Annotated in this window: 56 protein-coding genes and 1 tRNA gene (1 of these 57 cut by a window edge); 20 read left to right on the top strand and 37 right to left on the bottom strand. The window is 36.4% G+C overall.

Annotated features, from left to right (window positions below; translation table 11 throughout):
• Positions 1-413: 413 nt before the first annotated feature.
• The 4 genes from AC4CUY_RS01940 to AC4CUY_RS01955 are packed head-to-tail and all read right to left on the bottom strand — an operon-like array spanning position 414 to position 5,482.
• Complete coding sequence (locus AC4CUY_RS01940) at positions 414-1,457, bottom strand: peptidase MA family protein (protein ID WP_490773596.1); 1,044 nt, start codon at positions 1,455-1,457, stop codon at positions 414-416.
• Positions 1,454-2,995 carry a glycosyltransferase gene (locus tag AC4CUY_RS01945; protein ID WP_336953448.1) on the bottom strand — a complete coding sequence of 514 codons (1,542 nt, stop codon included), beginning with the start codon at positions 2,993-2,995 and terminating at the stop codon, positions 1,454-1,456. Before AC4CUY_RS01945 ends, AC4CUY_RS01940 begins: the two co-directional genes overlap by 4 nt.
• Before the next feature lie 31 nt (positions 2,996-3,026).
• Positions 3,027-3,791, bottom strand: a complete 765-nt coding sequence (locus AC4CUY_RS01950) for a CatB-related O-acetyltransferase (protein WP_490773597.1) — start codon at positions 3,789-3,791, stop codon at positions 3,027-3,029.
• Positions 3,792-3,793: 2 nt separating this feature from the next.
• Positions 3,794-5,482 (bottom strand): hypothetical protein, encoded by a 1,689-nt coding sequence (locus AC4CUY_RS01955; protein WP_490773598.1) that lies wholly within the window; start codon positions 5,480-5,482, stop codon positions 3,794-3,796.
• Between the two features lie 2,024 nt (positions 5,483-7,506).
• Here AC4CUY_RS01955 and AC4CUY_RS01960 point away from each other — a divergent pair.
• The 6 genes from AC4CUY_RS01960 (at position 7,507) to acnA (ending at position 16,437) form a co-directional block, all read left to right on the top strand.
• Positions 7,507-8,079: a recombinase family protein gene (locus tag AC4CUY_RS01960; RefSeq protein ID WP_336953445.1), complete on the top strand. Its 573-nt coding sequence runs from the start codon at positions 7,507-7,509 to the stop codon at positions 8,077-8,079.
• A gap of 965 nt (positions 8,080-9,044) precedes the next feature.
• A complete protein-coding gene (locus AC4CUY_RS01965; RefSeq protein ID WP_336953444.1) occupies positions 9,045-10,634 on the top strand; it encodes a peptide chain release factor 3 in 1,590 nt (529 codons plus the stop codon).
• Between the two features lie 140 nt (positions 10,635-10,774).
• Complete coding sequence (locus AC4CUY_RS01970; protein ID WP_336953456.1) at positions 10,775-11,542, top strand: hypothetical protein; 768 nt, start codon at positions 10,775-10,777, stop codon at positions 11,540-11,542.
• 226 nt (positions 11,543-11,768) lie between these two features.
• On the top strand, positions 11,769-12,743 hold the full coding sequence (locus AC4CUY_RS01975; RefSeq protein ID WP_490773599.1) for an RsiV family protein: 975 nt from the start codon (positions 11,769-11,771) through the stop codon (positions 12,741-12,743).
• On the top strand, positions 12,743-13,564 hold the full coding sequence (locus AC4CUY_RS01980; RefSeq protein WP_490773600.1) for a TatD family hydrolase: 822 nt from the start codon (positions 12,743-12,745) through the stop codon (positions 13,562-13,564). Before AC4CUY_RS01975 ends, AC4CUY_RS01980 begins: the two co-directional genes overlap by 1 nt.
• A gap of 113 nt (positions 13,565-13,677) precedes the next feature.
• A complete protein-coding gene (gene acnA, locus AC4CUY_RS01985; RefSeq protein WP_490773601.1) occupies positions 13,678-16,437 on the top strand; it encodes an aconitate hydratase AcnA in 2,760 nt (919 codons plus the stop codon).
• A 96-nt stretch (positions 16,438-16,533) separates the two neighbouring features.
• Here acnA and AC4CUY_RS01990 read toward each other — a convergent pair whose 3' ends face one another.
• On the bottom strand, positions 16,534-17,259 hold the full coding sequence (locus AC4CUY_RS01990) for a DUF4261 domain-containing protein (protein WP_490773602.1): 726 nt from the start codon (positions 17,257-17,259) through the stop codon (positions 16,534-16,536).
• 114 nt (positions 17,260-17,373) lie between these two features.
• Here AC4CUY_RS01990 and AC4CUY_RS01995 point away from each other — a divergent pair, with 114 nt between their 5' ends.
• The 4 genes from AC4CUY_RS01995 (at position 17,374) to AC4CUY_RS02010 (ending at position 21,082) form a co-directional block, all read left to right on the top strand.
• Complete coding sequence (locus AC4CUY_RS01995; RefSeq protein WP_490773603.1) at positions 17,374-18,144, top strand: tRNA threonylcarbamoyladenosine dehydratase; 771 nt, start codon at positions 17,374-17,376, stop codon at positions 18,142-18,144.
• A 91-nt stretch (positions 18,145-18,235) separates the two neighbouring features.
• Positions 18,236-19,345, top strand: a complete 1,110-nt coding sequence (locus AC4CUY_RS02000) for a DUF695 domain-containing protein (protein ID WP_490773604.1) — start codon at positions 18,236-18,238, stop codon at positions 19,343-19,345.
• A 65-nt stretch (positions 19,346-19,410) separates the two neighbouring features.
• The gene (locus AC4CUY_RS02005) at positions 19,411-19,920 is read left to right on the top strand and encodes a hypothetical protein (RefSeq protein ID WP_490773605.1); all 510 of its coding nucleotides are present in this window, start codon (positions 19,411-19,413) and stop codon (positions 19,918-19,920) included.
• A 268-nt stretch (positions 19,921-20,188) separates the two neighbouring features.
• Positions 20,189-21,082 carry a LysR family transcriptional regulator gene (locus tag AC4CUY_RS02010; protein ID WP_336953435.1) on the top strand — a complete coding sequence of 298 codons (894 nt, stop codon included), beginning with the start codon at positions 20,189-20,191 and terminating at the stop codon, positions 21,080-21,082.
• Between the two features lie 71 nt (positions 21,083-21,153).
• Here the strand turns inward: AC4CUY_RS02010 and dusA are convergent, their stop codons facing one another.
• From dusA to AC4CUY_RS02025, 3 genes are all read right to left on the bottom strand, one after another.
• Positions 21,154-22,158, bottom strand: a complete 1,005-nt coding sequence (gene dusA / locus AC4CUY_RS02015) for a tRNA dihydrouridine(20/20a) synthase DusA (RefSeq protein WP_419329064.1) — start codon at positions 22,156-22,158, stop codon at positions 21,154-21,156.
• A gap of 332 nt (positions 22,159-22,490) precedes the next feature.
• Positions 22,491-22,805: an AzlD family protein gene (locus AC4CUY_RS02020; protein WP_419819623.1), complete on the bottom strand. Its 315-nt coding sequence runs from the start codon at positions 22,803-22,805 to the stop codon at positions 22,491-22,493.
• On the bottom strand, positions 22,802-23,512 hold the full coding sequence (locus AC4CUY_RS02025; RefSeq protein ID WP_490773606.1) for an AzlC family ABC transporter permease: 711 nt from the start codon (positions 23,510-23,512) through the stop codon (positions 22,802-22,804). Before AC4CUY_RS02025 ends, AC4CUY_RS02020 begins: the two co-directional genes overlap by 4 nt.
• Positions 23,513-23,685: 173 nt before the next feature.
• Between AC4CUY_RS02025 and AC4CUY_RS02030 the strand changes: the two genes are divergently transcribed.
• A complete protein-coding gene (locus tag AC4CUY_RS02030; RefSeq protein ID WP_336953431.1) occupies positions 23,686-24,555 on the top strand; it encodes a LysR family transcriptional regulator in 870 nt (289 codons plus the stop codon).
• Positions 24,556-24,780: 225 nt separating this feature from the next.
• Here AC4CUY_RS02030 and AC4CUY_RS02035 read toward each other — a convergent pair whose 3' ends face one another.
• From AC4CUY_RS02035 to AC4CUY_RS02065, 7 genes are all read right to left on the bottom strand, one after another.
• On the bottom strand, positions 24,781-26,043 hold the full coding sequence (locus AC4CUY_RS02035) for a mechanosensitive ion channel family protein (RefSeq protein ID WP_336953430.1): 1,263 nt from the start codon (positions 26,041-26,043) through the stop codon (positions 24,781-24,783).
• A gap of 257 nt (positions 26,044-26,300) precedes the next feature.
• Complete coding sequence (locus AC4CUY_RS02040; protein WP_228270444.1) at positions 26,301-26,648, bottom strand: hypothetical protein; 348 nt, start codon at positions 26,646-26,648, stop codon at positions 26,301-26,303.
• A gap of 140 nt (positions 26,649-26,788) precedes the next feature.
• Positions 26,789-27,205: a lysozyme inhibitor LprI family protein gene (locus tag AC4CUY_RS02045; RefSeq protein WP_419361099.1), complete on the bottom strand. Its 417-nt coding sequence runs from the start codon at positions 27,203-27,205 to the stop codon at positions 26,789-26,791.
• 544 nt (positions 27,206-27,749) lie between these two features.
• Positions 27,750-28,940, bottom strand: coding sequence for an MFS transporter (locus tag AC4CUY_RS02050; RefSeq protein WP_239046468.1), 1,191 nt, complete (start codon positions 28,938-28,940; stop codon positions 27,750-27,752).
• Positions 28,941-28,962: 22 nt separating this feature from the next.
• A complete protein-coding gene (locus AC4CUY_RS02055) occupies positions 28,963-29,394 on the bottom strand; it encodes a RidA family protein (RefSeq protein WP_004723174.1) in 432 nt (143 codons plus the stop codon).
• A gap of 372 nt (positions 29,395-29,766) precedes the next feature.
• Positions 29,767-30,639, bottom strand: a complete 873-nt coding sequence (locus AC4CUY_RS02060; RefSeq protein ID WP_336953426.1) for a S66 peptidase family protein — start codon at positions 30,637-30,639, stop codon at positions 29,767-29,769.
• A gap of 24 nt (positions 30,640-30,663) precedes the next feature.
• Positions 30,664-31,590, bottom strand: a complete 927-nt coding sequence (locus AC4CUY_RS02065) for a DMT family transporter (protein ID WP_336953425.1) — start codon at positions 31,588-31,590, stop codon at positions 30,664-30,666.
• Positions 31,591-32,521: 931 nt separating this feature from the next.
• Between AC4CUY_RS02065 and AC4CUY_RS02070 the strand changes: the two genes are divergently transcribed.
• The 4 genes from AC4CUY_RS02070 (at position 32,522) to AC4CUY_RS02085 (ending at position 36,273) form a co-directional block, all read left to right on the top strand.
• On the top strand, positions 32,522-33,649 hold the full coding sequence (locus tag AC4CUY_RS02070; protein ID WP_490773607.1) for a Re/Si-specific NAD(P)(+) transhydrogenase subunit alpha: 1,128 nt from the start codon (positions 32,522-32,524) through the stop codon (positions 33,647-33,649).
• A gap of 11 nt (positions 33,650-33,660) precedes the next feature.
• A complete protein-coding gene (locus AC4CUY_RS02075) occupies positions 33,661-33,981 on the top strand; it encodes a proton-translocating transhydrogenase family protein (RefSeq protein WP_336953423.1) in 321 nt (106 codons plus the stop codon).
• A gap of 3 nt (positions 33,982-33,984) precedes the next feature.
• Positions 33,985-35,439: an NAD(P)(+) transhydrogenase (Re/Si-specific) subunit beta gene (locus tag AC4CUY_RS02080; protein WP_151801647.1), complete on the top strand. Its 1,455-nt coding sequence runs from the start codon at positions 33,985-33,987 to the stop codon at positions 35,437-35,439.
• Positions 35,440-35,565: 126 nt separating this feature from the next.
• Entirely contained in the window at positions 35,566-36,273 is a 708-nt protein-coding gene (locus tag AC4CUY_RS02085; protein WP_483770347.1) for an XAC2610-related protein, read from the top strand.
• Positions 36,274-36,867: 594 nt separating this feature from the next.
• Here AC4CUY_RS02085 and secF read toward each other — a convergent pair.
• The 11 genes from secF to queA form a co-directional block, all read right to left on the bottom strand.
• Entirely contained in the window at positions 36,868-37,839 is a 972-nt protein-coding gene (gene secF / locus AC4CUY_RS02090) for a protein translocase subunit SecF (protein WP_419819618.1), read from the bottom strand.
• Positions 37,840-37,846: 7 nt separating this feature from the next.
• Positions 37,847-39,748, bottom strand: a complete 1,902-nt coding sequence (gene secD, locus AC4CUY_RS02095) for a protein translocase subunit SecD (protein WP_336953421.1) — start codon at positions 39,746-39,748, stop codon at positions 37,847-37,849.
• A 53-nt stretch (positions 39,749-39,801) separates the two neighbouring features.
• Positions 39,802-40,131 carry a preprotein translocase subunit YajC gene (gene yajC / locus AC4CUY_RS02100; RefSeq protein ID WP_419819617.1) on the bottom strand — a complete coding sequence of 110 codons (330 nt, stop codon included), beginning with the start codon at positions 40,129-40,131 and terminating at the stop codon, positions 39,802-39,804.
• Between the two features lie 134 nt (positions 40,132-40,265).
• Complete coding sequence (gene tgt / locus AC4CUY_RS02105; protein ID WP_490773608.1) at positions 40,266-41,396, bottom strand: tRNA guanosine(34) transglycosylase Tgt; 1,131 nt, start codon at positions 41,394-41,396, stop codon at positions 40,266-40,268.
• 275 nt (positions 41,397-41,671) lie between these two features.
• Positions 41,672-42,088, bottom strand: a complete 417-nt coding sequence (locus AC4CUY_RS02110; protein ID WP_419361114.1) for a hypothetical protein — start codon at positions 42,086-42,088, stop codon at positions 41,672-41,674.
• Positions 42,089-42,326: 238 nt separating this feature from the next.
• Complete coding sequence (locus AC4CUY_RS02115) at positions 42,327-43,340, bottom strand: AAA family ATPase (RefSeq protein ID WP_336953417.1); 1,014 nt, start codon at positions 43,338-43,340, stop codon at positions 42,327-42,329.
• An 11-nt stretch (positions 43,341-43,351) separates the two neighbouring features.
• Entirely contained in the window at positions 43,352-44,068 is a 717-nt protein-coding gene (gene pnuC / locus AC4CUY_RS02120; protein WP_483770345.1) for a nicotinamide riboside transporter PnuC, read from the bottom strand.
• Between the two features lie 364 nt (positions 44,069-44,432).
• The gene (locus AC4CUY_RS02125; RefSeq protein WP_419329057.1) at positions 44,433-45,002 is read right to left on the bottom strand and encodes a LemA family protein; all 570 of its coding nucleotides are present in this window, start codon (positions 45,000-45,002) and stop codon (positions 44,433-44,435) included.
• Positions 45,003-45,021: 19 nt separating this feature from the next.
• Positions 45,022-46,047 carry a hypothetical protein gene (locus tag AC4CUY_RS02130; RefSeq protein ID WP_419329056.1) on the bottom strand — a complete coding sequence of 342 codons (1,026 nt, stop codon included), beginning with the start codon at positions 46,045-46,047 and terminating at the stop codon, positions 45,022-45,024.
• An 88-nt stretch (positions 46,048-46,135) separates the two neighbouring features.
• Positions 46,136-47,158, bottom strand: a complete 1,023-nt coding sequence (locus AC4CUY_RS02135; protein ID WP_490773609.1) for a hypothetical protein — start codon at positions 47,156-47,158, stop codon at positions 46,136-46,138.
• A gap of 147 nt (positions 47,159-47,305) precedes the next feature.
• Positions 47,306-48,343: a tRNA preQ1(34) S-adenosylmethionine ribosyltransferase-isomerase QueA gene (gene queA / locus AC4CUY_RS02140; RefSeq protein ID WP_336953455.1), complete on the bottom strand. Its 1,038-nt coding sequence runs from the start codon at positions 48,341-48,343 to the stop codon at positions 47,306-47,308.
• Between the two features lie 184 nt (positions 48,344-48,527).
• Here queA and AC4CUY_RS02145 point away from each other — a divergent pair.
• Positions 48,528-48,614: transfer RNA gene (locus AC4CUY_RS02145), tRNA-Leu, on the top strand.
• Positions 48,615-48,801: 187 nt separating this feature from the next.
• Positions 48,802-49,869 carry a tyrosine-type recombinase/integrase gene (locus AC4CUY_RS02150; protein ID WP_483770344.1) on the top strand — a complete coding sequence of 356 codons (1,068 nt, stop codon included), beginning with the start codon at positions 48,802-48,804 and terminating at the stop codon, positions 49,867-49,869.
• 55 nt (positions 49,870-49,924) lie between these two features.
• Here AC4CUY_RS02150 and AC4CUY_RS02155 read toward each other — a convergent pair whose 3' ends face one another.
• Genes AC4CUY_RS02155 through AC4CUY_RS02180 form a run of 6 tightly spaced genes read right to left on the bottom strand, consistent with a single transcriptional unit; the run spans position 49,925 to position 54,045 of the window.
• Positions 49,925-50,218: a hypothetical protein gene (locus tag AC4CUY_RS02155; protein ID WP_096733044.1), complete on the bottom strand. Its 294-nt coding sequence runs from the start codon at positions 50,216-50,218 to the stop codon at positions 49,925-49,927.
• Positions 50,215-50,409, bottom strand: a complete 195-nt coding sequence (locus tag AC4CUY_RS02160) for a hypothetical protein (RefSeq protein ID WP_483770343.1) — start codon at positions 50,407-50,409, stop codon at positions 50,215-50,217. The genes AC4CUY_RS02155 and AC4CUY_RS02160 overlap by 4 nt, the downstream gene beginning before the upstream one ends.
• Before the next feature lie 53 nt (positions 50,410-50,462).
• A complete protein-coding gene (locus AC4CUY_RS02165) occupies positions 50,463-53,186 on the bottom strand; it encodes a toprim domain-containing protein (protein ID WP_490773610.1) in 2,724 nt (907 codons plus the stop codon).
• 9 nt (positions 53,187-53,195) lie between these two features.
• Entirely contained in the window at positions 53,196-53,591 is a 396-nt protein-coding gene (locus tag AC4CUY_RS02170) for an ogr/Delta-like zinc finger family protein (protein WP_096733050.1), read from the bottom strand.
• Entirely contained in the window at positions 53,584-53,823 is a 240-nt protein-coding gene (locus AC4CUY_RS02175; protein WP_483770341.1) for a hypothetical protein, read from the bottom strand. The genes AC4CUY_RS02170 and AC4CUY_RS02175 overlap by 8 nt, the downstream gene beginning before the upstream one ends.
• Positions 53,824-53,844: 21 nt before the next feature.
• The gene (locus tag AC4CUY_RS02180) at positions 53,845-54,045 is read right to left on the bottom strand and encodes a hypothetical protein (RefSeq protein WP_483770340.1); all 201 of its coding nucleotides are present in this window, start codon (positions 54,043-54,045) and stop codon (positions 53,845-53,847) included.
• Between the two features lie 107 nt (positions 54,046-54,152).
• Here AC4CUY_RS02180 and AC4CUY_RS02185 point away from each other — a divergent pair, with 107 nt between their 5' ends.
• Both AC4CUY_RS02185 and AC4CUY_RS02190 read left to right on the top strand, forming a co-directional pair.
• Positions 54,153-54,494, top strand: coding sequence for a helix-turn-helix domain-containing protein (locus AC4CUY_RS02185; protein ID WP_483770339.1), 342 nt, complete (start codon positions 54,153-54,155; stop codon positions 54,492-54,494).
• 75 nt (positions 54,495-54,569) lie between these two features.
• Positions 54,570-55,349 (top strand): hypothetical protein, encoded by a 780-nt coding sequence (locus AC4CUY_RS02190; protein WP_483770338.1) that lies wholly within the window; start codon positions 54,570-54,572, stop codon positions 55,347-55,349.
• Between the two features lie 24 nt (positions 55,350-55,373).
• Here the strand turns inward: AC4CUY_RS02190 and AC4CUY_RS02195 are convergent, their stop codons facing one another.
• Genes AC4CUY_RS02195 through AC4CUY_RS02215 form a run of 5 tightly spaced genes read right to left on the bottom strand, consistent with a single transcriptional unit; the run spans position 55,374 to position 56,888 of the window.
• Positions 55,374-55,550: a hypothetical protein gene (locus AC4CUY_RS02195; protein ID WP_483770337.1), complete on the bottom strand. Its 177-nt coding sequence runs from the start codon at positions 55,548-55,550 to the stop codon at positions 55,374-55,376.
• A 22-nt stretch (positions 55,551-55,572) separates the two neighbouring features.
• Positions 55,573-55,884, bottom strand: a complete 312-nt coding sequence (locus tag AC4CUY_RS02200) for a hypothetical protein (protein WP_490773611.1) — start codon at positions 55,882-55,884, stop codon at positions 55,573-55,575.
• Positions 55,885-55,887: 3 nt separating this feature from the next.
• On the bottom strand, positions 55,888-56,559 hold the full coding sequence (locus AC4CUY_RS02205) for a hypothetical protein (protein ID WP_490773612.1): 672 nt from the start codon (positions 56,557-56,559) through the stop codon (positions 55,888-55,890).
• Positions 56,556-56,738, bottom strand: coding sequence for a hypothetical protein (locus AC4CUY_RS02210; protein WP_490773613.1), 183 nt, complete (start codon positions 56,736-56,738; stop codon positions 56,556-56,558). Before AC4CUY_RS02210 ends, AC4CUY_RS02205 begins: the two co-directional genes overlap by 4 nt.
• A 3-nt stretch (positions 56,739-56,741) precedes the next feature.
• The gene (locus AC4CUY_RS02215; protein ID WP_483770335.1) at positions 56,742-56,888 is read right to left on the bottom strand and encodes a hypothetical protein; all 147 of its coding nucleotides are present in this window, start codon (positions 56,886-56,888) and stop codon (positions 56,742-56,744) included.
• 590 nt (positions 56,889-57,478) lie between these two features.
• On the opposite strand from AC4CUY_RS02215, the gene AC4CUY_RS02220 reads away from it, so the two are divergent.
• Positions 57,479-57,671: the start of a hypothetical protein gene (locus AC4CUY_RS02220; protein WP_483770334.1), read on the top strand. 641 nt of this gene lie beyond the right edge of the window; only the first 193 of its 834 coding nucleotides appear in the window; its start codon is at positions 57,479-57,481; its stop codon lies beyond the right edge, outside the window.

A 57,671-nucleotide genomic window follows, 5' to 3' on the forward strand; every position in this document is an offset into this window, starting at 1 on the left:
ATGGTTGTCTTGTTTTGAAATGGATTAATCGTTATTTCACACAAAAGCCAATAAGTTTTATCTGTCTTTTAATATTGTATTTTATAGAAGTACTCGATTTACGAATATCATAAAGTTCTATAGATTCTGCAACTATTGGTCTAATAGCTTTAAGATATTTGGCTTTATAAAGTAAATTTTTACTTTTAGTATGCTATTTACCTGTTGGACTAAAGCATGTCTAAATTATTATATGAAAATCCATTATTTTATAGGTTGGATTTGACTTAATCGAAAAAAATAATACGAAAAACTAATCAGTTATCTCAGTGGATTATTATAACTAGGCATACTATCCAAGTTTAATTTAGAAGGTGTCAACTTAATTCTGTGCGGCATTGATTTAAATAATTATCACAATGAAAATAAGTCTTTTAATTAAGGTTCTTATCTTTAATTACTTTTCTTAACAAGATCTGAAATTCTTTTTTTTCTGCATTACTTTTATTTGATTTTTCTAGCGTTTCTAACAAAGTTTCTAATACCTGTGGGTCAAAATGAGAAGATCTTTGCTGACTTTCCTTCCAGCGGTACAGTTTCCAATTATTTAGATTAGAAATTCGTCGATCACTATTGCCAAGGTTCTCAAGAAAAGTACGCATAAAAAGTGTACCTTTTAGAAATTGATCATGAAAAACAAATTGACCGTCAGTATACTTTGTTTGTAGCAGCATAGGTGGTAGATCAAGTTGCCCATTAGATATATCAATAAGTGTAGTGAGTCGGCTCCATAATTGAGAAGTTTTATAGGTACGATTCAATATAAATTTGTCAAAGTTTTCTGGATTTTTAGGTAAACTTCTCTCTCCATAAGCGCCAACTTTTCCTTTTCTAATCAATCCTTCTGACCATGCCGCTAGGCTTTCTGTAAGCCAAGGCTGCTTAAACATTGTATATCCATAGCTGTAAAGATGAAATAGTTCATGGGCAACTGTAGAAGAGTTTGTAGTTAGATTCGGAATATTATTGCTAATTAATATAACTAATGCACATGCATTCTGCTTTAATGGATTATTGATATGTTGATGTGGCTCGTCATAAGCTAGACCGAGACCATTTAATTTTTGTATTTGTATATCAATATATCGGACTCTTTCTTTATAACGCGGGCTTTTTAACGGATCTTGATAACCTAGCAACGTCCAAGCTTTACGTATTGAATTTGCTTGAATCGCAATATTTTCAATATAATCGGGTACATTATTTTTGTTTTGATCTTCAGGAAATTCAAGGGCGTTTTCTCCAGATATTGTATAAAAAATGCGGAGATTTTTATTGCCATAATAGACATTGTCAAGTTGACTTACTGCAGAAGGACGACTAGCGCCGCAATCGGCTTTTGCACTGATGCAAAAGCCTAAATGAAGCATAGAGAATAATAAAATCAGACCATTATTTGATGAAAGTTGCTTTATCATCGAATTGCTTCAAAAAGAGCTTGCCATTTTTGAGCAAATTGTTCTTGGTCTGTTAGCTGAGTACATGCATATGCAGCTTCACTAAAGTTTTGTCTCATTTGTTCATCTTTAAGTAAAGAAATAATTTTTTGAGCAAATAATGTTTCATTTTCAAATGGAATTAAGAAACCATTGATACCATCATTAATCATATCTGATGGGCCATAATCAATATTGTAACTAACAACTGGGCAGCCATGACATAAAGCTTCTAAAACTGCCATGCCAAAACCTTCTGACCGGCTTGAAAAAAGAAATAAACTTGCTTGATCGTATAAACTATCTGTATTTTCGTTATAGCCCATTAATTTAACATGATTATTTAACTGATAACTATCTATTTCATTTTGCAGAAAGGTCTGTTCGCCACCAAAACCATAAATATTTAAATACGCATTCGGTATTTCCTTTATAACCTCTTTAAATACTCGAATAAGGCTATCCAAGTTTTTTGCTTTGTCATAACGTGCTATGGTTAAACAGGATAGGGGATTGCGATCAGTAAATTTTACGTGCTTGATAGACTTCTCATAAATATGTGGAATAACGAATAATTTTTCATGTATCTCAAATCGTTGTTGAATATGTTCTTTTTGCCGTTCAGTTAAAATAACCAATGCATCCAGTTCATCGCTATGTTCAAAATAGCTACGGTAATGACGATTAATACTGGCTCGATAAATATCTGCCCCATTTAAATGAGTCGCATGGATTGTGCCAATAAAACGCATATTTTTTTGCTTGATGTGCCTCAGGGGTTCATAAAAATGAATGGCACGATCAATTAGAATATACATGAGATCATTTATATAGTTTTTCGATATTTTTGAAAACCAGTATTGAATGAGTTGGGACTCTAGATCAAATACCTCAGTGATAACACCATTTTCATCTAATAAAAAAATGTTTAAAAGGATATTCTTCTTTTTCTCATTTAATTGGTAATTCTTAATAATTACTGGATAGCCTTTAATATGAAAATATGTTTCGGTTATAACTGTTTGAGTTTCTAAACTTATAGTTTGAATACAACTAAGATGGCCATAGCTATCATAAATGAGCCGACCATTTTTTATACCTTGTTGAAATGTATTTACATAACGTAAAGTAGGTGAGTCCTTTTGTCTTATTTCATAAAGATAATTTTTATTATTTTTGTCATGAAGTCTTTGATTAAAAGTATCAAAAATCTGTGTGTTTGATATATTTTCATTGAACATTTTTTTATCATTTTTATGATATTTTTTTTCAGCTAGTCGTAAGGGGGTTCCTTGTAAATCTCCATATAAATTAAGGTAACCAATAGAGGATGGGGCAAGGTTGCTGGAAACTAAGTTCCAATAGTTTTGTGCCAAAGAACGATCATAATCAGTTGTAATAATGATTGGATCAATACCAAGTTTTTCATGAAGTATTTTTGCACGTTTTAATAGGGCAAAAACCAATCCATTTTTTTTCTCATCAATTTTAGGAAATAAAAAGAAATAATGATTTTTCATAATAGAATATTCTGTAATTTTTTGATTAATATCATATGTTTTCAATGTGGGTCGATTTTAATAAATCATTTTTTGTGAAAATTGGAGGAGTGTATTCCTTTAGCCCTACTAATTCGATTTTTTCTCTAAGAGAATCTATAAAAAAGTAAGGATGGTCAAACATTAATTCTTTTAAATCCTTTTTATGGAATCTCCACCATTTTAAAGTTTTTAATTTTTCAACAATATCATCACTAAATCTGGGTCTAATTATTCTTGCTGGATTTCCACCGACTATCATATAAGGTGCAACATCCTTAGTTACTACACTGTTAGATGCAATAATAGCACCATCACCGATGCTAATATTGCTCTTCAAAACGACATCAGCACCTATCCATACATCATTTCCAATAGTAACATTTCGTTTGGTTCGTTGAAGATGGGTTACCTTTAGAGGATCAGTACTATGATAATCTTCAGCATAAAAGTGAGGTGAAGTAGATATCCATTCGGGGAAATGGTGTGCTCCCATAATTTTAATATTGGTAGCTAGACTTGAGTAACGTCCAATAGAAACACCATAACCTAAATTTGAAGAAGAATAAGAAAATGCACTAATAGTACATAAATTTAAGATATTGCTGTAAAAATTATTATGCCCTTCAATTCTTAAATCATTGTTTAAGTTAATAAGCCTATTTGGATTTCTTTTTAAGAAGAGCATATTAATATTTAATGTCTGAAGTAATTTTTCTACTTTAAAAAATTCAATTTGAGTGGTTTCATTTGATAAAGCATCTTTATAATTTTTCATAGTTAATCCTTAAAGTGTAAGTAATAAGCAATATAACCAGACAAGTTATGTTCGTTGTCATCAATCCTTGTGCGAAAATTTTCTTGTCTAACAAAAAAACTATTTAAAATAATATTTGGCTTTTTGAAATACATCGCAATTTCTGGATAGAAATAACCAATTACCCGTTGATATTCTAATCTTGTATTTATAACATCACATAATTCAGAGAATTTTGATTTCTCGAATAGCTCATTACCTTCCTGATGAGGGAGTCGAGAAACCATTTTGTAAGAGGCCATAAGCATTTCGAGAAAAGTTCCTCTAGCCGTTCTTCGATTTTTATATCTTTTTAAATATGGTAAATAGTTTTGAATTCCAAATTCAAAATATTTTTTTTCAGGACATAATAGACTAAGCTCATTTGTACAATAGCTAAGCCAATGGTCATTATATTTCCAATAATCATTATCAATAAAATGCTCATACATAATTTTAACTGTTTTTAGTAATTCTTGATCATTATTTAATTGATATAGTCTCAAAAGGGCTAAAGCAGCTTCACCATCATAGTAAATTACTCTATATTCTTCTTTTACTTCTAATGAAGGATAATCTAAAATATGTATGGTCTCACCATTTGGCTTTATCATTTTTTTTATGCCATTGGCTAGCTTTTCGGTAAGTAATAAAAATTCAGTACTTCCTGTAACTTCCTGGTATTTAGTGAACATTAAAATTGCAGCTGCGTTTGCACCTAATTTAATTTCAATGTTAGATTTATTTTGCTCGATAATAAATGCTGAAGATTGGTCCGTGGGGTATTTAATAAGATTTTTAATAGTATAGTTAATTCCTTTTTTGATTTTATCATAATTTATAAATTTTTCTGAAACTTCAAATACTTCTAGTAAAGAGTATAAGGAGGTACAATGTCGAATACTATTATAACTGGTTAATCTTTCATTATTAGCAGGGATATATCCATAAATAAATTTTCCTGTTTCTTGATCAATTTGCGAATTTAAATATATACAATTATCTTTAATTATCTCCAATATACTTTGTCTTTTTTTACTATCATCAATAGTTCTAATACCATTATTTATATAGTCATAGTTTAATTCATAAAAATCTAAATTTTTAAAAAAAATACCTTTACTTCTAAATGTATAAATTAAATCTTGGTCTTTGATTTTTCTTCTAGAACCTATATTATATTTGTGCTTTAAATATTTATTTAAATTAATCTCATTAAATGAACTTGCTTTATCCCAAGTTTTCCCTTGAATAATTGCATTTCCATAAATTTCTTGTTCTAATAAAGCAATACTGAAATTTTCATCAAATGCAATGCCTTTTCTAAAGTAATTATTTAATTTTTCTTCACTAATGATTTGTAAAAGATCTTTGAATTTTATTTTTTTTAAGTCGTGAACAATATCAATTTTTAAGTAATTGGATATTTTGTTATTTTTTTCATAGATATTTTTTATATAATTTAGAGTTTTCTTAATTGCAATATCTGCATTTAATGGTGCAGTATTCCATACCTTAGCTCTGATATCATTTGATCCATAAGAAATAAAAACAATAATTTTATTATCCCTCTCTTCTTCCGTTAAGATTGTATCATTGTTATTAATTGTTTTTTTTACAAAAGAAGAAATTTTAGCACTAATTTGGTTTAGGTTATCTAGATGTGTGCTCATTTTAATCCTATATAAATTGTTTTCTAATTTGATGACTTTGTGAAATACAAATAATTATTGTATGCTTTATTTTTTTTTTCAATATGTTGTAAATTATAAATTTTTTATATTTCATATTGGTTTTAAAATTTATTTAAATCAATGTTTTATTTTTAAAGTTGTATGTTGCTGATGATTGTTATTAAATTTTTTATGGTATGTTTTTAACCTATATATGATTAAAAGCATAGTTTTTATATTCTTAATTAAATATGGTTTTTAAGTTGGTATTAAGGTTCTCTTAATTAAGCTTATTTCTCTACACTTATATTGGATTATTTTAAAGAGGCTTTGTTACAAAAACTGATCTTCAAAGCATATTCATTAATATAATTATTCAGATGGATAAGCCTATACCTAAATCTATCGAATGATCAATTTTCTTTCTTATAGCTAAACTTTGCTAAAGAGATGAAATTTCTCGATCTGATTTGTTCGCAAAATTAGTGGTGTGCGCAACCAAAAGGCAGCAAGAAAAAAATTAAATCTACTCAAATATTGCTACTCTGTGCTGTCTTAATGATTAAATTATTATTCAAGTTATCTTGAAAAATGACCACGGGATTAGATAAAAGTATCATTCATTTTTTGTGGATTAAATTGGTTAGTCAGAAATTATTTTATCATCATGAAAATGATAAAGTAATATTGATATTGGTCACCCAAAAGCATTGATTGACTTCATTAAAACTCATAGGTGATGGCGAAAGAAGACTAAGAAATAATAACCAGAATATCATCGGTAATGGCATAAAATCCATATGGGTATTGATGCTGAAAACCTGCAAATACTTATTGCTTAGCTTTGGACAAATAATCTTAGTGATTAACAGGCGCTCGGTAATCAACTTGATCCAATTCCATGAGATGATCGAATTGATTCAGACTATATAGATGGAGTTCATGATACATAACACTGTAGACAAGCAATTTTAGATGGCATGCTTCTGCTGTAATTTCACCCAAAAAAATGCCAAGCCTTAGGAAGACTTACATTAAGTGCAATGATCTACTCAAAACAGTCAAATACTTGAATCGAATAATATGGAATATTGTTGGGTACTATTATTTAAATTGGTCGAAACCAAGATGCAATGTATTAAATTATTTCAGCGATAAATTGTCAGCAAAGCATTTTTAAAGTTAGGTCAACGAAGTACATGCTCCTATAACCATACTGAATAAATCTTCTGAATTAAGAATCTCATACCAAATTTTCAATTTATGTCTCAGGGCAACTTTAACTTTTAATTTTTTAATAATAGGATGATAATTAGTGGTGTTTACTTCTTTTTCTATATTTTGCAAAGTTTTAAGTTACTTTAAACTGTTTTAATTTTCTGTTAAGTAATTTTTAATGTTGTTTTTAGTATACTTTATTAAAGTATTTTAAAATTATATTTTAAATAATCGAGTATTTTTGTTCGAGTGTTTAAATAAATCTAATTAAACATTGTGTATTTAAAGATTTTTTTAATTTTGGCGTTGATTTTTAGTCAGTGTTAAAGTGTTTTTTTATTTAAATTATTTATTTTTAATGTGATTTATTTTTATCTTTGCAGTTTTTTTATATTGCTCTGATATTATATTTTTTAAGTTTTACAGTATCTGAGCGTATTTTTGGGTAAAGGTAAAGACATTTCTTTTGTTTTATTTATATGTTTTAAAAAACATTAGATTTAATTCATATATTTAATATATTGCATCTTTAGAGAACTTTAGAATGTCCTTTCTTACGCCTCGTAAATTTTAATTATTCATCATGGTTAAAAATAAGCTAATAATATTATTGACTTATATGTTGTTTTTGTTTTTTTCTTAAGGGTTTTTTTGGTTTTTTTTGGTTTTTTTTTGATTGCTTTTGAAAATAATTTCGTCAGTTTTATACATTGTTTAAAAGAATAGTGTGATTTGTATCATGTTTTTTAAAAAACTTATATGCTAGTTTTATTGCGTTTATTTTTGTTACTTTTTGGTGTATTAATATGCGTACGTATGCCTATGTTAGAATTGAACCCAATGCAGAGTTTGAATCAGGTAAATTTCTTTCATTTTTTAACGAATATGGTTATAAAATCCAAAAAAATCGATTGGTTTTTGAGGAAGTTTCAGTTAATAAGTCAATAATTTTTAGAGATAAATTATTAAATTTGATTGATTATTCCTTAGAGGATGATGATTTGTTGGTAATAAAAAGTATTGATTGTTTAGGTAGCAGCTTTGAAGAAATCTTATCTATAACAGATAAAATTCATCAAAAAAAAATAAGATTAATTTGTTTAGACTACTCAAAAAGTGAGATCAATGGAGACATGAAAATTTTTTTTCTTCATTTCTTAAGGTTATGTTTTGAATTCGAAAAATTATTTAATTTTAATACTGAAAAACAAAATAAAATCGTTAAAAAAGTTGGAAGACCAGAAATTTTGACAAATGATCAAAAAAAACAAGTGCTTGAGCTATTTAAAAGAGGTGAGAGCGTTTATTCCCTTGCTAAACGGTTTACAGTGACTCGCACAGTTATACAAAGGATTTTAGATAAAGCAGCAAAAAAATAAATTTATTAAAAATATAGCCTTAATTATACCCGGTTTAAAAATAACGGGCTAATTAAATTTATGTTATTTAAAAATTTAAGCTCGTTATTCTATAATTTATAAACTTAATTTAAAAAGTATTTTCAGTAAAATAATATGATTTACAAAAAAGCAGAGTGATGGAGAGGAACTTATAATGATACAAACTAAAATGGATTCAGTGAACAAAGATTTTTTTTGGGAAAAATTCAAATTTTTGATTCACTATTGGCGCTTTACTTATTAGGAATGAGATGATGTGACATGTAACTAAAAAGTAGCTATAAATTATTGCTCTACTATTTTGTAGTGGGTTAGCTTATGCAAATGATAATAATAGCGTTAAGAATCACTTTGATTTTGGTATCTATTCCTATGAGGAAAACTTTAAAATTCTGGATATAAACGATTGTAAAAAAGTATTGTGGCCAATTATTTTGGTCGCAATATTGGAAAATAATATTTTTCTGCAGATCTTATTGGATAAATTCAAGAGAGTGAAAACGAGTCTCAGATTTTTGTCTGCTTGCTTATAGGTTGGGCTTATGTCATTGACTTTGCGCTGTTAGATGTTACTTAGTTAGATCGCTTAAAGGGCTAATCCGAAAAGTAAGATGCTAACTGATTTAAATCAATTCCCATCTGAGATTTTTGCTAAAGAATATAGTCTTAATTGATTTATAAGGCTGCTTTGTTTTATCTTCAGACTAATCACGAAATAGTTAGTATAAATGACGTGCTGTATTGCTTTTAGGTTTGTATGTCTAATTCCATTTCAGAATTTTTTTCAGAAATATGCTCCAACAAAGTGCTTAATGATATAGCAACAACCGTTAAAAAACGACGCTAAATCTGATACAATATCGCCAATTTTTGAATTCCCATTTTCCAGTTCAAGTACATATTTATAAATGTGTACATAACTGTGTACATATTGTAGATTTTTTATGTTTAAAGATGAATTAGCAGCGCAAGTCGCTCAGCGACGTACCTTCGCTATTATTTCCCACCCCGATGCTGGTAAAACCACAATGACAGAAAAACTGTTGTTGTGGGGTAAAGCAATCCAAGTTGCAGGTATGGTTAAAAGTCGAAAGTCTGACCGTTCTGCGACATCTGACTGGATGGAAATGGAAAAAGAGCGTGGTATTTCGATTACCACCTCAGTCATGCAGTTCCCTTATAAAAATCATGTCATCAATTTACTTGATACTCCAGGGCATGAAGATTTCTCTGAAGATACCTATCGTACTTTAACTGCCGTTGACTCAGCGTTGATGGTGATTGATGGTGCAAAAGGGGTCGAGGAACGGACCATCAAATTGATGGAAGTGTGTCGTATGCGCGATACCCCGATCATTTCTTTCGTCAACAAAATGGACCGTGAAATCCGTGAGCCATTAGAATTGCTTGATGAAATTGAAAGCGTGCTTAAAATCCGTTGTGTGCCGATTACTTGGCCATTGGGTATGGGGCGTGACTTCGCTGGTGTATATAACATCATTGAAAATAAGCTTTATGTATATAAAGCGGGTTTTGGTTCGACCATTACAGATATTGAAATCCGTGATGGATATGACTATCCAGACATTCGTGAAAAAGTCGGTGATCTGGCCTTTGCTTCATTTGAAGAGTCTTTAGAACTGGTGCAAATGGCGAATGATCCACTTGATCCAGCGGAGTTTTTAGCAGGGCGTCAAACCCCAGTACTGTTTGGTACCGCTTTGGGTAACTTTGCGGTTGACCATGTATTAAATGCATTTATTCAGTGGGCACCACAACCGAAAGCGCATCCAACACATGAACGTACTGTTGAAGCAACGGAAGAAGGCTTCAGTGGATTTGTATTTAAAATCCAAGCCAATATGGACCCAAAACACCGCGACCGTATTGCCTTCATGCGTATCTGTTCAGGTAAGTATGAGAAAGGTTTAAAGATGAATCATGTACGTCTTGGTAAAGATGTACGTATCAGTGATGCATTGACATTCCTTGCGGGTGAACGTGAGCAACTTGAAGAAGCTTGGCCTGGTGATATCATTGGTTTACATAACCACGGTACGATTCAGATTGGTGATACATTCACTTCTGGTGAAAAACTTCATTTTACGGGGATTCCACACTTTGCACCTGAAATGTTCCGCCGTGTACGCTTAAAAGATCCATTGAAATCTAAACAATTGCAAAAGGGTTTAAAAGAGCTTTCAGAAGAAGGTGCAACGCAGGTGTTTATGCCGCAAATCAACAATGACTTGATTGTTGGGGCTGTAGGTGTACTTCAGTTTGATGTAGTGGCATACCGTTTGAAAGAAGAATACAAAGTAGATTGTATTTATGAGCCAGTGAACATCAACACAGTGCGTTGGGTTTCTTGTGATGATGAAAAGAAATTTAATGAATTTAAGAAAAAGGCACATGACCAACTTTCTGTCGATGGTGGTGGGCATTTAACTTATCTCGCACCAAGCCGAGTAAATCTACAATTAATGCAAGAGCGTTATCCAGATATTCAATTCCGTTCTACACGTGAGCATTAAGTTCAGCTAACTTATTGCAAAATGTAAAAACAGCTTCCTTGTGAAGCTGTTTTTGTATCAAAATACAATGCTTTTTGTCCAAAGGGATTTATGCAGTGCAATTTTCAAAAAAAATAATTTCAGTGCTTTGCTTAAGTACAATGGTTTTGGTTGCATGTGATTCTAAAAAAGATCAGGACAAAGATGGTTCTGTATTCCAACCCAAACAAGAAGCCGCTGAAGTCTTACCTTATTTAAATATTCAAGAAACCAAAGCTGATTATGCCTTACCGTTTTGTGAAAAAAATAATTGCATTGAAATCGATATTCAAACCATTAAGACTCAAGACAATTGGTTAAATCAGTGGATTGCAAATAGTCAGTCCAACGTGATTCAGGCACAGATTGATTTAAAACAAAACATGACCTTACAACAGGCCATTAATGCTTTTGTCAAAAAATCAGATACTTGGCAAGAAGAATTCCCGAAAAATAAAGCGTTTGAACTGCATATGCAAACGCGTATGGCTTCACAACGTAATCAGTATGTTTTGTTGCAAGTTTCAGTCAATAGTTTACAAGCAGATGTCAGTATCAAAGAACGACAATACTTTTTTGTTGCTGACCGGAAATTGAAGAAAAGCTTAAGTATTTTAGATGTGATTGATGCCAAACATCAGAACCAACTGAATACTTGGGTCCAAGAAAAATATGCAGAATGGTTGGAAAAGCAAAATAGCGATGTGAAAAAGAATGCGCCTAAAAAGTTATATTGGGGACAAGCCGATTGGTTCTTTGATGGTGAAGGTGTTGGATTGCATTATCGCGCCAATGAAATTGTCGAAGATGGTACCCAGCTGGATATTTATTTGAGCAAAGAACAGACGCAAAAAATACTTAAGCCTGAAGTGTATCAACATATGTTCTAAGGTGTATCTTGATCATTCTGCCAATTTTAGCGGGATTTTAAAGCAGAGCGGTTAAGATTAGTTGGTCCTTGTTGAATTGACTCAGCGATCAATAAACTTGAGCCACTTATTGCATAACGCTTCAATTTTCATACAAATTTTGATTGAGGATTTGTATAGAGAAGAATAGGCTAATGAATATAGAGATTAAAAAATCTTGGCTTGATTCGTTGGATAGGTTGGTGAAATGTTAAATCAAAAAAGTACTTTAGCGCTTTCAATTCTGGTGATCACTTTAGGGTTAACTGCATGTCAAAAATCTGACTCGAAAAAAGCAGAGCCAAAAGTTGATCAAAGTGCTGCATCTCAAGTGCCTGATACTTCAATGTTATTACAGGGCGATACAGAAAAAGTAAAATTGACATTACCTGAGTGTAATGGGAATACATGCCCTGAGTTTTCTATAGAAAGACTAAAAAGTAATCAGGCTTTTGTTGATGAAACGATTGATCAAGCGATTTTAGATAATCTGGATAAAATGCTGGATATCGCGCAATTGAGTAAAGCGAAAAAAGACGCAGATCAGCAACAAACGGCTTCACAAGCTTCAGCAAGTGAGGTGCAAGTCAATAAAACCCCTGTTCAGCAATTGCAAGAGCGTGTACAACCTTATGCAAATTCATTCCTTGAGATGGATAAAGAGCTTAAAACATTAGGGGCAAGTGGCCAGATCACGATTAGTTTAAGTCCTAAAATTTTAAACTCAGATAAACCTTTAGCGACGGTGGTATTAAATACCAGTAGTTATTTAGGCGGCGCACATGGGGCATCTGCGCAAACCTATTTTAACTTTGATTTGGTGAGTAAAAAACAAGTTGGCTTGGATCAAATCATTGAAGCCAATCAAAAAGCTAAATTTGAAAAATTGGCACATGATGCATTTAAAACTTGGGTTATCGATTCAAAACTTGCTGAAAGCGTCCATGAATATGAACAGGCGTGGAAGTTTACATTATCAGATAATTTCTATTTGGGTAAACAAGGTCTGATTTTACAATATGGTGAATATGATATCGGGCCTTATGTTGTTGGCTTACCGCGCTTGATGATTCCTTACGATCAGTTAAAAGGCGTGTTGAAAAGTCAATATTTCCCAGCGGAGATGCAAGTTGATCAGCCAAGCAGTTCTGCACCTGTTGCAAGTGGGAAAGCGAAATCCTAATGCCTTGGCCTTTGTTTGATACACATACACATTTTGATGCTCCTGATTTTGATCTGGATCGAGAACAATTGGCCTATCAAGCAAAAAAGGTAGGTGTAGAACATTTGATTTTGATTGGGTTTTTATATGAACGCTTTCAAGATTTGATTGACACTCAACAATTTTTAAATCAGTTAAATAATGCACCCCGAAGCCATCTTGCACCGGGGTTGCATCCCTTTTATATCGAACAACACCGCCTAGAGCATTTAAATGCTTTGGAAAATATACTGAAAACTGAAGCTTGTATTGCGGTTGGTGAAATAGGCTTGGACACGTTTCTTAAACAGCATAAACAAGCTGAAATTTTTCAAAAACAACAAGATTTTTTTTCAGCCCAAATTGAACTCGCCCAGCAATACGATAAGCCAATTCTTCTACATATTCGTAAGTCACATGCTGAAGTTCTTGCAATGTTGAAACAGCACCAGTTTAAACATGGTGGTATTGCACATGCTTTTAGTGGGGGGGTAGAAGAGGCGAAAGCCTTTATTAAATTAGGCTTTAAACTCGGTATCACAGGGCAAATTACCAATCCAAATGCGAAAAAACTGCATACAGTTGTACAAGCGGTTGGTGCGGAACATTTAGTACTAGAAACCGATTGTCCAGATATGACACCGTTGTGTTGCCAGACATCTGACCAGCAGCATACCCGTAATACGCCGGTGAATTTGCCTTTTGTCTTGACGGGTTTAGCTGAAAGCTTGGCAATTGAACGAACAACACTTGCAGGTGTATTGTGGAAAAACTCACATGAATGCTTACATTTACCGATGTAAATTTGAATAAAAATAACCAATCAACAACACCTAAAATAATTATTTGTCTTAGATTTAAAGAAGTACTCCAAGTAGCCAATAAGAAAGTCAACGCCAAGCTGGAGGTTTAACCAATGGCAAAATATGGTCATATCAATAGTTTAAATTCTTTGCAAAACTTAACTGTAGGGAATACAAATTATAAAATTTTTAGTTTAAATCAGGTTCAAGCGAGTTTAGGTGATATTTCAAAATTACCTAAATCACTCAAAGTACTGCTGGAAAACTTACTCAGATTTGAAGATGATGTAACAGTGAGGCAAAGCGATATTCAAGCGATTGTCGATTGGCAGAACAATAAAACTTCAGATCAAGAAATCCAGTATCGCCCTGCACGAGTATTGATGCAAGATTTTACTGGTGTACCTGCTGTTGTAGATTTGGCTGCGATGCGTGCAGCTGTACAAAAAGCCAATAAAGATCCCAATTTAATTAATCCTTTATCTCCAGTAGATTTGGTCATTGATCACTCTGTGATGGTGGATCATTTTGGGACAGATCATGCATTCGAAGAAAATGTTGAAATTGAGATGCAACGCAATGGAGAACGTTATCAATTCCTCCGTTGGGGGCAGTCTTCATTTAATAATTTTAGTGTGGTACCACCTGGAACAGGGATTTGTCACCAAGTCAATTTAGAATACCTAGCTCAAGCAGTGTGGCTGGGTGAAAGTGAGGGTGAGGTATTTGCATTTCCCGATACCTTAGTTGGTACAGATTCACACACCACGATGATTAATGGCTTAGGTGTATTGGGTTGGGGCGTGGGGGGGATTGAAGCCGAAGCGGCCATGCTTGGACAGCCGATTTCAATGCTGATTCCAGAAGTGATTGGTTTTAAATTGACAGGAAAATTGCGTGAAGGAATTACCGCAACGGATTTAGTTTTAACTATTACTCAGATGCTACGTAAAAAAGGCGTGGTGGGTAAATTTGTTGAATTTTATGGTGATGGGCTCGCATTTCTACCGCTTGCAGACCGTGCAACCATTGCCAATATGGCGCCCGAATATGGTGCAACATGTGGCTTTTTTCCGATTGATGAAATCACTCTAGGGTATATGCGTTTAACGGGTCGTAAAGAAGATCGTATTGCATTGGTTGAGGCTTATTGTAAAGAACAAGGCTTATGGCGTCATACTGGGGATGAACCTGTATTTACCGATGTGCTTGCATTGGATATGGGAACGGTAGTAGCAAGTGTTGCTGGCCCGAAACGTCCGCAAGATCGAGTGGCATTGCCTGATATCCCACAAACTTTTAGTGCCTTAATGGCGCTGGATCTTAAGCCAGCTAAAGGTGAGGAAAAAGAACGTTTAGCCAATGAGGGTGGGGCCGGTAACGCCATTGATTCAAAACAATCTGCATTACAAAATGAAGAACCACATTGTGTGATTGACGGTAAACGCTACCCATTGACGGATGGGGATGTGGTGATTTCTGCGATTACCTCATGTACCAATACTTCTAATCCAAGTGTGATGTTGGCTGCGGGTTTGTTGGCAAAAAAAGCCATCGAAAAAGGCATTCAACGTAAGCCATGGGTGAAAAGCTCTCTAGCACCAGGCTCTAAAGTCGTAACCGATTATTTAGAAGCGGCAGGTTTGATGTCTTATTTAGACCAGTTGGGCTATAACCTGGTTGGTTATGGTTGTACCACATGTATTGGTAATTCAGGGCCATTACCCCAACCGATTGAAGATGCTATTCAGTGCCACGACCTGAATGTTGCATCGGTACTTTCAGGCAACCGAAACTTTGAAGGGCGGGTACATCCTTTGGTAAAAACCAATTGGCTAGCATCACCGCCTTTAGTGGTTGCATTTGGCTTATTGGGCACCATTCGTAGTGACATTACCAGCACAGCATTGGGGCATGATCAGCAAGGACAACCAGTATATTTAAAAGATATTTGGCCGAGTCAAATCGAGATTGATGAGGTGCTGCAAAAAGTCAATACAGCGATGTTCCATAAAGAATATGCGGCAGTTTTTGATGGTGATGAAAAATGGCAAGCAATTCAAATCCCTGACTCTGAAACCTATGAATGGGATGAAAACTCAACGTATATTCGTCATCCTCCATTCTTTGAAGGCATTGATCAACCCGCGAAACCAATTAAAGATATTCTCAATGCAAATATCTTGGCCGTTCTTGGCGACTCAGTCACAACAGATCATATTTCTCCTGCGGGGAATATCAAGAAAGACAGTCCAGCAGGTCGTTATCTAGAAGCGCAGGGTGTCGATCAAAAGGACTTTAACTCTTATGGATCTCGTCGTGGCAATCATGAAGTGATGATGCGAGGAACCTTTGCCAATATTCGTATCAAGAATGAAATGCTCAATGGTGAAGAGGGCGGCAATACCCTCTATATCCCGACAGATGAGAAGTTAGCCATTTACGATGCTGCGATGAAGTATCAGCAAGATGGTACGCCGTTGGTCATCATTGCAGGTAAGGAATATGGTACAGGCTCATCACGTGACTGGGCGGCGAAAGGCACCAATCTTTTAGGAGTAAAAGCGGTAATTACTGAAAGTTTTGAACGAATCCATCGTTCAAATCTGGTTGGTATGGGGGTTTTACCGTTGCAATTTGTGGATGGTCAAACTCGTCAATCACTCAACTTAACTGGGCGTGAGCAACTGTCGATTTATGGACTTTCTGATGACATACAACCACATGAAAGTTTAGATGTGGAGGTTAAACGTGTTGATGGTTCAATAGATCGTTTCAAAGTGTTATGCCGTATTGATACTTTGAATGAAGTGGAATATTTTAAAGCAGGTGGTATCTTGCATTATGTGCTGCGTAATTTAATCGCTTCATAGCCTAATCAATAAATCACGATTTATTTCAGTTCTCCAAGCCCTGTATAGAATGCAGGGCTTTTTTTATTTGTTTAAAAGAGAACTTGATGTTGATTTTTAAGGAAGTAGTGAATTTAATTGCCATATACCGAAGGAGTTAAAATAAAGTGAATCTGCTTCAAAAAACTCAGATGAGGAGCGTTTAGAGAGTTTGAATTTTTCCATATCCTCTTCAGCCCTGAATGTATCACCTTTTTTAAAATCAGGATCTTCGGCTAAAATATAAAGTAGAAATTGATTTAAGGTGAAACTGGCTTCATTGACACTAGACGAAATACAGCCATCTGGTTTTCCAAACTGATGCATGCCGCACGAATAAAGATATTCTTGATCAGAAACAACTGGTATAAATGCCTTAAAAATATCCAATAAATTCGTTGCAGAAAATTCGAGCCATTGTTTTTTGCTATGTGTAAGCCCTGCTGTTTCTATTTTTATACCTAATCCACCTGCCTTTAATAACGCTTGTCCAAGCTTAAAGGCATCTTGTACACTTTGAAAATGACCACCTTTGCATATGAGGTAGAGCAGCATATTGTGCTGATCGATTTGATCGAGCTCATGGTCTGAAAAGCGTTGCATACTGAATAATCTGAATATACGACTTACTTCAGGATCATGATTATGTTCTTCAACTTCAACAAAATGATCAGAATACTGTGATGTCATGATCATCCCCGCATAAATATACCCAGTGTCGCATTCAAGCATGGCATGAACTAATTCCTGTTGATTTTTCCATACCCCAGGAATGCATAAAATAATCTGTTGTGAATTTTGCATTGTTCGAACTTTTATATTTGTAAAGTTTGATCTTAGCATTGCAAATTTAATTTTTCATTTTCACTGCTTATTTTTGATAAAATGAGCTTGATTTTTTGAGCCTAGATTTGAACCATGACTGAACTTTTCCAAAATGATGAATATGAGCGCCGTTTTGCAGGTGTAGCCAAAATTTATGGAGAAGAGACATTCAATCACTATGAAAAAAGTCATGTCATGGTGATCGGTATTGGTGGGGTCGGCTCATGGGCGGTCGAAGCCTTAGCACGTACAGGGGTTGGCGAGTTAACACTGGTCGATATGGATTCAGTGGCTGCTTCAAATATCAACCGACAGCTGCCTGCAATGACCTCTACATTAGGTCATGAGAAAATTCAAGTGATGGCTGAACGTTGCCGTTCAATTAATCCTCGGATCAAGATCAATTTGATTGATGATTATCTCAGCCCTGAAAATGTGAAAGAAATTTTAGAAAATGTTCCCGATATTATTTTAGATTGCATCGATGACGTTAAAGCAAAATTTGCACTCATGCTACATTGTCGTTTTAATAAAATTCCTTTGATTGTTTCGGGTGGGGCAGGTGGTAAGCTTGATCCTCTAAAAATTCGTGTTGCTGATTTATCTAAAACAGAACAAGATCCGATGCTTGCTAAATTGCGGAGTCAATTGCGCGCCAAAGGCATTTGTAAGAAACCAAAAGAAAAATTTGGCATTACTTGTGTGTATTCAATTGATAATCCTTTTTCTAGTGCTGATGTGTGTGCAAGTGCAGGCTTGCGTTGTGGTGGATATGGCTCGGCTGTAGTGGTGACGTCTAGTTTTGCGATGGTCGCCGTTGCAGAAGTGTTGAAAAAGTTAGATCGGATCAAATTAAGTGCTTAGTATTTTTAAGTAAAAGTTTAGGTTCATTTAAAAATCATAAAAATTCAGTTAAATTAATCTGAAATAAACGCAATAACAGAGAACAATCAAAATGAGTTTTTTCAAAAAGTTATTTGGAAAGAAACAACAACAAATACAAATCAATCGAAACCGCTATGCTGAATTTTGGCAATGGTTTGAACAGCATCAAGAGGATTTTCACCGTATTGTGGATGAGTTAAATCAAGATACGATTCAGGCGGATTTCTTTGATAAATTATCGCCTGAATTGGCCAAAGTTCATGGTGGCATTTTTTTCCTTACTGGGATGCTTGATTCACAAACAGCTGAATTAATTTTAACGCCAGATGGTGTTGTGGCAAACATTGTATTTGTAGAGGAATTGGTGGCAGCAGCCCCTGAAATTCCCGGCTGGAAATTTACCGCACTTAAACCCGCAAGTGATATTCAGCAAACCAGTATTGGTATGCATGGTCATGAGTTTAGTCAAAAAACGCTATCGTTTTATTTAAAAGACCATGAAGAATATCCAGATGAAATTGATCTCGTGGTTGTGCATGATCAATATAATGAAGCTCAAAAAGCTGAATTCTTACAAGCAGTTTATATCTTTTTGGATAATTATTTGGGCGAATATGATTCGATTACAAAACTAGATCAAGTTTCGCTGCAATTCAGACAAGATGCTGAAAAAGAATTAATGCCTATCGATCGTTTAAAGAATATTTTAATTTTAAAGAACGGTGAAATTTCTCGCTTAGACAAAATAACTCGTTCAAGTACTGATGAAGATGAATATATCAGTTTGGAGGGGGAGACCAATGAAAGGTTGCCCTTGGTGGCGATCTTAAATAGTACCCTTTTAACATGGGATCAAAAGGCTTCTCACCCTTGGATGATGCTGGTTGAAATACCTTATGCTGGTCAGAACTCCAGTGGTATGCCATCTGCTACAGATTATGAGTTGCTTAACACGATTGAAGAAGAATTATTAAATGAGCTAAAAGATTTTGAAGGGTATTTAAATATTGGACGCGAAACGGGTAATAACTTAAGAACTATGTATTTTGCTTGTAAAGAGTTTAGAAAACCCGCCAAAGTTATAGATCAGGTGGTTGAAAAATATCAGAACAATTTTGAAATCGATGTCAGCCTATTTAAAGATAAATATTGGCGTTGTTTAAATAAGTTTGGTTGTTAACTATGCTGAAAAGTCGCTTGAAATGCTCTATAGCATTCAGACCATAAACATGGACAGCTTAGAGAATGAAATGGCTTTTTAATCGACCTATCCTCGATCTTAAAATAACCCTATTGGCGATCTTGTTGATTGGCGGGATTGCATATTACCTTTATTCAACGGTTCGTCATTTTCAGGCGGTCAACCAATTGGATGAAGCTAAAACAATAATGCGTGATATACAGAACTTGCTGGGCTGGTCAATCCTTCAACCTCAAGCAAATGCAATTCAAGTCTGTAATTTGCAAAATATCCAACAGATCAGCAAACAGGAAGAGTTTCAAAAGATCAAGCAACTGTTGGGCTGGGAGGTCAATATTCAACAACACAGCAAATATGTTGAAAGTATAAACGTGTATGCAGCACCTGATTTACACGGCTGTATTATACGTGCTCATTTTCGAAAAGACGCCTTTGTGAGTGATGATCTTGCTGGCAAATATATTACTTACCAATATGATTTTAAAAAAAGCACCACAACATGCGTCACCAATATAAAAAAGTATGCTTTGGTGAAATCTTGCACGCGTTTGTAAAAAACATACTTTATCTGTTCAGCTCAATCAGTCCTGCAAATAAATAAACTCATGCTGTTGGGGCACTTTGCCCGTTTGTTTTGCGATAAAACCATCATAAAGATTGAGTAAAACAACAGCGCAAATAATACAAATAAAAACCAGTAATTGTTTGGATGTCCTCATACTATTTCTCTCTGATGTAAGTCGCTTTAAGTAAAGTCTAGTGAAATCAAAAAATCTAATCTAATATAGAAAAAAGCAGAATTGATCTAATTTTGAGATGGATATGGCGACATTCAAACAATTTAATTATTTGATTAGAATTGTGGAAGAAGGTGGTTTTATTGCGGCTTCTGAAAAGTTGTTTATTGCCCAATCTGCTTTAAGTCGCCAGATTAAGCTTTTGGAGGACGAAGTAGGATTTGAAATTTTTGACCGCAGTGATAAAAAAATAAAACTCACCCAAGCCGGACAGTTCTTTTATGCTCAAATTAAAAATAATTTGCTTAACTTAGATCATATTATTGAAAATGCTAAAGATATTGCAGATGGAAAAAATCGACTCATCAAAATTGCACACTCAAGTAGCATTAGCATGAGCTTAGAAAAAGTCAAAATATTTGATCAAACCGCAAAGCATCTCAATGTTAATTTCGAAATCAACACCTTGTCATCTGAAGACCAAATTCTTGCACTGATGAAAGGAAATATTGATGTTGGTTTTATTCGCCCACCTGTTTTAAATCGCCTAGATGAGTTATATACAACCACGCTCTACCCTGAACCTTTATACGTTGCACTACATCAAAATCATATTTTAGCTTCAGAACGCAGTATCAAAATCCAACAGTTAAAGCATGAAAATTTTGTTTCTACACCACATGCAGAACGGGGAGGTTTAAGTTATTTGGTTGCAAACCTTTGCTTAAGTGCTGGTTTTTCTCCAAAGAAAGCGGCGGTTCAGTCCCGTAAAGTTTCACAATTGCAATTGGTGGCTGCTGAAATTGGAATTTGTATTGTTCCTGAAGAATTTAGACATATTCTACCTAAACAGGTACGACTGATTGCTTTGGATGCTGAAAATGCATGGTCTGCTGTTGTGATGGTCTGGAGTAAAAATGCAGATGGTGTCATTCAGCGATGTAATGAATACATGATCAAACAGTTTCAACGATTTTAAAGACCATCGTTTGATTGAAAAGATAGCTGTGGATTAAGACTGTATTGAATCGTAGAAATTTTCAGTCGTGATCAGACAGACTGTTCTCGAATATAATCTTCTGTTCGCTTCATGGCTTCTTTAATATTGATAATGGCATTTTCAACATCTGCAAATGTTTTGGCATTACCGCCACTTAAAGCTTGACGCCATTTACGAGCACCAGGAAGGTTTTGAAATAAGCCTAAAATATGGCGCGTAATAATCGATAGAGGTGCGCCTTCTTGCATACGTTTGGCAATATAAGGCAGCATTTGATCGATAATTTCAAAGCGATCAGGTAAGTCTAAGTTCCAGAGTTGCCCCAATTCTGCCAAGAGGTAAGGGTTGTGATAAGCCTCACGCCCAATCATGACCCCATCAACATGCTTTAAATGTGCTTGAGTTTCAGCAAAAGTCTTAACCCCACCATTGATCTCAATCAGCAACTCAGGACGCTCTTGTTTTAAACGATAAACATCTTCGTAGCGTAGTGGTGGAACATCGCGGTTTTCTTTTGGTGATAAACCTTGAAGCAAGGCAATACGGGCATGTACGATAAAATTATCACATCCAGTTTTCGCAACTGTATCGACAAAATGTAGCATCTCTTCATAAGATTGCATGTCATCAATACCGATGCGGTGTTTTACAGTAACTGGAATATCAACTGCATTACGCATTTCAGCAATACATTCTGCAACCAAATCAGGCTCTGCCATTAAGCAGGCACCAATCTTATTGTTTTGCACGCGGTCACTTGGACAGCCCACATTTAAATTGATTTCGTCATAACCCCAGTCTTGAGCCATTTTGCTACACGTTGCAAGATCTTTAGGATTTGAACCACCGAGCTGTAGAACAATTGGATGTTCTTCATGGTTATAGTCCAAATGACGATTTGCTCCGCCATAGATGATGGCACCTGTGGTGACCATTTCTGTATAGAGGATAATATTGGGGTTAAACAAACGTGCAAAGAAACGATAGTCACGAGTTGTCCAATCCATCATCGGGGCGACCGAAATACGAGGCGTTAAAGATTGGAGCTCAGACATACAGTCAACCTGAAAAAGATAGAAAAAAAGCAAGTGCGGATTATACGTGCTTTATTTTAAAATCAATAGCCATACTCAAAAGATAGAATTTGTAAATCGAATTAAAATTTTGATTATGATGGTGATTTTTAAATGTGAGAAAGTAAGATTTATGGGGCTTGATTAAAGCGTTATCAAGTTGGTGAAACCGCTTAAAAATAAAATTAGTGTGTTGGTAGAGCATATTGGTTGAACAAAATACGGTGTGGCTTATCTAGGATTAGAACCTAGCACTACAAGTACGCAATAACATGAGCTATAAATGCCCTAAATCTCTTGAACTCTCTATCATTTCATACAAAATACTGACGGAATAAAGCTGCTGCCAATATTCCTGCTGCAATCGCCAACAGCGGGTTTTTAAGCAGTAGCATAACGATCAATGTCGTCAGTAATGCTAATCGAGCGCCATGATCACCTTCAACCGCAATGGGGGCCAAAAGTGCAACCAGTACAGATCCTGACATTGCGTTAATAAATCGCTGTACACGATCACTAATAGGAACATAAGACATAATTAAAACACCACCCCAGCGAGTGGCTAATGTCACAACGGCCATAATAAAAATAATAATCAAGGGATAAGTAGTGCTAATTTCTAGGTTCATACCCGTTTCTCTTTCCAGAAAATTCCGACAATTCCGCCAAATAAGGCACCCACAACGACATGACTATTTTCTGGTAAGTACCAATAGGCTAGTAATGAACTACAGGCAGCGATTGCCCAGATGATGAGTATTCTGAGATTTTTTTGTCCACCCACAACCATCGCCAGTAGAAAACAAGCCATGACCATATCTAATCCCAGTAGTGCAGGATGATGAATGACATTACCAAAATAGAAACCCAGTCCTGTGCCTAAAACCCACGCGAGCCAAAGCGCAATGCCCCCTCCAAACAATAAGCCCATCCCTGATTCACCACGATTAAATGCTTGTAGTGAGAGTGCCCAATTGGCATCAGAAATAACCAGCAAGATACTGTATCGTTTGATGGGAGGCAGGTGACGTAACCAAGGATAAAGAGATGCGCCCATTAAAAGATGCCGAGCATTGATAAAGAAAACTGTGACTATTAAGGGAATCAGTGATATTTGCGCACCCCATAGTTCTAAAGTCGCAAATTGAGATGCTCCTGCAAAAACAAAGCTACTCATTAACATGATAGAGCTATTGTCTAGTCCTGTTTGCGTTGCAGCTAAGCCGAAAGCAGCCCCAAAAATCACCACGAAAGATGAAATTGGAAGAAGGGTTTTAAAGCCTGACCAAACTTGGGAATAACTTAAACTGTAAATATCTGGGTCAACATTCGACAAAATAATTTCCTTATCTTTTTAAATTTTCTAGTGAGCTATATACCTAATGATCGCTGATGAAAATTAGGGGAAATTCCTTCTTTTCTTAATAAATTATGGACTTAGAAAGTTAGAATGAAAAGCGCATAATTCTTACATATACTATTCGAAAATCGAATAATTTGGGGGTGATCATGAATCTACAAAATCTACAGATTGATTGGTTAAAATGTTTTGTCGCAGTTGTTGATACAGGTTCTCTTTCAAATGCAGCACCTGAGCTATACCGTTCACAGTCTGCTGTCAGTATGCAGTTAAAAAAACTGGAATGCGCTTTAAAATGCCAACTTTTAGTTCGAACGCATAGACAAATTCAACTCACTTCTGAAGGACAACTTCTTTTAGGTTATGCAAGACGGATACTTGATCTACACCATGAAACACAAATGGCTTTTAATGGAGAAGAGTTAACTGGTCGGATTAGACTTGGTGTACCCGATGATTACGCTGCTAAATATCTAACGCCTGTGCTTAAGCGTTTTGCACCACGTCATAGCGGCGTTGAAATAGAATTTATTTGTGAACAATCGACTTCATTGATCCCACGTATAGAAAATGGCGAGATTGATTTAGCTTTGATTTCAAGGGATAACCCCCGTCAAGGCACTTTATTGTTTCATGAGCCAATGGTGTGGGTAGGTTCTCCCCAATTTGAATTATGGCGTGAAGATCCGATACCTATTGCTGTTTATGAAAGTACCAGTTTAGCCAAAAAAAGTGCGATCAATTCGCTTGCATTGCAAGGTCGCCGTTATCGTGTGGTTTATAATAGTTCAAGTTTAATCGGGCAAATTGCAGCAGTTGAAAGTGGTTTGGCCGTCGCAGTTTTCACACAATGTAGCGCCCCTCAGCATTTAGAAATTTTGGGAGCGGAGCATAGACTAGGCCCATTAGCACCCATGGAAGCATCTGTATATAGAAGTAGAGCCTCGCTTAATTCAAAAGCGGTCGATCATTTATATGAACTGTTAATTAAGACATTAAGGCAATCCATTACCTATTAAGAAGGTTTTTATTTAGATATTTCACATAAACTTGAAAAAATCTATGTATAAAATTAATTTTTAAGTCTTGCCAATATTGGGGGGTAGTAATTTTAAAAGATACATTAAAAGCAATAGAGGAAAGCTTTTCTATTTGCAATCTTCGTTCATTGCAAGCAAGCCCATGCTTATCGCATGGGCATTTTTAATGTAAATGATCAGGGGCAGAACCCCCTGACCAACAACTCAGAACAGAAGTTCCGAGCTACTTTCAGCATGTTTTGACAATGAGCGTAGATCTGAACCAGAAGGCGCTTGATAAATTTTTAGCCCAAACTCAGGGATAATTGCCATCAGATGGTCAAATATATCAGACTGGATTGCCTCATAATCATTCCATACCGTTGTATTGGCAAATGCATAGATTTCCAGTGGTAATCCCTCACTCGTCGGTTGTAACTGACGGATAATTAAGGATTGGTTTTTAGCAATACCAGCATGTTGTTTTAAGTAGAACTCCACATAGGCCCGAAATGTTCCAATATTGGTTAAGCGGCGCTGGTTATAGACTGACTGATCTTCAAACTGCTGATTAAAGCTGTCCAGTTCAGATTGTTTATTATCCAAATACTGATCCAGTAACAGGAAAGCTTTTAATTTCTGTTGTTCTTCATGGGTAATAAAATGAATGCTGGTTTGATCAATAAAGATTGAGCGCTTGATTCGTCTCGCCCCCAACAATTTCATCCCACGCCAGTTTTTAAAGGTATCCGTGACCAACTTATTGGTGGGAATTGTGGTAAAGGTTTTATCAAAATTCTGTACAGTAATGGTATGTAAGGACATATCAATAACATCACCATCTGCATTTAATGTTGGCATTTCAATCCAATCACCGATACGAACCATATCGTAGGAAGAGATTTGCACCGACGCTACCAAGGACAGAATCGTATTTTGAAAAACTAGTAACAATACCGCTGCCATCGCACCAAAACCAGCAAGCAGGGTAAAAACATCTTTCTTTAAGAAAGTACCCAAGATTAGCAGACCACAAACGATAAACAGAATCAGCTTGATCAGTTGAAGATAGCCTTTGATGGGCTTATTCAGTGATTTTGGATTACGTTGATAAAGCAGATTGAAAACATTTAAAAGTTCACTGATGGCCAGTGCAATGGTCAGGAAGATAAAAGCCTGTGCAGCCATTTGTATCAGGCCAACCGCTTTTAAGGACAAATGTGGAACTGTGGAAATACCATTTAAAATAACAATGGCAGGAACAATATTCGCCACTCTGCGGATAACACTATGCTGAGAAAAAATTTCACTATGTGCAAACTTCATTTTTGAAATAAGTTTACGTATCCCACGAACAACAACTTGTTTTGCAATATAATTTGCGACAAAAGCGAAAAAAATTAGAATGAATAATGATGTTAGCATCTCTAGCCATGGATACTGATCAGACCATTCCTGAATATTCTTTAAGAAGGCAAATTTATCCAAAAGTACAACCTCAAAATAGCAGATACGCTATTGTATTGATTGTGAATGACAATAATTTATAAAAATACTTTTTAGCTACATTCGGGCATCAATTACTTACTCAACAAGATTGACAGACTCTCAGAAAGTCCAAGTGAGTAGGTGAAGATAAGTATGCAACCGTTGGGCATAGGTAAGCCCAGTTTCACGGATTACAATATGCCAATCAACAGTACTTTATTGAATACGATGGGATGCTCAGTTTTAATTTGTGAGACTCAATAGTGGCTGATTTTATCCGCAAGATTGGCAATACGGTTCAGACGGCAAGACTGTGCATCTAACATTTGTCCTTGTCCTTCGGTTTTCGGATCCCAATTACAATACTTGTCGGTGTTTTCCCACCATGCTGCGATTTCATCCATCTGCCGGTCTTTTTTCACACTGTCTGGACGACTGATGATTTTGGCAAAGGCCTGTTGAACGCGGTTCTTATGTTGAGCATATTCTTGGTCCATACAGCTTTGCATTTCAAATGTTACTGCACCACTTTGTTTTATACATTGGCCATAACTGCTGCTTAATTTGGCATGAATATAAGAATCATCTGGAAGGGGACGAGACATTTCATCATCGGCAAAAGTTGCAAAAGGCAGAAGAAAGATGAACAACAATGTAATACTTTTAATTTTTTTCATATATTTAACCTTTAGTTTTATATTGATCTCGCTATGTGTTCTTGAATATCTCTATGCTTTAATTCGCATTATTGAAGTAAATTCAGATAGCGTTGCAATTGTGCAGTACGGCCTGCGATACGCTGTATATCATTAAGTTCAGTTTGCAAGTTGTCTGGCTGTGATTGACCATACAGCGTTGTTTCCAGTTCAGCATCACTTTGACGTGATTGTAGCCAAATGCGTTGCGATGCAACCAGTTTTGTTTTCTGGTTAGCATTCAAATGCGATTGTAATTTTTTATAGATACTATTCAATCGCGCATCTTGACGTTTAGCCTCATCTTTTAGACAAGTTGCCTGTTCAATGATACCTTGGGCACTGTTGTCACAGTTTATAAAAGCTTGGCTTAATAAGTTTTCATTACCTATTGGCGCAGCGAAGACCAAACTTGAAAAAGTACATAAAAAACTAATCGGTAAGCATGCTAATCGTATTTTTTTCATAAGGGATAAGCTCTTGGTTGATCTATCAGGATGTATGTTATAGGCAAACTATTGTGCTGTATGATTGATTGAGGATCAATGTTCGCTACTGTACGAGCTGAATAAAACTTTGCTTGAGTATCGTCAATCACGCTTTAGCAAAGATAAACAGGGTTATCATTTTGACCAAAGTGTACCAATTTTAAACTTGAATAATCATGGATATTTGGATGTTTTTTCTAAAAACATAGATTGTCCTGTACAAATTTATTGAAAGGCCTGAGATTTATCTTGCGTATAATTACTCCTCCTCAACTGTCTTATTTATATAGCTTCAAGAGAGTAACCCGCATATTCATTTAAATTGAAAGTGTGTACACAGCATTTTTGGAATTTTATCGCAGACACTTGATATGAATATATTATGATCGGTTTTTTCACACAATAGTTACAGTGAATATTATTCAAATAGAATGATTTGGGTATCCGTTTTTTTATTAAAATAATAAGTCTCTTAAAAAATCAAAATCCCTCAAATTTTGAAGGATTGTGATTTTAGAATGCTTTAAATGGTCTGTGCTCTATTGAGATATAGACGATCTAGCAGAGAAAATAGTGCAGACCCCATAACCAGACATACACCAACAAGACAAGTCATGGTCCAACCTCCATGATGCCATGCATAAACCCCTAAAGCAGAACCACATGCACCACCTGTGAAATAGGCTGTCATATAGATAGAGTTAATCCGAGATTTCGCATCTGGGCGTAAACGGAAAATGATATTTTGATTGCTGGTATGAACCACAGCGAGTCCAAAGCTAATCAGGCCATACCCTAAAATATAACTGGTGAGGTACTTTCCACCGAAATAAAGCAGCGCCCAACTGATGATCATCAACGCTACCCCAATCCATGTCAGGATACTGGTATGTCCACGGTCTGCAATTTTACCAATTTTTGCAGTGGCTAAAGCACCAAATACCCCAATGATCGTTGCAACACCAACCAAAACATCAGGTAATTTAAACGGTTCAGAAGTTAGTAAAACAGCAATCGTTGAAAATAAAATACTCATGGCTGCAAATGCAAAGCCACCAATAATTGCACGATAGACTAAACGACGTTCTTCTTTTAACAGCACACCCATCGAGTAGAAAATTTTGCCATAACTCATTTTAAACACAGGTACATGCGGCAGACGTTTTTTCAATAAATAGGCAAGTATTAACATCAATACCGCACTAACAAAGTAAATCAGTTTCCAGTTAAACAGGTTAGACAACAAACCGGCAAGACTGGTGGAAAGTAGTAATCCAACCAATAGTCCACTCATTAAAAAGCCAACAACTTCTCCTGTTTTTTCAGGTTTAACTGCCATCGTTGCAAGAGGGATTAACACCTGAGCCGCAACTGAAAATAGACCTGTAATAATTGTGCCAACCCAAAGCATGGGTAAATTGACTGCAAAAGCACACATCAATAAACCAATCGCAGCACAAAACATTAACCACGGAATAAATTTGATTTTATTGACGATATCGCCCATGGGCACAATGAATAAAAGACCAAGTGCATAAGACACTTGAGCAAAGGTCACTGTAAGTGCCACTTGTGATTCTGGCATGTTGAAATAGAGTTGAATCGAGTGAATCAGCGGCTGACTATAATAGTTTGCTCCTGCGCATAAACCGCAGGCAATCGCCATCAGCCAAAGTAATGCTTTATTTTGGCTAATATCGAGTTGAGCATTCATAAAAATATCCTAGTTCTTGGAGTTACATACAATAGGCAGTTGCTTCAATTTCAATGAGCATTCCTTGTAAAGCAAGACACGGGACAGGAATCAGTGTACACGCAGGGAAAGGTTGATCTTTCCAAAGTTGTTGCATTTCCTGAATTAAAAACTGATGTTTTTTGGTACTGTGATCGACCACAAGCACTCTTAAAACAGCAATATCCAATAATGATGCATCAGCCGCTTGTAGGGCATGTTGCAGATTGACAAAAGCTTGATGAACTTGTTGTGCAAAATCTTGGGATAATTGTCCTTGTTGGTTTTCACCACCTTGTCCAGATATATGCAAAATACGTAAATAATGGCGTACTTCAGCCACATGACTATACGCAAATGCTGTTGGATTATAAAGTGTATTTGGGTTAATCATTTGGAACGATTTGATCTGTGCAGATTCTGATCTGGAATTCATGGATGACTCTTTTGATTGACTGGAAATTTCCGTTAGTATCAAAACTCAAGTTAACTTAAGGTCAAGTAAAAATACCTAGAAAAAACCGAAGCAACTGATCGTATTTATGAATGGACATTCAACGGGCTGTTAAACGAGAAAACCGTCATATAGAAAAGTGATCAGAAGAGAGGGCATACAAGTGAAGTATTGCTCAGTATTAAAAGTATATAGGTTGTTTATCTTTGCTTTGATACTCTTAGAAAATCCCAGTAAGCACTGACTAGGATTACATAGAGGCATATCTTGTGCAATTTATTAGCTATTTTTTATATTCAATGTGCTGAAATGGCACTGTACTTTAAATAACTCAGTCATCAAATAACCTAGCCGTTAAATAATGAGTTGTGAATCTACAATCTTGCCCGTTTTCCCTAACCAAAATGGACGGTTGACTTCACCATGACCAAACCAGTCACATTGGTAAAGTGGGATGTGCAGTGGATCGAGATGTTCTTTCACAATCTCAACAATACTTTGCGGGACATTTTTTTGTGGGCATTGATAAAAATCACCCAAGACCAAAGCCTTTAAGTTTGAAGTATCAATACTTTGTAGGAGCTGAGTCAATGAACGTTCAATTCGATAATACGGTTCGCCTACATCTTCAATCAGTAAAACACTCGGCTGATTCAGTTTTAACGCAGACGGTGTGCCTTGTAAAGTACACAGTACAGTAAGATTCCCGCCTAAGATTTTAACATCTTCAATGTGCTGATCTTGAGCAAAACCATTTGCGCTGGATAAGGGATAATGACCGTGTTGGTTTATATCCGCTGATAACAGGCTAATGGTTTTTAAAGCATCATACGACAGGGAGCTATTGTCTAAATTTTTAACGGCAATTTCCTGAAATACAGGCGCATGTAAAGATTGTCCATGATGCATCGCGATATAGTTTAATAACACCGTTGTATCTGAATAGCCAATAATGGGTTTATTTAAAATCCACTCATCTAAAAATGGCAATAACATGGCAGCACCAGTACCACCACGACCACACCAAATTGCATCAATGTCTGGATCTATACATGCTTGTTTTAAATCTTGAATACGTTGTTCAACTGTACCTGCCAAATAGCGATGTTGTGAAAATACATGTTCACTTAAGCTGACTGTATGACCTAACTGTTCCAAATGCGACTGTGCCAACTGGATATTTTCAACATCTACACAGGCACTCGGCGATACAATTTTAAAATGCATATTCCTTCCAAGTTTCTGCACAATTTAGTGTGCAAGTTTCTTTTTAGACAAAGTAATCATCATGACACCGATGATATTCAGTAAACAACCAAACCATTGTATCGCATTCATATGCTCACCGAGCAAAGCCACAGCCAAAATAATGGTTAGGATCGGGCCAATCGAACCAATCATAGCTGCTTGTGCAGCACCTAAACGAGAAATACTTTGCGCGACCAAAATCGTCGGTAAAACCGTCACCAATAAGCCTAAGGCGATACCATACCAAATGACTTGTGTCGGAAGTTGAATTAGCAGTTGAATCGGCTGGGGAGTTGCAATGATAAAATGGGTTAGCGTACCAAAACATGCAATGCTTAATGCCAAACCAGTGTAATTCCATGAACCAAATTTTTGAATTAAACGCGGGGTCATGAGTAAATACGTCGCAAAACAGACCGCACTGGCAAAGACTAAACTCACGCCTAGCCAGAAATTTCCTTCATGGGGTACTGTACTTTGCTCTTGCAGCATCACAATCACTGTACCACCATAGCTTAATGCAATCGCTAGGATGGTTCTAAAGTTGAGTTTTTGCTTATAAATAAAGCTTGTGGCAATGACTGTCAGTGTTGGATAGAGAAATAAAATAATACGTTCTAACGAAGCACTGATATACATCAGACCAGCGAAGTCGAGCCAACTTGAAAGGTAATAGCCCATCAAACCAGCAGCAACTAAGAAGGCCCAGTCTTTTCCTGTCATATTTTTATTGTGATGGCGATTGAACCAACACAATAAAAGGAAAAAAGGCAGGGCACTTGCCATTCTCAATGCCATGAGCACGGTGCTGTCGACTAATGGCGATAATGCGTAAGCCTGTTTAATAAAAATAGCTTTGGTACTAAATAAGAAAGCCGCACCAAGTGCGAAAATCGAACCGAGTTGAGTACTGGATAACGAAAGTTTCATGAATTTGACTGCATTGACAATGTCGCTATACGACATGTAAATTTGAACAAGCAGTATAAATGTTGTTTTCAATCAGTGGAAATACAAAAAAAGAATGAATTGGCGCAATAAAAGGAATATAAAGCACAATTGCTTACTTAATTCTTTGTGGATTTAAGTGTCATTTAAAGAGATGTAAACAAAAAATGTATAAAAATCAATCTTGAAATTCTTGTTTATAAATTACTCAAATTCTATATGTTATTTTTTTGCACAAAAAAGGTGCAATATCACCATGACTGGTTCAAGCTGTTCGAGTATTATTAACTGACAAAATGGCAAATAAAAAAAAACTAAAATTTTTTGTAATTGCTTTAGGCTCGGGTCTAGTGTAATTCTAATGGTTATCCCAAGTACTTTTTTTTATTAATGAAATTAAAAAATGTTATAAAAACCGACTTACATTTTTGACGGAAAAAATGATAGAAAAGGCCAATATAAGCTGATAAAAAAACCATGTAATTTGTCAGAAAGGTCAATAGGGATGTTCTTTTTTGTGCTAAATCTATTGTTTTATAGAGTATTTAAACAGCAAGTTGGAATGCTTAAAAGTGAATCATACTGCTGTAAATGCCAATCGGTAGGGTAGGGTAAGCAGCTTAAAACATCCAGATAAGCTTAAAAAAACATCGTTTTTAAAAATTGGAGACAGGATATGTCAAAAAAACTGAGCAGGATAATGCAAGAAAAATACAATAAATTAAATATAGGGTATGTCGCACAATTATATTTATGAATCATCAGTTCAAAATATGGGTATTTATTAAATAAATATTGGGTGGTATTTTAAAAAAGTTCAATTAGAATCCAAAAATTCATAACAACGCATCTGGGGGAAACATCGGGTTATTTACGATGTTTACTTGAAGAAAAATTAGCTTGAGGAACGCTCATGCAGATTGGAATCCCAAAAGAATCTGTCGTCGGTGAAAACCGCGTAGCCGCTACGCCAGAGACAGTAAAAAAGTTGATTAGTGCTGGTCATAGTATTGTCATTGAACGAGGCGCTGGTAAAAAAGCGGCTTATATTGACAGTGCTTATGAACAAGTCGGCGCTAAAATTACAGATGATACCTATACAGGTAGTCAAATTATTTTGAAAGTTCGTGCACCACAAGGTGAGGAAATTCAAAAGCTTGCCGCAGGAACAGCTGTGGTAGCAATGTTTGACCCATACCGTAATACTGAACTTGACCAATTTGCGTCACAACAAGTGTCTGCATTTGCGTTAGAGCTTTTGCCACGAACACTGTCTCGTGCGCAAAATATGGATGTATTGTCTTCTCAAGCCAACCTTGCAGGTTATAAGTCGGTGTTACTGGCCGCTGCGGAATATCAACGTATGTTCCCAATGCTGATGACTGCTGCAGGTACTGTAAAACCCGCTCGTATCGTGATTATGGGCGTGGGTGTCGCAGGTCTTCAAGCCATTGCAACTGCAAAACGCTTAGGCGCAGTTGTTGAAGCAACAGATTTACGCCCAACTGCACGTGACCAAGTCGAATCGCTTGGTGGTAAGTGGTTAGATGTACCGATGTCTGATGAAGAAAAACAAAAAGCTGCTGATGCCGCTAAAAATGGTTATGGCTGGATGCCAGGTGAGCAATATATTCAAGACCAAGCCATCATCGTAGATAAAGCCGTGTCAAATGCAGACATCGTGATTACCACTGCGTTGTTGCCAGGTCGTGATGCACCTCGCTTAATCAAAGCTGAAACTGTTGCCAAAATGAAACCGGGTTCAATCATCCTAGATATGGCGGTTGAATCAGGCGGGAACGTTGAAGGCTCTAAGAGTGGTGAAAATGTTGTCACTGACAATGGCGTGACGATTTTAGGTATTCCAAATATTCCTTCTACAGTATCGACAGAAGCTTCGGCACTGTATGCACGTAATGTTTTCAATTTCGTAGAAACTTTGTTTGATCAAGAGAAAAACTTTGCGATCAATCAACAAGACGAAATTCAAAAAGCACTTCTAGTAACTCATGGCGGTCAAGTACTGCTGAAGCGTGGTTAAGGAGAGTCATCATGGTTGAAACTATTACTATTTTCGTCTTAGCCATCTTTGTTGGTTACTACGTGGTTTGGGGTGTAACACCTGCATTGCATACGCCGTTAATGGCAGTAACCAATGCATTGTCCTCAATTATCGTTGTGGGTGCGATGATACAAACTGTTGGAATTCCTGGTGTTGTAGAGGCAAGTGTACAATTCCAGTCCGTGAATGTTGTTAGTGTACTTGGTGCAATTGCAGTGTTCTTGGCAAGTATTAACATTTTTGGTGGCTTTGCAGTGACTGCACGTATGCTTGAAATGTTTAAGCCAAAACAAAAGAAAAAAGAGGGCTAATCTATGGAATTTATTCGAGAATATGCGGATTGGTTCTACCTTGTAGGTGCTGTCCTTTTCATCTTAACTTTACGTGGTCTTTCAGGTCCTAAAACTGCGATTGCTGGTAACCGTTACGGTATGATTGCCATGGCGATTGCAGTAATCACCACATTCTTTGTCGCAGATCATCCTGTTGTATGGATGATAGGTGGTGCCATGGTGTTGGGTGCAATTGTGGGTATTGCTCGTGCACGTACAGTTCCAATGACACAAATGCCAGAAACAGTGGCATTGATGCACTCACTTGTCGGTTTGGCTGCGGTACTGATTGCAATTGCTGCAATTTTACATAATAACCAACTGACTGCTTTGTTTGCTCAAAATGAATCTGCTTTAACGGCTGCTGGTGTACAGCATGCACATATGAGTAAAGTTCATTTATTTGAATTATTCGTCGGTTGTTTCGTAGGTGCGATTACCTTTACTGCATCTGTATTTGCTTATGGTAAGTTAGCTGCAAAGAAATGGGCAAAAACCATTTCAGGTGCTTGGGTTAAACCCGTTCAAGCGATTATTTTCCTCGCTATGCTGGCGTGTGGTGTGTACTTCTTTACCACAGGTAACATGCAAGCATTCTGGGCGATGACTGCACTGGCGCTGGCATTTGGTTGGGTTTGGATTGCACCAGTCGGTGGCGGTGATATGCCAGTTGTGGTTTCACTACTGAACTCATTCTCTGGTTGGGCTGCGGCAGGTATTGGTTTCACACTTGAAAACAACATGTTGATTGTTGCTGGTTCATTGGTGGGTTCATCAGGTGCGATTCTGTCTTACATCATGTGTAAAGCAATGAACCGTTCAATCATCAATGTATTGTTTGGTGGTGCGATGGGTGGTACGGCTGTAGCATCGGTTGATAAAGGTGAGCAAGTTCAACGTAATTACCGTTCTGGTTCTGCGGATGATGCGGGTTTCTTGATGTCAAATGCTGACAGCGTTGTGATTGTACCGGGTTATGGTATGGCGCAAGGTCGTGCACAAAACGCAGTGAAAGAATTGTGTGAAATCTTGAAAGAGCAAGGTGTAACAGTTCGTTTTGCAATCCATCCAGTTGCGGGTCGTATGCCTGGTCATATGAACGTATTGTTGGCGGAAGCTGATGTTGCTTATGAAGACATCTTGGAAATGGACGAGATCAACTCTGATTTCCCAGCGACTGATGTTGTACTGGTAATTGGTGCAAATGACGTTGTTAACCCTGCAGCTAAAGATGATCCAAGCTCACCAATTTATGGTATGCCGATTCTTGAAGCACATAAAGCACGTACCATTATGGTGATCAAGCGCTCTATGGCAACAGGTTATGCGGGTCTAGACAATGACTTATTCTACAATGATAAAACCATGATGATCTTTGGTGATGCCAAGAAAGTTGTTGAAGAGATGACGAAAGCAATCAATGGTGGTGGGCACTAAGCTGCTCTTGGATTAAATCCACCCCAACCCTCCTTTGAGAAAGGAGGGAGCCTAACCGCCTTCGGGCGGTTTTTTATTATTCACAGTTTGATGTTATGATTTTGATAAAAATCGACTGAATAAAAAATGATGAATCAACCATTTAAAATAATCTGTAACAGCTTAGGCATCTATTTGGCATTTTCCTTGTCTATAACGAATGCACAAGTTTTTGAAATTCAAGATGGTTCGAAACACTATGATGCCGTAATTGATATTGCATGTGAAAAAGATGAATGTGGGGCTAAGGCCGAAGTAAAGCTATTAAAAAAGGGCAGTAAAGCGGTATTTCAAACATTTCACTCTGATGAGTTGACTATGTATTTAGACGAAAAGTTTAAACCGAGTGTCAATGTTATACAGCTTTATGGTGAACAAAGTCCTTTGATTTTTGATGATTTTAACTTCGATGGAACAGAAGACCTCGCGATTAGAAACGGTAATTATGGTTCTTATGGCGGTCCTGTGTATGACATTTATGTATTTAATCAAAGCAAGAATAAATTTGTTTTGAGTCAGGAACTGTCTGCACTCACTCAAGAAAATTTAGGCATGTTCGAGCTAGACAAAAAGCGCAAACGCATCATCGCCTTTAATAAAAGTGGCTGTTGCTACCATATTCGTTCTGAGTATCAAGTTGTACCTAGAAAAGGTTTATTGCTGGTTCGAGAGTTTATTGAGGATGCTACTTCACCAAGAGGTGATCAAGTTGAAGTCACAGATCGCAATCTGGTCAATGGAAAATGGAAGGAAAAGACCAAGTATTATCCAACTGCAAAATATTATGCTCAGTAGTCACAATTTACCTCGTATCGCTATTTTGTATTGACCTATAGCCAAACTCTACCTAATTGTTCATACACGTGACTTGCATCGAGTCATTGATCAGAAATGAAGCTTATATTTTTGTATGAACTTTTAGAAACTATTGGTTATCAATTGGTTTTTTGTGCTTTTGGATCCTAGATGGTTATCCTACCGTGGGGCGACATGGATGTCGTCGTTGGGTGAGGGTATATGAGCAAAAATAAAGCACTGCTTTGTTTGCAGCGCAAGAGCCCTGTTAAACGAAAGATTTTTGTCATCTTTGAAAAGTGAGGCATCGCCTGCGCAAAGGTATTTAAACTTTGAATGTAAGGTGTGGCATTGCAAGCTTTTTTATAATCAAAAAAATTATTCTTCCATATAATTGATTTAATTAAAAAATATTAACTAAGAGAAATTATATTCTTATGTATGAGTTTTTTGATAGGTTGACTATAGCGTGATGCTGAATTGTGGGGCAGAGTAAGGTCTTATGAATAGAACAACTTCTTTTACGGTGTGATGTTAAATTTTAAACATAAAAAAGCCCATCCAAAGATGAGCTTTTTTAATTAAAACTGAAACTTAATGAGGAATATGCTCTTCATCTTCAAATTCAGGTTTAACTTGTACGATAAAGTCTTGACGATTAAGACCACGCCACAATGCAAATGCAGTACCGATATAGATTGAAGAATACGTACCTACAAATACACCAATAAACATAGCAACTGAGAACCAGTGTAAGCCATCACCACCCAAGAACATCATTGCAAGTACAACCAGCAATAATGTCATCGAGGTATGAATAGTACGTTTTAAGGTTTCAGTTAAGGCAATATTCACAATTTCTAACGGTGTCGCGCCACGAATCTTACGGAAGTTTTCACGGATACGATCCGATACAACAATGTTATCGTTTAACGAGAAGCCGATTAAGGCAAGAATAGCCGCTAAAACAGTAAGGTCAAATGGCCATTGCATCATTGCAAAAATACCAATCGTTACGATCACATCGTGCAGTAATGAAAGCACTGCACCAACTGCAAGTTTAAACTCGAAGCGAATGGTCACGTAGATCAGCATAAGTAGCATTGCAAGCGCTACAGCACCTGCAGAGCGTAAATATAGCTCATTACCGACTTGACCACCGACAGAGTCAACCTTATGAACAACGGCAGTGTTATTCGGCAGTTGAACCGCTTTGGTGATGGTATTACTTAAGTCTTCAACTTTAAGGTCTTGCGCTGGCATACGTACAATTAAGTCTTTGTTTGAACCTAAGGTTTGTACAACTGCATCTTTAAAGCCTGCTTTATCCAAATTCGAAATAACGTCTGCTGGTTTTGCTGCGTATTGATAGTTCAACTCTGCAGAAACACCACCAGTGAAATCTAAACCAAGATTTAAGCCTTTGGTTGCAATAAAGAAGATACTTGCAATGGTCAAAAGGATTGAGATGATTGCCGCTGGTTTGGCAATCTTCATGAAATTAATTACATGCTCATCATCAGGGCGACCATATTTCTTTTTCGGTTGAGTCACATCAGTCATCATCGATCTCCTATATGCTCAACTTATTCAAGTTACGTTTTCTGCCATATACCAATTGGACAATTGCACGTGTTACTGTAATTGCAGTAAACATTGAGCAAATAATACCAATCATCAGCGTTACAGCGAAGCCTTTGATCGGACCTGTACCAATTGCAAACAGAATAAATGCAACCAAGAATGTGGTTAAGTTTGAGTCGAGAATGGTGTTATAGGCTCGATCATAACCGGCAATAATGGCCTGTTTGGGCGAGGCCCCCCAGCGCATTTCTTCTCGTATTCGCTCACAGATCAGTACGTTGGCATCGACCGCCATACCAATGGTGATGACGATACCCGCAATACCTGGTAGGGTAAGTGAAGCCCCGATCCAAGACATGATGGTGAGAAGCATTGCCAAGTTAATCACTAATGCTACATCAGCAATTAAACCAAATAGACGGAAGAACACGATCATCCAGATTGCAACAAGCAGGAAACCAACTTGAGTTGATAATACGCCTTTGTCGATGTTCTCTTGTCCCAAACTTGGACCAACAACACGTTCTTCTACGAAGTACATTGGGGCAGCTAAAGCACCAGCACGTAGCATCAATGCAAGTTCAGCCGCTTCTTGAGGAGAATCTAAACCAGTAATACGGAAAGATGAACCTAAAACCGCTTGAATATTTGCAGCATTGATTACCACAGATTCAGTATATGGTGTACGAACTTCTGTCATAGCACCTGTAACTGGATCAGCAACAGAGGTGATTTTTTGTTTATTTTCAATAAACAAAACCGCCATACGTTTGCCAACAGCAGTACGGGTTGCATCTGACATCAACTTACCACCAGCAGTATCTAAAGTAATATTTACTTCAGCACCACCACTATCTTGGCTAAAACCACTTGATGCATTTTGTACACGTTCACCGGTAAGGATGCGACTGCGATTTAATAATAGTTCACGACCACTGTCCAAAGATTCGTAAGCAAAAACTTCAGTACCAGGCGGTAACGGTTGACCATTATATTTACCTGAGAAACGGTCAATATATTGATCATTTAAATCGGACACTAAACGGAATTCTAGGTTTGCAGTACGCCCTAAGACACGTTTAGCTTCAGCAGTATCTTGTACACCAGGCAGTTCAACCACAATACGATTGCTACCTTGACTTTGTACCAAAGCTTCAGCCACACCTAACTCATTAATACGGTTACGTAAGGTGGTTAAGTTTTGATTGAGTGCATAAGATTGAATGTCTTGCTTGGTCGCATCATTATAGGTCAACTTAAGCGTAGAACCTGTATCTGTTGCTAGAGCTTGTTGATTGAACTTATTCCCATCACGACGTAAAAAGTCCATTACCGCTGCACGGTCATCATTATTTGCAAACTGAATCGTAATGGTATTGTTGTTCAATGAAAGACTATTAAATTTAATCTTATTGTCACGGAACTCACGACGTAAGTCTGTTGCTGAGGTTTCCATACGTTGTGCAATAGCTTTGTCCATATCTACTTCAAGTAAGAAATGAACACCACCACGTAAGTCCAAACCAAGCTTCATTGGCTTAGCGCCAATTTTTTGCAACCACTCAGGTGTGGTTGGTGCAAGGTTTAATGCAACGGTATAGTTATCACCCAAACCTTTGCTGAGGACATCTTTTGCTTTTAACTGTGCTTCAGACGTATTTAAACGCAGAAGGGCAGCATTGTTAGTGAAGGTATTATCATGACTGCTAATATTTTCACTTTTTAAAATTTGCTCTGCTTTTTGTATGACAGACTGATCAATTGTGGTACCAGCCTTGGCACCAGAAATTTGAACAGCAGGTTCGTCAGGATACAAACTCGGCAGCGCATATAATGTACTGATTACTAGGACCACTAGAATCAATATATATTTCCATGCAGGGTAACGCATTCGCTTTCTTCTTAAAATGAAAAAGTCGTGCTAAGTGCACGACCGTTTTATGATTAAAGGTTATTTAATGTGCCTTCAGGGAGTACTGAAATAACACTTGCACGTTGAACTTTGACTTCATTGCCTTTACTTAATTCAATCACTGCAAAGTCGCCATCAATTTTTAGGATACGACCCATTAAGCCACCTGCAAATACAACTTCACTGCCAACACCTAAGCTCTCGATTAACGTACGGTGTTCTTTTGCACGCTTAGCTTGAGGACGCCAGATCAGAAAATAAAAGATGGCAACAAATACCACAATCATTAATATGTTTGCCATCATGCCTGGACCTTGTGCAGGCGCTGCTGCAGCGTGAGCAGAAGAAATAAATAAGCTCATTCTAATTTCCTAATGTTAAAAATTATCTGCCATTTTCATGGCTTTTAAATTGACTTGTTCAGCAATTTACCTTGTCTTGGGTTTCAGCGCAAATACTGTTGAATTAATCTTCAATTCAACTTTACATTGGGGCACTAATCAGCAGGACAAGCTGGAACTTCTAAACCGCGACGTTGATAGAAATCAGTCACGTATTCATCAAAAGTTCCCTGATCTAAAGCATCACGAATATCTTGGGTAAAACGTTGGTAATAACGTAAATTGTGGATCGTGCCCAACATTGAACCGAGCATTTCACCACATTTTTCTAAATGGAATAAATAAGCACGGGTGAAGTTGGTACAGGTATAACAGTCGCAATGTGGATCCAGTGGCCTTTGATCATGACGATATTGGCTGTTACGAATTCGAACCAGACCATCGGTAACAAAATAATGACCATTACGTGCATTTCGAGTTGGCATGACACAGTCGAACATATCGACACCACGACGAATTGCTTCAACGATATCTTCTGGTTTACCCACACCCATCAAATAACGCGGTTTATTTTCTGGCATTTTTGCAGGCAGATAATCCAAAACTTTGATCATTTCTTCTTTTGGTTCACCCACAGATAAACCACCAATCGCAAAGCCATCAAAATCAATTTCTTTAAGACCGTTTAAAGACTCTTCACGAAGGTCTTCATACATGCCGCCTTGAATGATTCCAAACAATGCGTTTCTATTTTTTAAAACATCGTGATGCTGTGTTTTACAACGCTTCGCCCAACGTAATGACAGTTGAAGCGATTTCTGTGCTTCTTCATGGGTTGCTGGGTATGGCGTACATTCATCAAAAATCATCACAATATCTGAGTTCAATGTATGTTGAATGTCCATTGAAATTTCAGGAGATAAAAAGACTTTTGAACCATCGATAGGTGAGCGGAAAGTAACCCCTTCTTCTTTGATTTTACGCATAGCACCCAGACTGAATACTTGGAAGCCGCCTGAATCAGTAAGAATCGGTTTGCCCCATTTCATAAACTCATGCAAACCGCCGTGTTCACGGATAACATCTAGTCCAGGACGTAAGTAAAGGTGGAAGGTATTGCCTAAAATAATTTGTGCTTTGATATCTTCGATATCGCGTGGCAACATGCCTTTAACTGTGCCATAAGTTCCCACAGGCATGAACACAGGTGTTTCAATTACACCATGTTCTAAAGTTAAACGACCACGACGAGCACGCCCCGACTGACCTAATTTTTCAAACTTCATAAATAACCTAAATCTGGCGAAAAAACAGTTCGCTGATTGATAATTGCAAAAGGGGGCTATTTTCCCTGATTTTATGGTCGAATACCAGTCATGTTGTTTTTCATAATGTTAAATTTAAAATTATTGATTTAGCGCTGTGAACATCAATAGATTAATGCAAGAATCATTTTTTATAGTTGAATAATTATTGTTTGAATATCAAGGTATTATTTTTATGCAGTTAAAAAGCGAAGAGTGGTTCGCTTTTTTAACTTAGATTTGGACAAGATAGAAAATTAGTCTTTTGCCTTACGACCGATAATAATCAAGGCGATAATTCCCAGAATCATGATAAATATCCCATAATGATTCCAAAAATTACGTTGCATTTTATTTTCTTGGTATTCAGGATTTTTACCTAATGTTGCAATGACATCATCAGGCAATTCATAAAAAGTATCTGGCTCTGCATCAGTCATGCCGACCAAGGTGCAGTCCCAAGTTTTGACATCTGCCCATAAGACTCCAAAGTGACTACATTTATATCCTGCATTTAAACTTTTAAGATCATCATATTGACTTAATATTTCTTGTGGAAATGGTCCAACCTTAAACATTTCATCGCCTGTATTGAAAACTAACAGGCCTTTCGCTTGAGCAGGCGCTTGCCAGAGAAAACACAGACATAACATCATGAATAATTTTTTTAACATTTGATTTACTCCAATCTTTAGATTGTCTTTTTATTAAGTTGATCATTTTTAGTTGATCGTTTTGTTCTAAAAATAGTCATTTTTTAGCGGTTTGAAAATATCAGAAAATGATCGAAATGTCATTTTTTATGTTGAAAATAAACACAATTATGGCTAAATTTTTATTCAAATTTCCCTGTAGTGATTTAGGTAATATGTTTCGAGTCAACTATGCTCAATCGCCATAATCTATTCCTGATCATGGCTTTAAAGCTGACCCAAAAAAATTATTGAATTTATCAAACTGATTTAACACTTGTTCAACCTTGGCAATCCTTTGTTCTAAACTTCCTGTTAAAGCGATGTATGGAATCCGACGTTGTTTGAGATCTGCAATAATTTGTTGATGAAAAATAGCTCTTTTTTGTGGGCCACTACGATCCCAGGTGTCGTCATAAGCAATATCATCTTCACATAAGAAAAATAAGTCATAGCGCTGTGCATTTTCGAGTGCAAGTTGTTTGAGGTGCTCCGGTAGTCGGCCATGATAATCCATACAAAACATCGCTGTGGTTATCGCGTTGGTGTCTACAAATAAATAACAGTTTGCATCTAAAGTGGCCTGATCTTCGTAGGCGATATGACGATCTGCAATAATGTTGAAATCCTCAAAACCGATACGACGATCAACTTGGTAAGTTTCCCAATATTCACGCCCATATTCTGGGGCAAAAGTTGTTGCATACTTTTTCGCAAGTGCTTCAACTAAGGTAGACTTGCCTGTAGACATAGCACCAACAAAGACGACTTTGCTAATCAAATCTGCATAGACACAGTTGGGAATAAACTTCCGATTTTGGAAGGCATTTGCTCGAATCATTGTAGCGGAGATCGGCACCTGTAGACGTGGCTCATCCACTCTACGATCAATTGCATTGAGTGCCCTGCTGACATGCGTACCATAAAATTCACTACTATAAAAATGCGAAATTTTCACACCATTGAGCTTTTGAATGATGTAATTTTCTTGTTCTATTTCAAAAGCCCGATCATTGGAATAACCCTCAGGCCCATCCCATGCCTCAATCACATAAATTTGAGGAAATAAATCTCTGATCCATTGGGCGCGAATGTTCAAGGGAATGGTTGTAATTGAACTTTGATAGATCAATACATATAGCTCATCCACTTCCTGTAATGCTGTTTCAAATACATGTACATGCCCTGCATGTAAGGGGGCATATTTACCAAGTGTCAGTCCGATTTTTTTCATAGTTGTTAAATTCAATAGGATGAGTTTGAATGGTTTTGTGCAAGTTTATTCCAATTATAGTAACCGTAGATGGCATTGATCAGAAAGGCCGACCACATCAATAACATCATTGCACCATCACCACTCCCATCAAGGGTTCGGATCGCCCACATTAAAATACTGAATATATTTAATGCAATATAGAACCACCATTGCTCTTTAAAACGCAGCAGCATCAAAATCGTTGCCGAGATTGCAAGAATATTGGTGGTTGCATCTATATAAGGCGTATTTTGAGTGGAAATTTGGGCAAGTAGGTAACCGAGTATAGCAATACAACCTATATTGCTCAGGATGATCAAAATCAAATAAGCATGCCGAAGGACATACGCCTGCTGTAATTGTTTTTCTGTGGTATGTTTCTGCCAAAGTAGCATGCCGATCAAAGCAGTTGGGACAAAGAACAAGAGATTCAGTCCCATTTCGCCATAAAGCCCGTTGTTATAGCAAATCCATGCATAAGCACAGCTATTGAATAAACCAAAACTATAATTGAGAATATTGCCTTTTGCTGCCAATACCACACAGAGAATTCCGCTGAGTAATACCACGAAATTAAACCATGTATCCTGTTGAACTAAGGTAATGATACAGCCGATGAAAATAAAACTAAAAAGCCAAACAATTTCAAATACATTCCAATTTTTGAAAAGAAGTCGAAAGGGTGAGGGAAAAAAGAGTTTCAACATAGGGTTTGTAATTCTAACGAATGCTGCTGGTGTTATTTGCTGGTAATTTATACCGGATTTAAATCTTACAGACGATTTGAAATTTCAGTTTAATCGTATGCAAGGACTGGATTGTTGCCTATTGTTTTTTACCAAGCCTTTTATATATGCATTATCATGATTCATTTTTAATGTATTTAATCAAGGGATGTTTGATCAAAGAATCTTCCCAACATTTCTTTGAGACTAGCATGTTTTTACCGCTACGTATTACCTTGCGAAACGATATTTTTCATCATTTAGAATAACTAAATTTCGTATTTCGTAGCTAGTATCGCTTAAAAAACACACGTAGTCGCAAACTTCGACGAATTGTCTACAGACCTTAGTTAAAATTAGGTTTGTAATCAAAATTCTGAGTGACCACATTGTCTGAAAATGGACGAATTGTTTTCTTTGCCAAAGTAATGGTATTGATCATATTGTTGGGGAAAATTTCGATGGTGTTATTAAATTCTTCAACATTACGGTTAAAGATGGTGATTGCTGCACCGACATTTTCATTTTGTTCTTGAATATCATCCATCATTTTTGCATACAAAGTATCCGCTTTGAGTTCAGGATAATTTTCAACCACCACATTTAAACTTTTCATTAAATCTTGATTGAGTTTTTCAACATGTTGCAGTTGAGAAACATCAGTATTGTTCAAGTTTAGATTCAAAATTTGCTGACGTAACTCGGTCACTTTTTCTAAAGTTGATTTTTCAAACTGTGTATATTGCACCAAAGTTTGCTCTAAAGTTTCCAGTGTTTTTACTTTCTGGCGTTCAAAATTGGCAACCTCAGCCCATGCACGTTGTGTCGCATTGAAATAACGCACAATGTTATTTCTAACCAGAATACCCCAAGCGATCAGAACAATAAAAATCCCAATAAATATGATTAAACCCATTTTGATTATTCCTTTTAATTTATGAAATCAAGTTTAGCATGCACTGTTTAAATTTTTCATATTCAGGCATGGTTAATGTTCTTAAATGTCCACGAAGTGCTGAAATATCCTGAAGCTTTTGTTTTTTACGACGAATGCGAAAGAGATCTTGATCTCCCATATAGCACAGCATATTTTCTTCAAAATGATAAACAATATCACCTGAATAGTGTTGAAAAAAATCACTTAATTTTAAGGTGATACTTGGACTAATGGTACGGGCAAGTTGATGTTGATTATAGCCAAAAATATATAAATTTTGATTGACCAGAATATCCGCAGTTTTCCATATTTGGGTATAGGGCGGAATAAATTCATGGTGTTTATTACTGGCAGCAAAGCCGAGGGCGGGTAATTGAAAAATAAAAGCGCCCCAGTGGTTTTTATGGGTTTCCTTAATTTTCTGTTTTTCACCCTGAGTATTGGGCAGTGAAAACTCATCGACATAATGATACTGAAACAACATCACATGATGTTCTTGTTCACCATCAAACCATTTGGTGGATGCAAATTGTTCAATCTCGTTCAACACATTGCCTTGCGAAAACAATGGAAAACTTTGTTTTAACTTGCTCATGACCAAAAAGGTATTGCTTGTTGTGGAGATATGACTTGGAGTTTTATTGAAATCTAATTCGTAGCGGAGAAACATCATGCGCTGTTCTAAAAAATTTATGACTTCATCAATTGGATCGCTTTGCTCATAAATTAAATAAGCACCAAAACAGCATAACAAGGCTGCTAATAGGCTCAGTGGATAGGGAATATAGTGATGAATCAGCCAACCAAAAAGTGCAGTCATTACCCCTATCATAAATAGCAGTCTGGGGATGAGGTTATGAAAAAATAATTCTCTACATTCTCCCCACGGATGTAACCCATCTAAAATATCTTGTGCAGATTGAGCCTGTTGTCCAATTTCCCAAAGCCGAGCGATATTGCGCATCACATGTTTATTTTTTCTTGTGCGTAGGTGAAGTAATCGCTCAACGGTTTCTATAGGCATGGCAAATCATCATGATTAAAGGATATTAAAGTTCAAATTCCAGATTGATAAGTATGCGATAAATTATTGTATCGACAAAGTAAATTGTTTATTGTTCAACTTTATTTGTCTCATAATGGGGTTGGATTTCTTGTAGAATTGTGATCATTGAATCTTTTAGCTGTTCATAATTAGGCATGTTCATACTTTCAAGTTGTGCAGCTAAATCATGTACAGTTTGAACTTTATCGACTTGCATCTGCGGTTTGGTAATATCCGTTTTAAACAGCCAGCACAAAGTAGGGCGCTGGACTTGAACATAAAAATCACCTTTAAAATAAGCCATGGCTTGTTCAAGCATTAATACATGATTTGGTGTGAAAAATTTGGCAAGTTGCATTTCATTTGTACCACTTAATTGGTACTGATTGTCGAAACGAATATCCCCACTCGACCATTTTACGCCAAGACGGCAGGCTCGATTTTGTTTAGATGAAATGCTGATACCTTGAGCAGGGAAGTTCTCTAGGATGATCCCCCATAAATCATAATGACGATATTCAATCTTTTTCTTACCGTCTGAATCACGAGTTTCGACTTCATCCACATAATGATAATTAAACAGCATATATGGATAATTGATACTGTTGATCTGCCAAGCGCCATAAATGCAATGACCAATGGTATTTTCATGATCCCCTAAACCAAATAACGGGAAATTATAGGGAGACTCAATATTTTCATCAAAGGCATTGGGATAGAAGCGAATTTGATATCTCACTTCTAGGTTCTTTTGATGAGTATCCTCAATCAATTGATTGAGGGCTTTTGTCGAAGTGCGCTTATAGAAAGCAAAAGCCACACTAGCGACTGTTGCTAGTAAGAGTATCGGGTGGGTAAAAATAGCCAGTACAAATAAGCCAATCGCAATCGCGATAAAAAGCCAAAAAGTATAATTTTGAATAGACAGACTCGGATCATCTTGCCAATTCTTTAAGCTTGTAATGATCTGTTCAAAATCTTGATTTGATGAGAGTAACTGATTGATCGCATGTATATTGTGCTGAGTCTTGCCATTGTTGGCGTGTTGTTGGCTAAAAGCATTTTGAATTTTTGTGAGTAAATCATTCATCTTTATTCATTATTGTGGCAAGTGCTTAGATGCCTGATTGTAACGAAAAAATGATTTTGAATGCAAAGTGTCGTGTTTAAACCACACTTTGCATATTGGTAGTCTGACTAAGCAATAACTTTTAAATAGGTTGCGCTTCGTTAGACCTTAGCCATTTGCGTTTTCAATCAACATTGCATCGCCATAACTAAAGAAACGATATTTGCTTGCAACAGCATGTTGATATGCGTTCATAATATTGTCACGGTTGGATAATGCAGATACCAACATTAACAAGGTAGATTCTGGTAAATGAAAGTTGGTGATCAAGCGATCAACCACACAGAACTGATACCCTGGATAGATAAAGATTTGTGTATCGCCTGTCCATGCGGCAATTTTTCCCCCAGACGCTTGCGCTGCACTTTCTAAGGCACGTGTTGCTGTCGTTCCGACGGCAATTACTTTGTTGCCACGTGCTTTGGTTTCTTGAATCAATTTTGCAGTTGCTTCAGGCACATCACACCATTCACTGTGCATGATGTGATTTTCGATCTGATCTGTGCGTACTGGTAAGAATGTTCCAGCACCCACATGCAAGGTTACAAAAGCTTTATTTACGCCTTTTTGCTCTAATTTTTCTAATAGGGCTTGGTCGAAATGCAAACTTGCTGTCGGTGCTGCTACGCTTGCTAATTTGGTTGGATCGTTAAACACGGTTTGATAGCGTTCTGTGTCAATGGCTTCTGCTTCACGGTTAAAGTAAGGCGGAATAGGTAGTTGTCCGTATAAATCTAAAACTTGCAAAATAGGCTGAGAAAATTCCACCACAAATAAGTTTTCATGACGCCCTGTTACCGTCACTTTAACTTCATCTTTGCCAATAAATAACTCAGCACCTGCTTTAGGCGAATTACTGGCTTTGATATGACAATGTGCAATGGTCTGATCAAAAATACGTTCAACCAAAACTTCAATAGCACCACCAGAGGCGCGTTTACCTTTTAAACGTGCTTTCATCACTTTGGTATCATTGAGTACCAATAAATCACCTTCATTGAATAAATCAAAAACATCGGTGAAGTGAAGATCTTGGTATGAACCCTCTGCATTGAGATGTAAAAGGCGAGAAGCGCTACGTGTTTCAAGTGGGTAGCGCGCAATGAGTTCGTCGGGAAGTTCGAAATTAAAATCGGAGAGTTGCATCATGAGGAAGAAAAACTGACATTTGGGATTTAAAAACTGCCGCTAGTATAGTCGTTTTTCAAATTAATGGCTGAAATTGATGTTTTATAATCCAAAAAAACCAGATCTGCCTTAAAATTAAACAAATGTGAAAACTTGTCGTTGACAAGAAAATGAAACGCGCTATTATACGCACACAACCTCTCCCGAGGTGGTGAAATTGGTAGACGCGGTGGACTCAAAATCCACTGTCAGCGATGACGTGTCGGTTCGAGTCCGACCCTCGGGACCATTAGTTTAGGTTAAACAGATTAGATAAACCCCGAAGCCTTGATGCATATAGGCTTCGGGGTTTTTTCGTTTCTGGGTGTTGGGTTTTTTTAAGGTATTTTGAGGTATTCTTAGCTATTCATTTACACGTTTTTTACACATTTTTTAACGTGTGTTTATTTGTATAAGTCATTGAGGTTGTAAACTTTATGAGTCTGTCAATTTATCAACTTGAAAATGGTAAGTGGAGAGCAGATCTTATTGCCTTCAATCAAAGAAAAAGTAAAACATTTAAATCCAAGAATGATGCGAAACGATGGTCAGAGATTCAAGAGCGTGAATTCTTCTTAAATTTTTCTACCAAACAAGCTTTAAATAATAAAATAGTTCTTACTGTAGAAGAAGCATTGACTAGATATATGAATGAAGTGTCTAGGTATAAGAAAACTGCGAAAAAAGAGATCCAACGGCTAAAATATTATCAAAATAATCTACCTTTTGTGGATTGGCCATTAGCTAATTATCGCTCTGAACATCTCAAGCAATGGGAAAGCATAGTTATGAACCGGACAATACGCCCTTTAAGTGCTGCGAGTGTACTTCGTGACTATTCAACACTATCTGCATTTTTTAACTGGTGTAGACGAGATAAAGGTTGGATCGACTTTAATCCAGTTGAAAATTTACGGAAGCCCAAAAAACCTGAACATCGTGAACGTCGTATTGAAATAGATGAATTGCAAAGCATACTTACTGCTTTAAAATATACACCAGGCACAGTTCCGAATTCTAAGATGCAAGAAGTAGGTTTAATATGGTTAATTGCAATGTCCACTGGTATGAGATCAGGTGAAATTGTTAATCGACCATTGTCAGATGTTTTTATAGAAAAACGTTTTATACGTTTGCCTGATACTAAGAATGGATCTAGTCGTAATGTCCCACTTGATGATTTTGCGATTCAGCTTTGGACATTGGCCATAAAAATTGACCGTAAAAATTCTCCAAAAGTTTTTACTATTTCTGATGGCTCTAGGGATACATTGTTTAGAAAGGCTCGAAAGGCTGCAGGTTTAGAAAATTCCGATTTAACATTTCATGATTCGAGACATGAAGCGGCAAGTTTAATGGCTAGACGTATAAAAAATGCTTTAACTTTATGTAAGATTTTTGGATGGAAAGATCCCAAGCAGGCTTTGATTTACTACAATCCTACTAACGATGAAATTTTAGAAGAACTAAATATCAGTCCTGGTTTATCAAGATTAATCGCTTAGAAAATCATAAATAAAATAAAAGCCACTTTTGTGGCTTTTATATGTTTTGTTCTTCTCAATTCCCGTTGTATTTCAAATTTGATTTATCAAACGCCATAGCATATTTAATTACATCTGTTGCTTTCCAACGTGGTGATGTACGGTCACTATCTTTTGATGTCGGTAACTGTCGACTAGGTGGAAAGTTAGGGCATGGAATAATATTTTTTCTCGTATAATCCACTGTATATTTTAGATATTTTGCGATATCTTTTTCGTCCCAGAGTTGGTGTTCAACAGGTAGAATCAATTTTGAATCCAATACTTTTGTCATTTTTAAAAGATATTGATCGAATGCGTTATCGTTCATGCTGCATCCTCCAATTTCCTAGCTTCTTGGCGTTCCATCAATGTAATTTTTGCATGAACACCTAAACGATCTCGCCCTAGTACTTCCGCAATAAAATGTACCGGATATTTATCTTCAAGCATTGAAATAAGTACTTTTTCTTCACATGGCCACCAACCGCCACGAGCAATTTTAAAAGGGTTATTTTTCATAAGTTATTTCTCCTTAAAAAGAAGTGCAAGCTTCTTTATTCACGCTTTAAAAATTATTTAAAAGGTGTGTGTTGGTTGTAGTATGGATTGGTAAAAAGCCAGCATTTGACGACACGTTCACGCATTTCTGATGTCACATTTTTAACTTCATCTGCAGGGAAGTTTTTAGACTTAACTGGTTTATTCATTTCTATGAATTTATAACGTCGGCTTGATCGAAGTAGCGTTCGCATTTCATTGATGTCAGGTAACGATTGATAGTTACGGGCAGCGACTTTGTAGACTTCATTTAGATTGATAGCGATGCTTTGGGCGTCTTGATCATGATGATTTAAGCTGAATGCTGCATTTCTGCTGACATTCATATATTCGTAGGCATCCCAAAATTGTTGAACCATAGGGTGGTCGCTACTTAATTGCTCCACACGCTCCCGTGCCATTGCCTCTAAAATACGTTTGGCATCGCAAATTTCATCTAAGTCGATGACTTCTTTTAAAACGTGTTGTTCAAGTGCATCAACCATTGCTGATACTTGTGCATGACAAAGTGCAATACGAGTATGAGTAATGCCTTTTTGATGAAATTCTTCTTCTAAGGCTTGGATATTTTCTGAATAGGTTTGCAGAATTTTTGCTTCATTTTTTAAGCAATGCGTCATGTAAGTACATGCGTCTTCTAACGAAATACGAGAAAGACGATCGGCAATTCTTTTCTTTTCTAGGTTATGGCCTTTTGTTGTCACTGTAATATGCAAGGTACGAGATAAAATCGCTTCTGAGGCTTGTATAGGCGTGTTTTGACTGATCATGATTGCACCACGGAATGGTGGCTCATACGTTTCATTCCCTGCGGTTTTTAAGCCTTTTGAACGAATTGCTCGACCGTTAAAGGCGTCTTTCAATTCATCCCAACTAAATTTAGCTTTTTGGACACCACCATTTTGATCATTTCGGTCGCCCTCAATTAGAACGATCGGCATATTAGAGGCTTGGGCAAAATTACGATAAATTGCCACACTGGTAGATTTATTCGGATCAAAGCCTTCATAGGCTTCTCGACCGCTAAATTTCCAAAGCAACTCAAGCAATGTTGATTTACCTGCACCTGCTTGACCAACAAATTCAAAAAAAGGATATGAGGAATTAAGAGCACGGATCTGTTCAGCAAAATATGTTCCTGTCCACCAAGCAAGAACAATTAAGCCATTTGCGCCATTCAATGTATAAAAATCTTTCCACCAACTTGCAGAAAATTCCTTTTTAGGATTCAGGGTAATCACTGGTGAATTTGCTAGGCTTTTCAATTCTTTTTTTCCCGTTTTGTAGAAATCATGTTCATTTTTGGGGATAACTTGCCCGTTATGCACAGCATATTTATCAAAGATATAGGCTTGATAATCTTTGCTATAGCCAATGAAATCGATAGTTTTAACTTCACGTAATTTTTCAGTTTTACGTTTAATAAAGGTTTCTAGTTGTTGATCACTGCCAGTCCACATCGCACCTGAAAGGACGGACATTACACGAGGCTTAAATTTACTGCGTGATGCCATGTGTTCAGCAGTAAAAGTGGTCTTGGTTTCTCCCCATGGGCTTTGAAGATGGAAGTAATACCAAGATTCATCGGTGATTTCGTTTCGTTGGAAATACAACGGCTCAAGCTGTGCATTACAGATTTCTTTCGCTGAAGAACATGTTTTTAATGCCTGAATACGCTTTTCATCTTCTGAAAGCATTTGTTCTTGTTGGCTTTCCTCAACATATTGGACAGCTTTGTTATATTTCTCATAATCTAATTCCCACCAGTATGTACGGAACTTATGATTAAAAAAGAATTTACTTAGATTGCTACCATAATAGTTATAGATCAATAAGCCTGCTTCTTCAGGCGTTTCAACAATTTGAAGCTTGCCAAAATGGAGGTATTTCTCCTGGTCTTTTTCTGTGAGTTGTTCACGTTGAAATAGATCATTCCAATCTAGTGATTTTCCATTAATCGGTGTTGGTGGAAGGGCAGCAGTTGAGATCCAACCTTGATCGGTAGCATGTTTATGGTGTTTAGGTAAAAACTTCTTGCCTGCGTTGTCATTGTCCAAAGCCCAAACTAAACGTGGCTTATCTTTGTTGAGTTCATGACAGCGTTTGCTGATCGTATCTAATAATTGTGTGGGATAATTACCACTGTTCATATTGCTCAAGCTAATAATGCCTGATTGTGATAGCGCAATACTGTTAAAGATGCCCTCAGTGATCCATATACTGCCTGCAGTACAAAGATCATCTAACTCATGTAATGTCCATGCCAAGCCATTCCATTTGCCGATAAAATTGGCTTTCTGACGACCAAAACGATCAGGACGATCAATGATCCGTTCCCAATATATTCCTTCAGCTAATTTGAAGCGAACAGTTGCACTGACTAAATTTCTATTTTTAGGCGCTTGATATAGTTCCTGTGTATATCTGCCTTTTAAATTTTTAAGGTCAAAACCTCGACCATCCCTCAAATATGCATCTGCAGCGGCATTTTGATTCTCATGGGTTTTAGGGTGATATTCTGACCAATCTTTGAAAAATTCTTCGCAGATATCTTTGACGTATTCCTCATAACCACACTTATTAATACGTCCACATTTCACCATGCGTGGTGTTTCTGCATGTGTGTAAAGTTCTTTCTCATTACAACTTGGACAAAGACCTTGACGATACCATTCACCAACTCTTTTAAAGTTAAATAGTTGGTTAAGTCTGTCGTCGATATGACGCTGAAGATCCATCACTAATGCCTATATAAGTTTCATTTGTAGAAGTCGGTTGCGGTAAGTCGTAGCCCTGGTCAAATCAATTGTTGACGAATGAAAGAGCGCAGAAATAAAGCCTTCTACATAATTTTTTTGGTGTTCATCAATTGAGGTTTGGAGTTCTAAACTTTCGATGTGATGTTCAAGTTCTTGCTCCCACTGGCGTTTATGCTGTGGTAATCCTGTTTGAACTTCAGGATTAGGATTGATGCTGTTCTGAATTGGTCGCACCATTTCTAAACTCGCTGCAAAACTTGCAAGGCATTGATCATTGCGACATGAAACAATCAACTCATGTAAGAGTGGCGAAGGTCTTTTTCGGCTAGACACATGCATACGCATGCCACAGTGAGGGCAATAAAAACCAATTGATTTACTCATCGTTCAATTCCTTTACTGATTTTATTAAACGACTTGGAGCAATCACATTTGATATTTGAATGTGAAAATGAACCATAGTCATGCATGTCAGCTCCCGACACTCACCTACATAACCTTTGGGATTTTCTAAATAAACAACGGTCCCCAAAATTCTTAATGGCTTGTCACATACCGGACAGCAAATTTTTTCATTAAAAATGTGTCCATTTATTTCAGAAAGTGCGCTTGGCATGAATTCCCCAAAATCTGTGACTTATGATTGTTTTTGATCAGAGCTTTCGTCATCAATATCGATACCCAAACCTTCCAAAAGATATTTTTTGGAAAACTGATTTGGTGTTAGAGATCCTTCTACTGCTGCTTTAATTCGAATTTGTTGATGTTGAGCTTCTGAAACACGAAAAACGATTTGTTTTTCTTTTTCTGAATTGTTGGTGTTTTGGGTACTACTCATTGCAATGACCTCATAAAAATTTAAAATGGTAGAAATCGGACTGTGTGTGATTTCTGACAATGTTAATTTACTTCGATATATCGAAGTATTCAAGAGATATTATTCAAATGGATGAATTATTTTCTACTGCTAATCGAAGTATTCGCCTGAAAGAAGAACGAAAAAAGCTAAAGCTTACTCAAGTGAAAGCTGCTGAAATTATTGGTGTACTTGAGGCTTCATGGATTCGCTATGAAAAACATGGCGAGTCTATGAATGAAGAACAGATTTATGCATTACAAAAGTATGGCTTCGATATGTCGTATGTTTTATTTGGGAAGTACAAGTTAAATATGCAGTCTGCAAATAGTGAGCTATTAACTCTTTATGAACAGGTAGCTGAAGAGCAAAAAGAAGGTTTAATATTTTTAGCAAAGGCATTTGCTGCTGCTTATCCTAAAAATAGATAAATAATTATATTTGAGTAAATATTCAATGATTTATTTGCTCATCCTTTTAAAAATATAATATTTTGAGCTAAAAATATGACATTAGAAGAAGTAAAAAGTATCGCAATATCAATAGGTACACTTATTACTGCATTTACAACAATTTTTATGGTTTTTTATAGAAGTAAAGAATTTCAAAACTATCATGAAAATATTTTGAACAAGCGGGTTAAATCGAGTATTGAGTATCATGAAAAATTTGTTAGAAATTCCAATAAAATAGAATATTCGAAAAATGTTCAAGATGCAGCAGCTTGTGATTTAGTTGGAAATGGAAAAGTTGATGCTTTTTTAGTTAATTTTCTATTAGAACTCCATGAAAAAAAATTGGTCGATATAAATGAAATGATGGGTTTATTTCATGGTGGGGAAAAATTTGGGCACTTAAAATACCTTAAAAATAGAGGATTACAAGATTGCTTTGTTTTTTATTTTAGTAAAAAAAATAATAGAATTTACTGTTTAGAGAATCTTGATAAAATTAAAAAAAGTATAAAATGGTCAAAGATTATTTTTAAAGGAACTTTTATTTTATTGATTATTTATTCATTGTTTTTTGCTTATTTAGTTTCAGTTTCTGATACAGCGTTTGATTTTTTCTTTGCATTTTTCTTTGGGGTTATTACGTTTATATTAGCAATATTTTTTCCACAATTATCGTTCGCAATTGATCAAACCTCTATTTTTTTAGAAAATTTTTATGCTGCAGAGAAGCTATATAAGAAGATAAAAGAAAAAGAAGATCAGAAGTTACTGGAGGAAAAGAGTAAAACTATTGTTAGTAATTATAGTTTATATACACGCTCTAAATACTAAAAAGCTCCCAAAAGGGAGCTTTTATCACTCAGTTTTTATCTGTTGTAAAATTGATCGAGCATCATTAGATAAACTTTCAAATACTTTCTCAATTTCTATAGGTTTGATGCTTGGATCAATTGTGCATTTTGATAAAAAGTTAAGTTTAATAAGTAATTTCTTAATTTCGTAAATTGTCTCTTCATCGATTTCTACACTCATTGTATTACCCCTAATTTGATTATTAATTTATGGTTGAAAAACCACAATTTATAAGATCGGATAATTCATTAAATAGCGTCCAACTTTGGTCGCTGTTTTCCAATACTAAGATTGCCTGAACAGCGCAAATGTTCAAATTATAGCTATCAAACTGTTGATTGTAGTGATAGTCAATATTTTCTCTGAGTTTAGACCAGGTTATATTGGTTTCAACGAAAGTTTTATAAGAAACATTAGGACTTATCAGATTGTAAAGTTTTCTTGAAGAAACAAACAATTGACGTTTGTTATTTTGAGGGTTCTTAACTCTAAGAATAATTTTTGAAATTCTCATTTTTTATATCCCTATCAAATGTGCAGGCATAACCTGTTCAGGTGTATGCCATTGCCATTTATTTATATCGAGTCTTGATGTCGCTGAGGCAACATAAGCAATTACTTCCCGTTGTCGATTTTGCCAAGCCAAGAGTAAGGGGCTGTCATAAGTAATGTCGAGTTTAAGCTTGCGTAATTGGCGATAGAGCTGTCGATTGATATCAAGCATGGTACAAGCTTGTTGAGGGGTTGCTTCAGGATGGATGGGACAATCTGTCCCCTTTGGCGTTTCAGAAACACATGGTGTCGGCTCAGATTTTGATTCCAAAACACCGAAACCGAATATTTCTTTTAGTTTTTTATAGTTAATTGTGTAGTAATTGACACGCATAGACTTGTTAGGATCTAGCTTATTGATTTCAATCAGTCCCATCTGTTTAAGTTTTGCCACCGCACGTTTGATGGTAGCGATACTGAATAATCCTAATGTGTCAGTCCACTCTTGATAGGTATGAAACCACCACTTTCGATTATTGTGTTGAGTCAGGTTCTTTTTACGCTTGTATTTACGAGTTTCGTTGAGTAAGTAATACAGTTTTTGTAAGAAAGTTGCAGCTGGCAAGCCTAGCTCTTTTGAGAGCATAGGCGAGGCAATAATCGGATATTCGTTGTTTTGCAAGAGTATGTTTTTCATATGTCATACCCCGTGCGATAAGACTCCATATAACAGACTTTACAACGGGCTGCCCATTTTTGAATTCCATTTTTTATGCCGTTTTTAAAAAAGAATTCTTCATCAAAAGGGAAGTATTCATGACACATGGGACAACATTTTTCAGTACCTAATTCGGTCTGAATATAGATTTTTGACATGATTTATCCTCGCTTTTTAGAACGAAGAAATTTCAAAATTTGAATACTGAGTTTTTCAGGTTGAGCGAAATCTGGCGCATTTAAGCGTTGAATACAGAGGGTGTCTAGACATACAGGTGCTGAATACACACTTTTATTTTGAGTGTTCATAGTCGTTTTCTCAGTGACAAGGTTATATACCTGACATCATTACTTCTCACGGTAATGGTGACAGACTAAACAGGGGTGAGAATACCGTTCACTGAGTACGGCCAGCACAAGGCTGCCCTGCCTAGCCTGCCATAACGACTGCTAAACAGTAGGCAAAAAAAATGCCGCTTAAGCGACTTTGATTTGCGCTCAGTGATGATAAAACAGGTTCTCACGCCCGTTCACAGTTTTGCTGTGATTTAATTAGTATTAATTCAATTTAATTTATTGTCAATCATTAGATGAATAAAAAGATAATTCATTTTGCTAATGATTGGATTATGAACATGTAATTGATTAAGTAACAAATGATTATATAAGTGTATTTATTTCACTATTGATTGGATTATAAAGAATTAAAAGAATGACAATTAGGTTGCGATACAATTCTTTTATATTTCTATTCTTAATTCTTTTTATATAGAAGAAAGTGTCAAAATGAGCTAATGCATAGTGTCATAATGAGCTTATCGATTGGTTCATATTGAGCTAATGCATAGTGTCAAAAAATGTAATTAATAAGCCATCTAAATTTTAATAATGGGGTAGAAATGGAAGTTATTTTTGTATTGTCTTTTCTCGCTTTGATAGCGGTATGGGTTCTTACTTTCATAGGTTTAATTAGTCCAAAGCGTTTACAAAGCTTACGTAAAAGTAAAGAAATTACTCGACAAGACGTTTTGATTGGTGGTGTGATTGGCAGCATAATTTTATTTTTAGTTATTGGTGTGACTGCACCTGATC

Source organism: Acinetobacter sp. 778_lipA (assembly GCF_058242985.1).

Coding starts and splice junctions, on each gene's coding strand:
- AC4CUY_RS02010 (WP_336953435.1), top strand. CDS start 20,189: ATGGCGACATTCAAACAATTTAATTATTTGATTAGAATTGTGGAAGAA.
- AC4CUY_RS01980 (WP_490773600.1), top strand. CDS start 12,743: ATGCCTTGGCCTTTGTTTGATACACATACACATTTTGATGCTCCTGAT.
- AC4CUY_RS01960 (WP_336953445.1), top strand. CDS start 7,507: ATGCGTACGTATGCCTATGTTAGAATTGAACCCAATGCAGAGTTTGAA.
- acnA (WP_490773601.1), top strand. CDS start 13,678: ATGGCAAAATATGGTCATATCAATAGTTTAAATTCTTTGCAAAACTTA.
- yajC (WP_419819617.1), bottom strand. CDS start 40,131: ATGAGCTTATTTATTTCTTCTGCTCACGCTGCAGCAGCGCCTGCACAA.
- pnuC (WP_483770345.1), bottom strand. CDS start 44,068: ATGTTGAAACTCTTTTTTCCCTCACCCTTTCGACTTCTTTTCAAAAAT.
- AC4CUY_RS02050 (WP_239046468.1), bottom strand. CDS start 28,940: ATGAATGCTCAACTCGATATTAGCCAAAATAAAGCATTACTTTGGCTG.
- AC4CUY_RS02085 (WP_483770347.1), top strand. CDS start 35,566: ATGATGAATCAACCATTTAAAATAATCTGTAACAGCTTAGGCATCTAT.
- AC4CUY_RS02195 (WP_483770337.1), bottom strand. CDS start 55,550: ATGAGTGTAGAAATCGATGAAGAGACAATTTACGAAATTAAGAAATTA.
- AC4CUY_RS02160 (WP_483770343.1), bottom strand. CDS start 50,409: ATGAAAAATAACCCTTTTAAAATTGCTCGTGGCGGTTGGTGGCCATGT.
- AC4CUY_RS01950 (WP_490773597.1), bottom strand. CDS start 3,791: ATGAAAAATTATAAAGATGCTTTATCAAATGAAACCACTCAAATTGAA.
- AC4CUY_RS01945 (WP_336953448.1), bottom strand. CDS start 2,995: ATGAAAAATCATTATTTCTTTTTATTTCCTAAAATTGATGAGAAAAAA.
- AC4CUY_RS01995 (WP_490773603.1), top strand. CDS start 17,374: ATGACTGAACTTTTCCAAAATGATGAATATGAGCGCCGTTTTGCAGGT.
- AC4CUY_RS01990 (WP_490773602.1), bottom strand. CDS start 17,259: ATGCAAAATTCACAACAGATTATTTTATGCATTCCTGGGGTATGGAAA.
- AC4CUY_RS02080 (WP_151801647.1), top strand. CDS start 33,985: ATGGAATTTATTCGAGAATATGCGGATTGGTTCTACCTTGTAGGTGCT.
- AC4CUY_RS02180 (WP_483770340.1), bottom strand. CDS start 54,045: ATGAGTAGTACCCAAAACACCAACAATTCAGAAAAAGAAAAACAAATC.
- AC4CUY_RS02175 (WP_483770341.1), bottom strand. CDS start 53,823: ATGCCAAGCGCACTTTCTGAAATAAATGGACACATTTTTAATGAAAAA.
- AC4CUY_RS02200 (WP_490773611.1), bottom strand. CDS start 55,884: ATGAGAATTTCAAAAATTATTCTTAGAGTTAAGAACCCTCAAAATAAC.
- AC4CUY_RS02155 (WP_096733044.1), bottom strand. CDS start 50,218: ATGAACGATAACGCATTCGATCAATATCTTTTAAAAATGACAAAAGTA.
- secF (WP_419819618.1), bottom strand. CDS start 37,839: ATGATGACTGATGTGACTCAACCGAAAAAGAAATATGGTCGCCCTGAT.
- AC4CUY_RS01955 (WP_490773598.1), bottom strand. CDS start 5,482: ATGAGCACACATCTAGATAACCTAAACCAAATTAGTGCTAAAATTTCT.
- dusA (WP_419329064.1), bottom strand. CDS start 22,158: ATGTCTGAGCTCCAATCTTTAACGCCTCGTATTTCGGTCGCCCCGATG.
- AC4CUY_RS02075 (WP_336953423.1), top strand. CDS start 33,661: ATGGTTGAAACTATTACTATTTTCGTCTTAGCCATCTTTGTTGGTTAC.
- AC4CUY_RS02020 (WP_419819623.1), bottom strand. CDS start 22,805: ATGAACCTAGAAATTAGCACTACTTATCCCTTGATTATTATTTTTATT.
- AC4CUY_RS02125 (WP_419329057.1), bottom strand. CDS start 45,002: ATGGGTTTAATCATATTTATTGGGATTTTTATTGTTCTGATCGCTTGG.
- AC4CUY_RS02040 (WP_228270444.1), bottom strand. CDS start 26,648: ATGTCTCGTCCCCTTCCAGATGATTCTTATATTCATGCCAAATTAAGC.
- AC4CUY_RS02060 (WP_336953426.1), bottom strand. CDS start 30,639: ATGCATTTTAAAATTGTATCGCCGAGTGCCTGTGTAGATGTTGAAAAT.
- AC4CUY_RS02185 (WP_483770339.1), top strand. CDS start 54,153: ATGGATGAATTATTTTCTACTGCTAATCGAAGTATTCGCCTGAAAGAA.
- queA (WP_336953455.1), bottom strand. CDS start 48,343: ATGCAACTCTCCGATTTTAATTTCGAACTTCCCGACGAACTCATTGCG.
- AC4CUY_RS02135 (WP_490773609.1), bottom strand. CDS start 47,158: ATGAATGATTTACTCACAAAAATTCAAAATGCTTTTAGCCAACAACAC.
- secD (WP_336953421.1), bottom strand. CDS start 39,748: ATGCGTTACCCTGCATGGAAATATATATTGATTCTAGTGGTCCTAGTA.
- AC4CUY_RS02000 (WP_490773604.1), top strand. CDS start 18,236: ATGAGTTTTTTCAAAAAGTTATTTGGAAAGAAACAACAACAAATACAA.
- AC4CUY_RS02110 (WP_419361114.1), bottom strand. CDS start 42,088: ATGTTAAAAAAATTATTCATGATGTTATGTCTGTGTTTTCTCTGGCAA.
- AC4CUY_RS02190 (WP_483770338.1), top strand. CDS start 54,570: ATGACATTAGAAGAAGTAAAAAGTATCGCAATATCAATAGGTACACTT.
- AC4CUY_RS02030 (WP_336953431.1), top strand. CDS start 23,686: ATGAATCTACAAAATCTACAGATTGATTGGTTAAAATGTTTTGTCGCA.
- AC4CUY_RS01975 (WP_490773599.1), top strand. CDS start 11,769: ATGTTAAATCAAAAAAGTACTTTAGCGCTTTCAATTCTGGTGATCACT.
- AC4CUY_RS02130 (WP_419329056.1), bottom strand. CDS start 46,047: ATGCCTATAGAAACCGTTGAGCGATTACTTCACCTACGCACAAGAAAA.
- AC4CUY_RS01965 (WP_336953444.1), top strand. CDS start 9,045: ATGTTTAAAGATGAATTAGCAGCGCAAGTCGCTCAGCGACGTACCTTC.
- AC4CUY_RS02170 (WP_096733050.1), bottom strand. CDS start 53,591: ATGAGTAAATCAATTGGTTTTTATTGCCCTCACTGTGGCATGCGTATG.
- AC4CUY_RS02210 (WP_490773613.1), bottom strand. CDS start 56,738: ATGTCAAAAATCTATATTCAGACCGAATTAGGTACTGAAAAATGTTGT.
- AC4CUY_RS02055 (WP_004723174.1), bottom strand. CDS start 29,394: ATGAATTCCAGATCAGAATCTGCACAGATCAAATCGTTCCAAATGATT.
- AC4CUY_RS02005 (WP_490773605.1), top strand. CDS start 19,411: ATGAAATGGCTTTTTAATCGACCTATCCTCGATCTTAAAATAACCCTA.
- tgt (WP_490773608.1), bottom strand. CDS start 41,396: ATGAAGTTTGAAAAATTAGGTCAGTCGGGGCGTGCTCGTCGTGGTCGT.
- AC4CUY_RS02070 (WP_490773607.1), top strand. CDS start 32,522: ATGCAGATTGGAATCCCAAAAGAATCTGTCGTCGGTGAAAACCGCGTA.
- AC4CUY_RS02205 (WP_490773612.1), bottom strand. CDS start 56,559: ATGAAAAACATACTCTTGCAAAACAACGAATATCCGATTATTGCCTCG.
- AC4CUY_RS02045 (WP_419361099.1), bottom strand. CDS start 27,205: ATGAAAAAAATACGATTAGCATGCTTACCGATTAGTTTTTTATGTACT.
- AC4CUY_RS02215 (WP_483770335.1), bottom strand. CDS start 56,888: ATGAACACTCAAAATAAAAGTGTGTATTCAGCACCTGTATGTCTAGAC.
- AC4CUY_RS01940 (WP_490773596.1), bottom strand. CDS start 1,457: ATGATAAAGCAACTTTCATCAAATAATGGTCTGATTTTATTATTCTCT.
- AC4CUY_RS02115 (WP_336953417.1), bottom strand. CDS start 43,340: ATGAAAAAAATCGGACTGACACTTGGTAAATATGCCCCCTTACATGCA.
- AC4CUY_RS02165 (WP_490773610.1), bottom strand. CDS start 53,186: ATGGATCTTCAGCGTCATATCGACGACAGACTTAACCAACTATTTAAC.
- AC4CUY_RS01970 (WP_336953456.1), top strand. CDS start 10,775: ATGGTTTTGGTTGCATGTGATTCTAAAAAAGATCAGGACAAAGATGGT.
- AC4CUY_RS02065 (WP_336953425.1), bottom strand. CDS start 31,590: ATGAAACTTTCGTTATCCAGTACTCAACTCGGTTCGATTTTCGCACTT.
- AC4CUY_RS02150 (WP_483770344.1), top strand. CDS start 48,802: ATGAGTCTGTCAATTTATCAACTTGAAAATGGTAAGTGGAGAGCAGAT.